45 protein-coding genes are annotated in these 55,070 nt (G+C 58.0%); 18 read left to right on the top strand and 27 right to left on the bottom strand.

The genetic code is table 11. The features are described 5' to 3' along the window. The first annotated feature begins 50 nt into the window (after nt 1-50). Entirely contained in the window at nt 51-836 is a 786-nt protein-coding gene (locus AC1DSG_RS03070) for a transporter substrate-binding domain-containing protein (RefSeq protein WP_477789531.1), read from the top strand. Between the two features lie 120 nt (nt 837-956). On the opposite strand, the gene AC1DSG_RS03075 is transcribed toward AC1DSG_RS03070, so the two are convergent. Next, nucleotides 957-1,175 (bottom strand): hypothetical protein, encoded by a 219-nt coding sequence (locus AC1DSG_RS03075; RefSeq protein ID WP_477789532.1) that lies wholly within the window; start codon nt 1,173-1,175, stop codon nt 957-959. 487 nt (nt 1,176-1,662) lie between these two features. On the opposite strand from AC1DSG_RS03075, the gene AC1DSG_RS03080 reads away from it, so the two are divergent. The 3 genes from AC1DSG_RS03080 to tal all read left to right on the top strand — a co-directional run bounded on the left by AC1DSG_RS03080 (nt 1,663) and on the right by tal (nt 5,076). After that, complete coding sequence (locus tag AC1DSG_RS03080) at nt 1,663-2,745, top strand: 2OG-Fe(II) oxygenase (RefSeq protein ID WP_477789533.1); 1,083 nt, start codon at nt 1,663-1,665, stop codon at nt 2,743-2,745. 230 nt (nt 2,746-2,975) lie between these two features. Beyond that, a complete protein-coding gene (gene dusA, locus AC1DSG_RS03085; RefSeq protein WP_477789534.1) occupies nt 2,976-3,971 on the top strand; it encodes a tRNA dihydrouridine(20/20a) synthase DusA in 996 nt (331 codons plus the stop codon). A gap of 178 nt (nt 3,972-4,149) precedes the next feature. Beyond that, nucleotides 4,150-5,076, top strand: coding sequence for a transaldolase (tal, locus tag AC1DSG_RS03090; RefSeq protein ID WP_477789535.1), 927 nt, complete (start codon nt 4,150-4,152; stop codon nt 5,074-5,076). 235 nt (nt 5,077-5,311) lie between these two features. On the opposite strand, the gene rssC is transcribed toward tal, so the two are convergent. From rssC to AC1DSG_RS03105, 3 genes are all read right to left on the bottom strand, one after another. Next, entirely contained in the window at nt 5,312-5,794 is a 483-nt protein-coding gene (rssC, locus tag AC1DSG_RS03095; RefSeq protein WP_007943680.1) for an anti-sigma factor antagonist RssC, read from the bottom strand. Beyond that, a complete protein-coding gene (gene rssB / locus AC1DSG_RS03100; RefSeq protein WP_007943679.1) occupies nt 5,794-6,975 on the bottom strand; it encodes a two-component system response regulator RssB in 1,182 nt (393 codons plus the stop codon). The genes rssC and rssB overlap by 1 nt, the downstream gene beginning before the upstream one ends. A gap of 470 nt (nt 6,976-7,445) precedes the next feature. Next, nucleotides 7,446-8,135 (bottom strand): MlaA family lipoprotein, encoded by a 690-nt coding sequence (locus AC1DSG_RS03105; protein ID WP_477789536.1) that lies wholly within the window; start codon nt 8,133-8,135, stop codon nt 7,446-7,448. A 212-nt stretch (nt 8,136-8,347) separates the two neighbouring features. Here AC1DSG_RS03105 and AC1DSG_RS03110 point away from each other — a divergent pair, with 212 nt between their 5' ends. Further along, nucleotides 8,348-8,968, top strand: a complete 621-nt coding sequence (locus AC1DSG_RS03110; RefSeq protein ID WP_477789537.1) for an HAD family phosphatase — start codon at nt 8,348-8,350, stop codon at nt 8,966-8,968. A 109-nt stretch (nt 8,969-9,077) separates the two neighbouring features. Further along, on the top strand, nt 9,078-9,341 hold the full coding sequence (locus AC1DSG_RS03115; RefSeq protein ID WP_477789538.1) for a DUF4404 family protein: 264 nt from the start codon (nt 9,078-9,080) through the stop codon (nt 9,339-9,341). Between the two features lie 74 nt (nt 9,342-9,415). Here the strand turns inward: AC1DSG_RS03115 and queF are convergent, their stop codons facing one another. Beyond that, nucleotides 9,416-10,246, bottom strand: a complete 831-nt coding sequence (gene queF, locus AC1DSG_RS03120) for an NADPH-dependent 7-cyano-7-deazaguanine reductase QueF (protein WP_477789539.1) — start codon at nt 10,244-10,246, stop codon at nt 9,416-9,418. 61 nt (nt 10,247-10,307) lie between these two features. Then, nucleotides 10,308-10,832: a copper-resistant cuproprotein CopI gene (gene copI, locus AC1DSG_RS03125; RefSeq protein ID WP_477789540.1), complete on the bottom strand. Its 525-nt coding sequence runs from the start codon at nt 10,830-10,832 to the stop codon at nt 10,308-10,310. 155 nt (nt 10,833-10,987) lie between these two features. On the opposite strand from copI, the gene AC1DSG_RS03130 reads away from it, so the two are divergent. Both AC1DSG_RS03130 and AC1DSG_RS03135 read left to right on the top strand, forming a co-directional pair. Continuing rightward, nucleotides 10,988-11,668: a heavy metal response regulator transcription factor gene (locus AC1DSG_RS03130; protein WP_477789541.1), complete on the top strand. Its 681-nt coding sequence runs from the start codon at nt 10,988-10,990 to the stop codon at nt 11,666-11,668. Then, nucleotides 11,668-13,017 carry a heavy metal sensor histidine kinase gene (locus AC1DSG_RS03135; protein ID WP_477789542.1) on the top strand — a complete coding sequence of 450 codons (1,350 nt, stop codon included), beginning with the start codon at nt 11,668-11,670 and terminating at the stop codon, nt 13,015-13,017. Before AC1DSG_RS03130 ends, AC1DSG_RS03135 begins: the two co-directional genes overlap by 1 nt. Before the next feature lie 124 nt (nt 13,018-13,141). On the opposite strand, the gene AC1DSG_RS03140 is transcribed toward AC1DSG_RS03135, so the two are convergent. The 3 genes from AC1DSG_RS03140 to AC1DSG_RS03150 all read right to left on the bottom strand — a co-directional run bounded on the left by AC1DSG_RS03140 (nt 13,142) and on the right by AC1DSG_RS03150 (nt 16,393). Next, the gene (locus tag AC1DSG_RS03140) at nt 13,142-14,386 is read right to left on the bottom strand and encodes a lipoprotein-releasing ABC transporter permease subunit (protein WP_477789543.1); all 1,245 of its coding nucleotides are present in this window, start codon (nt 14,384-14,386) and stop codon (nt 13,142-13,144) included. Between the two features lie 65 nt (nt 14,387-14,451). Next, a complete protein-coding gene (gene lolD, locus AC1DSG_RS03145) occupies nt 14,452-15,135 on the bottom strand; it encodes a lipoprotein-releasing ABC transporter ATP-binding protein LolD (RefSeq protein WP_226298905.1) in 684 nt (227 codons plus the stop codon). A 7-nt stretch (nt 15,136-15,142) separates the two neighbouring features. Further along, on the bottom strand, nt 15,143-16,393 hold the full coding sequence (locus AC1DSG_RS03150; RefSeq protein ID WP_477789544.1) for a lipoprotein-releasing ABC transporter permease subunit: 1,251 nt from the start codon (nt 16,391-16,393) through the stop codon (nt 15,143-15,145). Nucleotides 16,394-16,487: 94 nt separating this feature from the next. On the opposite strand from AC1DSG_RS03150, the gene AC1DSG_RS03155 reads away from it, so the two are divergent. Then, nucleotides 16,488-17,066 carry a PilZ domain-containing protein gene (locus AC1DSG_RS03155; protein WP_477789545.1) on the top strand — a complete coding sequence of 193 codons (579 nt, stop codon included), beginning with the start codon at nt 16,488-16,490 and terminating at the stop codon, nt 17,064-17,066. Nucleotides 17,067-17,080: 14 nt separating this feature from the next. Further along, nucleotides 17,081-17,803, top strand: coding sequence for a glycerophosphodiester phosphodiesterase (locus AC1DSG_RS03160; protein WP_477789546.1), 723 nt, complete (start codon nt 17,081-17,083; stop codon nt 17,801-17,803). Nucleotides 17,804-17,845: 42 nt separating this feature from the next. Here AC1DSG_RS03160 and sthA read toward each other — a convergent pair whose 3' ends face one another. The 3 genes from sthA to AC1DSG_RS03175 form a co-directional block, all read right to left on the bottom strand. Continuing rightward, complete coding sequence (gene sthA / locus AC1DSG_RS03165; RefSeq protein WP_007943660.1) at nt 17,846-19,240, bottom strand: Si-specific NAD(P)(+) transhydrogenase; 1,395 nt, start codon at nt 19,238-19,240, stop codon at nt 17,846-17,848. A 208-nt stretch (nt 19,241-19,448) separates the two neighbouring features. Next, nucleotides 19,449-20,423 (bottom strand): FAD:protein FMN transferase, encoded by a 975-nt coding sequence (locus AC1DSG_RS03170; RefSeq protein ID WP_477789568.1) that lies wholly within the window; start codon nt 20,421-20,423, stop codon nt 19,449-19,451. Nucleotides 20,424-20,703: 280 nt separating this feature from the next. Further along, on the bottom strand, nt 20,704-22,167 hold the full coding sequence (locus tag AC1DSG_RS03175) for a glyceraldehyde-3-phosphate dehydrogenase (protein WP_007943658.1): 1,464 nt from the start codon (nt 22,165-22,167) through the stop codon (nt 20,704-20,706). A gap of 363 nt (nt 22,168-22,530) precedes the next feature. Here AC1DSG_RS03175 and mfd point away from each other — a divergent pair, with 363 nt between their 5' ends. The 3 genes from mfd to AC1DSG_RS03190 are packed head-to-tail and all read left to right on the top strand — an operon-like array spanning nt 22,531 to nt 29,256. Further along, nucleotides 22,531-25,980, top strand: a complete 3,450-nt coding sequence (gene mfd, locus AC1DSG_RS03180; protein WP_477789547.1) for a transcription-repair coupling factor — start codon at nt 22,531-22,533, stop codon at nt 25,978-25,980. 10 nt (nt 25,981-25,990) lie between these two features. After that, on the top strand, nt 25,991-26,557 hold the full coding sequence (locus tag AC1DSG_RS03185; protein WP_477789548.1) for a CsiV family protein: 567 nt from the start codon (nt 25,991-25,993) through the stop codon (nt 26,555-26,557). A gap of 5 nt (nt 26,558-26,562) precedes the next feature. Further along, complete coding sequence (locus tag AC1DSG_RS03190) at nt 26,563-29,256, top strand: SNF2-related protein (RefSeq protein ID WP_477789549.1); 2,694 nt, start codon at nt 26,563-26,565, stop codon at nt 29,254-29,256. Between the two features lie 124 nt (nt 29,257-29,380). On the opposite strand, the gene AC1DSG_RS03195 is transcribed toward AC1DSG_RS03190, so the two are convergent. The 4 genes from AC1DSG_RS03195 to AC1DSG_RS03210 form a co-directional block, all read right to left on the bottom strand. Further along, complete coding sequence (locus AC1DSG_RS03195; protein WP_477789550.1) at nt 29,381-32,662, bottom strand: DEAD/DEAH box helicase; 3,282 nt, start codon at nt 32,660-32,662, stop codon at nt 29,381-29,383. A 60-nt stretch (nt 32,663-32,722) separates the two neighbouring features. Beyond that, nucleotides 32,723-33,460: an S-methyl-5'-thioinosine phosphorylase gene (locus AC1DSG_RS03200; protein ID WP_477789551.1), complete on the bottom strand. Its 738-nt coding sequence runs from the start codon at nt 33,458-33,460 to the stop codon at nt 32,723-32,725. 12 nt (nt 33,461-33,472) lie between these two features. After that, nucleotides 33,473-34,483, bottom strand: coding sequence for a beta-N-acetylhexosaminidase (nagZ, locus tag AC1DSG_RS03205; protein ID WP_477789552.1), 1,011 nt, complete (start codon nt 34,481-34,483; stop codon nt 33,473-33,475). Nucleotides 34,484-34,641: 158 nt separating this feature from the next. After that, entirely contained in the window at nt 34,642-35,349 is a 708-nt protein-coding gene (locus tag AC1DSG_RS03210) for a TetR/AcrR family transcriptional regulator (RefSeq protein ID WP_477789553.1), read from the bottom strand. 229 nt (nt 35,350-35,578) lie between these two features. On the opposite strand from AC1DSG_RS03210, the gene lexA reads away from it, so the two are divergent. Together lexA and sulA are read left to right on the top strand one after the other, a co-directional pair. Further along, nucleotides 35,579-36,187, top strand: coding sequence for a transcriptional repressor LexA (gene lexA / locus AC1DSG_RS03215; protein ID WP_477789554.1), 609 nt, complete (start codon nt 35,579-35,581; stop codon nt 36,185-36,187). Between the two features lie 10 nt (nt 36,188-36,197). Further along, nucleotides 36,198-36,671 carry an SOS-induced cell division inhibitor SulA gene (gene sulA, locus AC1DSG_RS03220; RefSeq protein WP_477789555.1) on the top strand — a complete coding sequence of 158 codons (474 nt, stop codon included), beginning with the start codon at nt 36,198-36,200 and terminating at the stop codon, nt 36,669-36,671. 91 nt (nt 36,672-36,762) lie between these two features. Here the strand turns inward: sulA and AC1DSG_RS03225 are convergent, their stop codons facing one another. The 7 genes from AC1DSG_RS03225 to AC1DSG_RS03255 form a co-directional block, all read right to left on the bottom strand. After that, nucleotides 36,763-36,996 carry a hypothetical protein gene (locus AC1DSG_RS03225; RefSeq protein WP_477789556.1) on the bottom strand — a complete coding sequence of 78 codons (234 nt, stop codon included), beginning with the start codon at nt 36,994-36,996 and terminating at the stop codon, nt 36,763-36,765. A 151-nt stretch (nt 36,997-37,147) separates the two neighbouring features. Beyond that, a complete protein-coding gene (locus AC1DSG_RS03230) occupies nt 37,148-37,672 on the bottom strand; it encodes a DUF6586 family protein (RefSeq protein ID WP_477789557.1) in 525 nt (174 codons plus the stop codon). Nucleotides 37,673-37,854: 182 nt separating this feature from the next. Next, complete coding sequence (gene topA / locus AC1DSG_RS03235) at nt 37,855-40,482, bottom strand: type I DNA topoisomerase (protein WP_477789558.1); 2,628 nt, start codon at nt 40,480-40,482, stop codon at nt 37,855-37,857. Nucleotides 40,483-40,596: 114 nt separating this feature from the next. Next, complete coding sequence (locus AC1DSG_RS03240; RefSeq protein ID WP_007907781.1) at nt 40,597-40,833, bottom strand: DUF1653 domain-containing protein; 237 nt, start codon at nt 40,831-40,833, stop codon at nt 40,597-40,599. A 98-nt stretch (nt 40,834-40,931) separates the two neighbouring features. Continuing rightward, nucleotides 40,932-42,107, bottom strand: a complete 1,176-nt coding sequence (gene fadA / locus AC1DSG_RS03245) for an acetyl-CoA C-acyltransferase FadA (RefSeq protein WP_007944141.1) — start codon at nt 42,105-42,107, stop codon at nt 40,932-40,934. Nucleotides 42,108-42,136: 29 nt separating this feature from the next. Continuing rightward, complete coding sequence (fadB, locus tag AC1DSG_RS03250; protein WP_477789559.1) at nt 42,137-44,284, bottom strand: fatty acid oxidation complex subunit alpha FadB; 2,148 nt, start codon at nt 44,282-44,284, stop codon at nt 42,137-42,139. 537 nt (nt 44,285-44,821) lie between these two features. After that, a complete protein-coding gene (locus AC1DSG_RS03255; protein WP_477789560.1) occupies nt 44,822-45,259 on the bottom strand; it encodes a hypothetical protein in 438 nt (145 codons plus the stop codon). Between the two features lie 104 nt (nt 45,260-45,363). Between AC1DSG_RS03255 and AC1DSG_RS03260 the strand changes: the two genes are divergently transcribed. Beyond that, nucleotides 45,364-45,801: a universal stress protein gene (locus AC1DSG_RS03260; RefSeq protein ID WP_477789561.1), complete on the top strand. Its 438-nt coding sequence runs from the start codon at nt 45,364-45,366 to the stop codon at nt 45,799-45,801. A 191-nt stretch (nt 45,802-45,992) separates the two neighbouring features. On the opposite strand, the gene AC1DSG_RS03265 is transcribed toward AC1DSG_RS03260, so the two are convergent. Then, nucleotides 45,993-47,912, bottom strand: coding sequence for an ATP-binding cassette domain-containing protein (locus tag AC1DSG_RS03265; protein WP_477789562.1), 1,920 nt, complete (start codon nt 47,910-47,912; stop codon nt 45,993-45,995). Between the two features lie 213 nt (nt 47,913-48,125). On the opposite strand from AC1DSG_RS03265, the gene AC1DSG_RS03270 reads away from it, so the two are divergent. After that, complete coding sequence (locus AC1DSG_RS03270) at nt 48,126-50,054, top strand: transglycosylase SLT domain-containing protein (protein WP_477789563.1); 1,929 nt, start codon at nt 48,126-48,128, stop codon at nt 50,052-50,054. A gap of 72 nt (nt 50,055-50,126) precedes the next feature. On the opposite strand, the gene AC1DSG_RS03275 is transcribed toward AC1DSG_RS03270, so the two are convergent. After that, nucleotides 50,127-51,161 (bottom strand): Fic family protein, encoded by a 1,035-nt coding sequence (locus AC1DSG_RS03275; protein WP_477789564.1) that lies wholly within the window; start codon nt 51,159-51,161, stop codon nt 50,127-50,129. Between the two features lie 68 nt (nt 51,162-51,229). Continuing rightward, nucleotides 51,230-52,996: an ABC transporter transmembrane domain-containing protein gene (locus tag AC1DSG_RS03280; RefSeq protein ID WP_477789565.1), complete on the bottom strand. Its 1,767-nt coding sequence runs from the start codon at nt 52,994-52,996 to the stop codon at nt 51,230-51,232. A gap of 254 nt (nt 52,997-53,250) precedes the next feature. Here AC1DSG_RS03280 and AC1DSG_RS03285 point away from each other — a divergent pair, with 254 nt between their 5' ends. Beyond that, nucleotides 53,251-53,430, top strand: a complete 180-nt coding sequence (locus tag AC1DSG_RS03285) for a PA1571 family protein (RefSeq protein ID WP_477789566.1) — start codon at nt 53,251-53,253, stop codon at nt 53,428-53,430. A 167-nt stretch (nt 53,431-53,597) separates the two neighbouring features. Here the strand turns inward: AC1DSG_RS03285 and pdxB are convergent, their stop codons facing one another. Then, the gene (pdxB, locus tag AC1DSG_RS03290; protein ID WP_477789567.1) at nt 53,598-54,740 is read right to left on the bottom strand and encodes a 4-phosphoerythronate dehydrogenase PdxB; all 1,143 of its coding nucleotides are present in this window, start codon (nt 54,738-54,740) and stop codon (nt 53,598-53,600) included. Between the last annotated feature and the right edge of the window lie 330 nt (nt 54,741-55,070).

Raw genomic sequence — 55,070 nt, forward strand, 5'->3', positions numbered from 1 at the left:
CGCCGCTACCGCTTAGCCGATGAGATTCCATCAAAAAACGTCCGAGAACAATGAAGAATATAAAAAGCACAATGATGCTCGGTGGCTTGCTCGCTCTATCGTTTGGCGCACAGGCAGAACCATCGCATCTGGACAGCGTCATCCAGCAAGGCCAACTTCGCGTGTGCACCACAGGCGACTACAAACCCTACACCTACAAAGCCGAAAACGGCGAATACTCAGGCATCGACATCGCCATGGCCCAGTCACTGGCGGACAGCCTGGGCGTCAAGGTTGAATGGGTGCAGACCACCTGGAAAACCCTGTTGCCCGACATGCTGGCGGGCAAATGCGACATCGGCATGGGCGGGATCTCGGTCACCCTGGAGCGCCAGAAAAAAGCGTTCTTCAGCACCACGCTAGACGTCGATGGCAAAATCCCGCTAGTGCGCTGCGAAGAGCAGGCGCTGTACCAAACCGTCGAGCAAATTAACCAGCCCTCAGTGCGCCTGGTTGAACCGGCCGGCGGTACTAACGAAGCGTTTGTCCACGCCCTCCTGCCCAAGGCGCAACTAAGCCTTCACGACAACGTGACCATCTTTCAAGAACTTCTGGATAAGAAGGCTGACGTGATGATTACAGATGCCTCGGAAGCGCTGTACCAGCAGAAACTCAAACCCGGTTTGTGCGCGGTCAACCCAAGTCAGTTTATGCAGTACGGGGAAAAGGCTTACCTGCTGCCGCGCGACGACATCACCTGGAAGTTGTATGTCGATCAGTGGCTGCACCTGGCCAAAGTGACGGGAAAATATCAAAAAGTCCTGAGTCAATGGATAGCAACGCCCGAGACTAAGTAGCCGCTAGATTATCCCCCGTAGCAACTGGCGAAGCCTGCGTCCGCCTGCGTAGCAGTCGCTAACCCAACGCACACGGCACATCAGGCAAAACGCAAAACGGCGGAAACACTTCCGCCGTCGTTAATCGCCGTGCAACAAACCCGAACTGTACTCGCCGAAGCTGTTGCCGAGCGCACTGCCATGGAAATTCATCTTATTCGGGTTGTTGGTGGGGCCTGGGCCAAAGCCGGCAGACGGTAGGGAGGCTTCCGAGTAATCGCTATGGGTGCTCACACCCGAACAGGCGCTTAACAGTAATGCACCACCGATTAGCACGACTTTGACGAGATTCGAGATCATTTTTCAGCTCCCTGTGGGATTGAAGTGCGGTGATATGAGCTTGAGTCGTCATCCTAGGCCGCAATCTCGGGGGACATTGTGAAACTTTGCGGGGTGACAGCGTTGGTTCAGGTAGGGCGGTTTCCAGGTGGAAAAAAGGGTGCTCCCTCAGGAACGCCCTTTTCTGTTTGGAGCCGCGACACCTGAATCTGCGCCTGCAATCGCCACCCTACTACACTCTGACAGACCACAACTTGCTCTGCGAAAAACCAGAGATACAAGTCATCAATGAGAAGTCGCCATCAGCGCTCTGGGCAGCTTCAACAAGACTGAACTAGCTTTACCTACAAGCTTCAAGTGCCTGGAGTTCCTCCTGCTTCGGCATCGCAGTGATGCGGTACCGTAAGCCCTTTCATACGCGGCACCTTTGGGGAAGAAGCAATGCTCAACATGAGTCTCCTGCCTTTATTCCTGATAGCGATCCATTGCCTGCTGGCAAGGAGATGTGATGCGCGCCACAGCGTTTTCAGTCGGTCAACCTGCCCCTTGGTTCCATTGCCGCACTCAACAAAGAGAGCGCTTTTGTTTCGACACTATTGCCGGTCGGTATGTAGTGCTTTCTTTTTTCGGCTCTGCGGCTGCTCCCGCATCAATTAAAGTTCTGGAAGGTGTTCGGGCCCATCGTCAGCGGTTCAATGACGATCAAGTCTGCTTCTTTGGTGTTTCCGTAGATCCGGATGATGAAAAGCTGAAACGGGTAGAAAGTGCGATACCTGGCGTGCGCTTCATCTGGGACTTCGATCGGTCAGTTAGTAAGCTCTACGGGACATTGCAAATAGACGGCAGCATCAGGCAAATGACCTTTGTGCTGGATCCTGCGTTACGAGTCTTGGCCATCGTCCCGATAGAGACGCGAGTTGATAACCATGTACCCTCGTTAATGCGTTTTCTGGATAGATTACCCGCATTGGCTCCGCCACATGCCGCCACTCCACATGCACCAGTCTTGGTGATTCCCCGTATATTTGAGCCCAAGCTGTGTAAAGCACTAATAAGTTACTACGACGAACGTGGCGGAGAGGAATCCGGGTTTATGCTGGAGCAGTCGGGTAAAACCGTCCACATCACCGACCATAGCCACAAGCAACGTCGTGACTGCACTATTGAAGACGAGGCTCTATCCAAAGCATGTTCGTTGCGTATAGCCAACCGTCTGCTTCCAGAGCTACATAAAGCGTTCCAGTTCAATGCCACTCGAATGGAGCGTTATCTGGTGGCCTGCTACAACAGCGAGGAAGGCGGGCATTTCCGGCCCCATAGGGATAACACCACGAAGGGTACAGCGCATCGCCGTTTTGCCGTTTCCTTGTTTCTTAATACGGGAGAGTACGAAGGCGGTTCTCTGCATTTTCCAGAGTATGGAAAAATGCTCTACAGCGCACCAACAGGAGGGGCCGTGGTGTTTTCGTGTTCACTTTTGCACGAAGCCACTCCTGTAACCCAAGGTCGCCGTTATATGTTTCTCCCGTTTCTATACGATGATGCTGCTCGCGCCATTCGAGAAGAGAATCGCCCCTTTCTTGGAAGCTGACTCGTGCTCAACACAATTCAGCAGTCATTACACACGGCCTTAAATGCTGGCTCGCTGTTAGTGCAGCAAAAAAATGGGGACTCAGATTTATTTACTTGCAGCTAACCAGCCGAATCCCCACAGCGCCTTCGCTCAACTGCTCTGAACATCCACCGAAAGGCACCTCAGCCCCACACCCCCATTCCTGATAAACTCCCCCACCTCCCAGCCTCACCGATTCCAGATCCCCAATGCCCGCACCCATCGCCACACCCGCCCCGCTCTCCCGCCGCTTCTCCGTCGCACCGATGATGGATTGGACCGATAGACATTGCCGTTTTTTCCTACGCCTATTATCGAAAAATGCCCTCCTCTACACCGAGATGGTCACCACCGGCGCGCTCCTCAACGGCGATCACGACCGCTTCCTGCGTCACAACGAAGCCGAGCACCCACTCGCCCTGCAACTCGGCGGTAGTGTTCCGCTGGACCTGGCCGCCTGCGCCCGCATGGCCCAGGAGCACGGCTACGACGAGGTAAACCTCAACGTGGGCTGCCCAAGTGATCGGGTGCAGAACAATATGATCGGCGCGTGCCTGATGGGGCATCCGCAGTTGGTGGCCGATTGTGTGAAGGCGATGCGTGATGCGGTGTCGATTCCGGTGACGGTGAAGCACCGCATCGGGATTAATGGGCGGGACAGTTACGAGCAGTTGTGTGATTTCGTCGGTACGGTTCGGGATGCCGGGTGCACGAGTTTTACCGTGCATGCGCGGATTGCGATTCTGGAAGGGTTGTCACCGAAGGAGAACCGCGACATTCCGCCCCYGCGTTATGACGTGGCGGCGCAGTTGAAGAGGGATTTTCCGGACCTGGAGATTATTCTCAACGGCGGGATCAAGACGCTGGAGGCCTGTCACGAGCATTTGCAGACGTTCGACGGTGTGATGCTGGGCCGTGAGGCATATCACAATCCTTATTTGATGGCAGAAGTGGATCAGCAGCTGTTCGGCAGCATGGCACCGGTGATCACTCGGGCCGAGGCGCTGGCGCAGTTGCGGCCTTATATCGCCGCGCACATCGACGCGGGTGGTTCGATGCACCATATCACCCGGCATGTGCTGGGGCTGGGCACCGGGTTCCCGGGGGCGCGCAAGTTTCGGCAGTTGTTGTCGGTGGATATTCATAAAGCTAAACAGCCTTTGGTGTTGCTGGATCAGGCGGCGGAGTTGTTGGAGGGGCGCTAACAGTCGCCCGGGTTGAACCTGTGCGCTGATTTGGCATCGTATTTACCGATAACGCGCCCCGCCATTCAAACAGCCGTTTTCAGGTTGTTGCCGCTGGGGCCATCGATACGTACATGCGCCCTTGAGTGGCTGTCAGCGCTCGGGTAATGTCATTAGACCCACAGGACAGAGCACGCCCATGACTTCCAAGCTGGAACAACTTAAACAAATGACCACCGTGGTTGCCGATACCGGCGACTTCGAAGCGATCGCTCGCGTTAAACCGGTGGACGCTACCACCAACCCTTCCCTGCTACTCAAAGCCGCGGCTATTCCTGCGTATGCCGACTTGCTGAATGCTTGCGTTCACGACTGCAAAGGCGATGTGGGCCTGGCCAGCGACCGTTTCGGCGTTGCGGTCGGGCAAGAGATTTTGAAGGTTGTACCGGGCCGTATTTCTACCGAAGTGGATGCGCGCCTGTCGTTCGACACTGACGCCGTCTTGAAGCGTGCGCACCGTCTGATCGAGCTGTACGACAAGGCCGGCATCGGCCGTGACCGCGTGTTGATCAAGATCGCCTCCACCTGGGAAGGCATCCGCGCAGCAGAGACGCTGGAAAAAGAAGGCATTCAGACCAACCTGACACTGTTGTTCTCGTTCGCTCAGGCGGCGGCGTGTGCCGATGCAGGTGTGTTCCTGATTTCGCCATTCGTGGGCCGTATTTACGACTGGTACAAGAAAGCCAACGGCAATGACTACACCGGGGCGGATGATCCGGGCGTGCAGTCGGTGACGCGGATTTACAACTACTACAAGGCCAATGACTACAAGACTGTGGTGATGGGCGCGAGCTTCCGTAACCTGAGCCAGATCGAACAGTTGGCGGGTTGTGATCGCCTGACCATCAGCCCGGACCTGCTGGAGAAGCTGGCGGCAGATACTGGCAAGCTGGAGCGCAAGCTGAAGCCTGGGCATGCCGGTGAAGCGCGTTTGAGCTTGAATGAAGCGCAGTTCCGTTGGCTGTCCAACGAGGATGCGATGGCGACAGAGAAACTGGCTGAGGGTATTCGTCAGTTTGCTCGGGATCAGGAGAAGCTTGAGGCGTTGTTGCAGGCCAAGCTGTGATCTAAGCATCCAGGCTATGCAAAAAGGGCGAACCTTGGTGGGTTCGCCCTTTTTTGTGCCTGGGTGGTTTGGCTTCGCGCCTAATGAATGGTGACAGGCATGACGCCATCGCGAGCARGCTCGCTCCCACAGGGGGACTTGTGAGGAATTGAGATTGTGTATACGACGGAGGACCAATGCGGGAGCGAGCCTGCTCGCGATGGGACCCGACAGGCCCACATCACTTAAAGCCTGATCAGTGACGCTCCAGCGCATTCACCAGGTCATGGAACGCTTCGCGATTGTGGTCATTGAGGCCCATGAGGATTTTGTGTGCTTCGAGGACTTTGATCCGCACCACTTCTTCGGACTGGTCCTGATCCGGCAGGTCGTCCAGGCATTCCGGGCATGGCACGGGCTGGTCAACGATGTTAAACACCTGCTCGAAGCCCATGGACTCCAGCAGACGGGTGATGTCTTCGTGGGTGGTGACGACGGTCGGCAGCAGGCCGACCTTCTGCCGCGACAGGATCGACAGTTTGGCCAGCAGGCCAAGCGTGGTGCTGTCGATGCTGCGGGTTTCGGTCAGGTCGATCACGATCGCGTTGAAGTTCAACGCGGTGAAGATCCGATCAATAGTCGCATCCAACGCCGAACACAGGGTCAGGCGAACTTCACCGACGAATTTCAGGACGAAAGTGCCATCCTGCTCGGCGAACTGGATTCTACCGGTACTCATTAAAGATTCCTGCTCAACACCAACAGGGCGATATCATCCGGCATCTCCCCAAGCGTGGCCAATCCAAAAACCTGCCGCAACCCATCCAGGGTGCCGCCCGCAGCCTTGACCCGTTGGGGCAACGCCGCTTCTTTTTCTTTGAGTGTGGGTTCTGGCAATAGGTCCAGAATGCCATCAGACATCAGCGTCAGGCTGAACGTCGGCGGCAGCTCCAGCACGTGGTCTTCGTAGGTCGCCTCATTAAAGAGGCCCACCGGCAGACCGCGCCCTTCCAGATAACGAACACTGTCTGGCGTGTACAACACAGGCAACGGCAAATGACCACCGATGCTATAGGTCAACAAACCTGTCTCCTCGTCGATGACTCCACCGACCATTGTGACGTGTTTACCCAGCTTACAACTGATCAGGCCTCGGTTGATATGACCAAGGACCTCTGAAGGCTTGAATTCCGGCAATGTGCCGCTGCGCTTGGATTCGAACAGCAAGCGCGTGGTCATGAACTTCAGCAGCACGGTAACGAAGGCTGAAGAGGCGCCATGCCCGGAAACGTCCGCCAGGTAGAAGGCTACCCGACGCTCATCGACCCGAAAGTAGTCAACAAAATCACCCGACAGGTACAGTGACGGGATGATCTGGTGCGCAAACTGGAACTCGTCGATGGTCCAGGGGCTGACCGGCAGCATGTTCATCTGCACCTGGCGACCGGCGTTCTGGTCTTCCTGGAGCAGGTTCAGGCTGGCGGCGAGTTCACGATTGGCCTTTTCCAGCTTCTCGCGGTAGCGCTGGTTTTCCAGCAGCAGACGCGCGCGATCCAGGGCTCGGCGCACAGAATGCTCGAGCACAGCCAGATCTTCGAGAGGCTTGATCAGGTAATCCGCTGCGCCAAGGCGCAACGCCTCGACCGCATCGTTCATCACGCCGGCACCCGAGACCACAATCACAGGGGTTTGCGGAGACCGTTCAGTGACCTGGCGGATAAGTTCGAGTCCGCCCATCTGCGGCATACGCAGATCGCAGATGACCAAGTCGGGCTTGTCTTGCTCGAATACCTGAAGACCCTGCTGGCCGTTGCTGGCCTGCAGGACACTGAAACCACTGTCTTCCAAATAGGCCGCGAGACTCGCGCGCACTACTTCGTCATCATCGATTATCAGCAGCGTGGCACTGGTTTTTGGCATGTGGGCAAACGGCGCCAGAATTAGGTTGGCGTAGCAGGCAGGGGCTTTAGCCCGGCTCACACTACTGGATTCGCTTTCTAGCCACTCTGCCGCACCGTTTTCGAGCGTTTGCCCTACTCACACGTACACCAGAGGTGCCCTTCTAAGGCGCAGACGGTACTCCCATCCGCGGGGCGTTTCAAGCTCACGCCGATGGTCGCTTGACGTCTTTACTTGTCAAATCACCGGGAGTTATAAGAACAGGCAAATCCGTAACCCAATGGAAGGATCGAACCCAAGAGTCAAACCGGTCGAGACTACAGCGAAAAGCGCGTTTTGAGCCGTATGCGAGTCGATGCCGAGGCGGTGTGGGGACGCCATTGGACGGCGTTGGCCAGAAACCCTGGCTTACAATCTTGAAGATGAAGTAAGCCGGATCCAAACGAAAGAAGGCGGCCCAATGGCCGCCTTCTACGTATTACCGATCGAGATTAAAAATCGTCTTCAACCTGGCCGTCTTTGACTCTGAATTCGCGGTTCTGCAAGTACGCGTTTCGAATAAAGATGTACTTGTCACCGGTGATCAGTTTCTCGCTCGACAGCAAGCTGGCGCGCGTGTCTACGATGTTCAGGCCGAAGACCGAGTTTCGCACCGATACGTCGTCGATGTACCGGTACGGGCCGGTGTAGCTATCAACGAACTTGGAAGGTGCATCACGCGCAGTGCTAGGGCCCAGCAATGGCAGCACCAAGTAAGGTCCGCTACCGACCCCCCAATAGCCGAGGGTTTGACCGAAGTCTTCGTCGTTGCGGTGCAGGCCCATCTTGGTACCCACATCGAAAAAGCCCAGCAGGCCGAACGTGGTGTTGAAGATGATGCGCGCAGTGTCGGTGCCCGCGGCGACCGGTTTAACCTGCAGAATATCGTTCACCAGGTTGGTGACATCACCGACGTTGCGGAACATGTTGTGAATGCCGTCTTCCAGAAACTGTGGCGTTATGAACTGATAGCCCTGAGCAACAGGCTTGAGTGCATAAGTGTCGATCGCATCGTTGAACTTGAAGATCGGACGGTTAACGCTTTCCCAAGGGTCGTCTTCCGGAGCAGCCTGAGCCACAAACGGAACCAGCAACACGCTGGCACATACACAAAGCTGAGCGAAATAATTGCTCCAGCGCATAAACAAACTCCTTGGTTTTTTACTGGCGCGGGCACTCGGCCCGGGCGTTAAGTTCGTCAGTATAAGACGGAAAAGCCGCTTTATGCAGCATCGCGCACATTCGCCTACAGATGAATCGTCCTGTTTGAGAGCGCTTCACATCAATGTCACTCAACTGTCACTCAACTGTCACTGACGCAGCATAGCCTTGTCACTATTTCAGGGACGTGGATATGCCAAACGCTGAAACCTTGCCCATTGCAGCACCCAGTTTGACCGCCGTCTTGTTCGGCCTCAGCGGTTGCCTGGTGGATTTCGGCGCCCGGACACGCCAACACGGGGTTTATTCTGCGGAGCACGCCGAGGCCACTCCCGGTGCGCTGGACAGCCTGCGCAGTTTGCAGCGCAAGCAAATTCCCTGCGCCTGGGTCGATGAATTACCCCCCGCCCTCAGCCATTCGCTGGCCGTTACCCTGCCTTCCTGGATCAGCTCTTCGCAACACCCTGCAACAATCAACCCATGGCCCGCTCCGAACGCTTGCTGGCAAGCCCTGATGGCGTTGAATGTCGAGCGTCTGGATGGCTGCGTGCTGGTCAGCGGCGAACCGCGGTTGCTGCAATCGGGCCTGAATGCCGGGTTGTGGACGATTGGCCTGGCGTCCTGCGGCTCGCTCTGCGGCCTCGCGCCCAGCGAATGGCACGCGTTGAGTCAAAAGGAACGCGAGTATTTACGCGGCAAGGCGACGATGCAGTTATTCGGTTTGGGCGTGCATTCGGTGATCGATCATCTGGGCGAACTCGACACCTGCCTGGCCGATATCAGCCTGCGCCGGCTCAAGGGCGAAAAGCCCTGACCGAGATCATGCAGGTTGTGCACAAGTGGATTAATCTAAAGGTCAGCCATAGACCTTTGGCGCGAGGCTGCGGTCTATGCCAGCGCCTATCGATAAAAGGAAGAACGCCATGCCTGCCCGCGAACTGCAACAACAGCTCGATACACTGCGCGAGCAATTGGAACAGAATCCTCCACTGTCCGAATCCGAACGTGAAAACCTGCATGAACTGATGCAGCAGATCGAACTCAAGCTTGAGCTCGAAACCAAGACTCAGGACGCCAGCCTCGCCGACGGCGTTAATCTGGCCGTCGAACGCTTCGAACTCGAACACCCAACCCTGGCCGGCACTCTGCGCAACATTGCACAAGCCTTGGGCAATATGGGCATCTGAACCCGCCAAACGCAAAAAAGCCCCGCTAGCGATAGCGGGGCTTTTCATTGTCTGCATTTTGAAATGCAAATTCGTTATTGACGGACCAGACGGTGGTTCGGCAGCTGCACAGTCTCGGTGCTGCGATACGGGTTGATATCCAACCCTCCACGGCGCACATAACGCGCATACACCGTCAATTTCTCCGGTTTCAACAACCGCTGCAGGTCGAGGAAAATCCGTTCCACGCACTGCTCATGAAAGTCCGAGTGCTGACGGAAGCTCACGATGTATTCCAGCAAACTCGCGTGGTCCAGCGCCGCGCCACGGTATTCCACCGCTACGCTGCCCCAGTCCGGCTGACTGGTGACCGGGCAGTTGGATTTGAGCAAATGGCTGTGCACGCTTTCTTCGACAATGAGCGACTCATCGCAACGTAGCAATTCCGGACGCGGATGCTCGTAGTTGCTGACGCTGATGTCCAAATCATCGATGCATACGCCCGGCAGCGCCACAACACCTTCAGCTTCCACGTCTTTGAGGCTGCGAATGCGCACGCCAACCGGCTTGCCGGCGGCGGCCGACAGGTCTTTCGCCAACGTCGCCTCAAGGCTGGAGGTGTCGGCAAATGGCGTCTGGTTCAGCGAGTTCAGGTACAGCTTGAACGACTTCGATTCGATGATGTTCGGCGAATCCGCCGGGATGCTGAACTCGCCAATCGCCACCACGGGCTTGCCGGACGGCAACAGCCACGACAGCTCGAAGCAGTTCCAGAAATCCACGCCCTTGTATGGCAGGGTTTCAGCCGTCAGGCCCAGCTCGGCCCATTTCGCAATACGCGGAATCGGGAACAGCAAGGACGGCGTGTAGGTGGCGATGTATTCGCTGGATTTGCCCAGCGGCGAGTGTTCGGCTGCGGGATGCATGGCGGAAACCTGACTGAAGAATCAGCGGATTCTACCAGCCTTTGCGCCCGCCATTGAGTGCTTACTGACTGACAGTCAACTTGCCGACCATACCAGCCTGATAATGGCCAGGGATGTTGCAGGCAAATTCCAGGCTGGTGGCCTTAGTGAAGGTCCAGGTCAGTTCGGCCGTCTTGCCCGGCTCGACGAGAACGCTATTCGGGTCGTCGTGCTTCATCGATCCATGATCCATGCCAGCCATCGAATCGTGGTCCATTTCCTTCAGGCCTGTAGGCGTCAGCATGCCGCTTTGTTGCATGTGCAACATTTCCTGCTGGTGTTTGGCATGCATCGCCGCATCCCCAAGGTTGAATTCGTGCAACAACTGGCCTTTATTCACCAGCACAAAGCGAACCGTCTCACCAGCCTTGATCTCGATGGCCTTGGGGGTGAAAGACATATCGCCCATCACCACTTCAACACTGCGAGTCGCCTCAGCCGCCGCAGCGGGTTGGCCGAAGTCGTAGGTATGCGCCGGGGCAGCCCACACCGGTGAACTCAACGCCAACAAACACGCTACCTGCAGCAAAGATTTGCGCAAAAACATCGTCGTACTCCAACAAGATAAGGTTCCGCCTGTGGAAAACTCTAAACTGCTGCCACTGCCCGCAACCTGACAGCCAGATTACAACTTTGTCAGGTTGATCTGTATTCACCCTGCCCACGGTATAAAGCGCTCGTTCCATTTACTTAGAGTTGCCCATGAAACTGCTGATCGTCGAAGACCAACCGAAAACCGGCCACTATCTGCGCCAAGGCCTGAGCGAGGCCGGTTTCAACGCCGAACTGGTGGCCGACGGCAGCACCGGGCAACAACTGGCGCTGAGCGGAGACTACGCGTTGTTGATTCTCGACGTGATGCTGCCCGGCCGCGATGGCTGGCAGATTCTGCAAGCGGTGCGCGGCGCTGGTCTCGAGACGCCGGTACTTTTTCTGACCGCACGAGACGCAGTGGAAGACCGCGTTCATGGGCTGGAACTGGGTGCTGACGATTATCTGGTCAAACCATTCGCCTTTTCCGAACTGCTGGCCCGGGTCCGCAGCCTGTTGCGTCGTGGCAGCGCTGCGCCACAGGAAACCAGCCTGCAACTGGCCGATTTGCGCCTGGACTTGATCCGACGCCGCGTTGAGCGCGGCGGCCAGCGCATCGACCTGACCGCCAAGGAATTCGCCCTGCTGGAAATGCTCCTGCGTCGGCAGGGCGAAGTCCTGCCCAAATCGCTGATCGCCTCTCAGGTCTGGGACATGAATTTCGACAGCGACACCAATGTGATCGAAGTCGCCATCCGGCGTTTGCGCCTGAAGATCGACGATGAATTCCCCAACAAATTGATCCACACCGTGCGCGGCATGGGTTACGTCCTTGAAGAGCGCTCAGTCTGATGCGGCATCTTTCGTTAAGCAGCCGTCTGGCGTTGCTGTTTGCGGCCTGCACGGCGGTGGTTTCGCTGTTCGCCGGGGTGTTGTTCAGTCGAGCGAGTGAAGCGCATTTCGTCGAACTCGATCAGCAACTGCTGGATGGCAAGTTGATTGGTTTGCGCCGGGCGCTAATCGACATTCAATCCAGCGACAGCCAAATCAGACTCGCGGATGAATTGAGCCGCCAGGCCGATTTGTCGCTGCGCGTTACCGGCAGCGATGGACAGCGCTGGTATGACAGTTCGGCACAGCTACCGGACAAGCTCCCGCAAACACCCGGTTTGTCGACCCTGAACGACGACGGCACCGACTACCGCGTTTTGAATGCGCCGTTGTTTGTCGACAAACCTGATTCCCCACAACTGACCTTGTTGCTGGACATCACCCATCACCAGCACTTTCTGCAACGCATGCAGCATCTGATCTGGCTGACCGTTGGGTTGTCAGCCTTGGCCACGGCCCTGCTCGGGGCTTGGGCGGCGCGCAGTGGGTTGCGCCCGTTGCGGCGCATGAGCGCGGTCGCCCGCGGGGTTTCGGCGCAATCACTGAATGCGCGGCTGCCCGAAGAGAACATGCCGCCCGAACTCGCGGAATTGGCCCACAGCTTCAACGCCATGCTCGGACGCCTTGATGACTCTTTTCAACGGCTTTCGGCGTTCTCCGCTGACATCGCCCATGAACTGCGCACGCCGCTGTCCAACCTGCTGACCCACACGCAAGTCACCCTCACCCGCCCGCGCCCCATCGAGGACTATCGTGAGGCGCTGCACAGCAACCTAGAAGAGCTGCAATGGATGGCGCAACTGGTCAATGACATGTTGTACCTGGCCAAGGCCGATCACGGGCTGCTGACGCCCAAGCGTGAACCGCTGGAACTGGCGGAGGAAACGGATCTGTTGCTCGAGTTTTTTGCGCCGCTGGCTGAAGACGCGCGGATTACGCTAAGTCGGGAAGGTCATGCCCGGATGCAGGGTGACCGCAGCATGTTGCGGCGGGCGCTGTCCAATTTGCTGGATAACGCGTTGCGATTTACGCCTGCCGAGGGTGAGGTTCGGGTGCGGATTGTTGATCAGGTTAAAGGGTTGAGTCTGACGGTTGAGAACAGCGGCGACGGCATTGACAGAGCGTTGCTGCCGAGATTGTTTGACCGGTTTTATCGAGCCGATCCGGCGCGTCAGGAAGGCAGCAGTGAGCATGCGGGGCTGGGGTTGGCGATTACGCAGTCGATCGTTCGTGCCCATGGTGGGCATATTCGTTGCGAATCGGAGATTGGGTGGACGCGGTTTGTGATCGAGTTGCCGATGGGGGATTGAGGCCAGCAGGTCTGGCCTCATCGCGAGCAGGCTCGCTCCCACAATGTCCGAGTTGAATCACACATTTTGTGATCAACTCCAAACCCTCTGGGAGCGAGCCTGCTCGCGATAGCGATGTAACGGCTTACGAATACCGCAACGCGTGAGCCGGCTCGATTTTCGCCGCACGCCACGCCGGGTACACAGTGGCAAGGAAACTCAAGATAAACCCCGCCGAGCAAATCAACAGCACATCCGCGCCCTGCAATTCCGAAGGCAGGTTACTGACAAAATACACATCGGAACTGAAGATGTGCTGCCCGCTCACCCGCTCGATCCAGCCCACCAGTTCACTGACGTTCAACGCCGCAATCACCCCAAGCACGCCGCCGATCAAGGTCCCGACAACCCCGATCACCGTCCCCTGGACCATGAAGATCGCCATGATCTGCCCTGGCGTTGCGCCGATGGTGCGCAGGATCGCAATGTCCGCGCCCTTGTCGTTCACCACCATGATCAAGGTCGCGATGATATTGAACGCCGCCACCGCGACAATCATCAGCAACAGCAGGCCAATCATGGTCTTTTCCATTTTCATCGCGCTGAACAGACTGCCCTGGGTGTGGGTCCAGTCGTCAGCCTTGTACGCGGCACCCAACCCAGTGGCGATGTCGCTCGAGACCTGCGGCGCGGCGTACAAATCCTTCACCGCCAGACGCACGCTCTGTACCTGATTCGGTTCCCAATGCTGCATCTGTGCGGCATCGGCGACGTGGATCAATGCCATCGAACCGTCCAGCTCAGCACCAACCTTGAACACGCCGACCACGTTCAGGCGCTGCATGCGCGGGGTAATCCCGCCCGGTGCGGTACTGACTTCCGGCACGATCAGGGTGAGCTTGTCGCCGACGTTCAAACGGAAACGACGCGCCGTGATCTCGCCGATCACCACGCCGAATTCACCCGGTTTCAAGGCATCGAGACGCCCCTGAACAATGTGCTGGGCGACGATCGACACCTTGCCCTCCTGGGCCGGATCGATGCCGCTGACCTGAATCGGCTGCATCGTGCCCTTATAGGAGAGCATGCCTTCCATCTCGGTAAACGGTACGGCCGCTGTTACCTGCGGGTTTTTCATCGCAGCGGCTGCAACAGGCTGCCAATCGTCGATCGGGTTCACGCCGACAATGGTGGCGTGCGGCACCATGCCGAGGATGCGCGAGCTCATTTCGCGCTGAAAACCGTTCATCACCGACAACACCACAATCATCGCCAACACGCCGAGGGCGAGGCCGATCATCGAGGTCATCGAGATGAAGGAAACAAAGCGATTGCGGCGCTTGGCGCGGGTATAGCGCGCGCCGATGAAGATCGATAACGGTCTGAACATTCGCTGGGGCACCGTATAAAAATAAAAGACCCGGCGTACCGTCTAGCACGTCGGGTTTTGCTCAATCAGATGGGTGTCAGGCAACCTTCCTGCAAATGCAGGACGCGATCCATCTGGCGGGCCAGGTTCATATCGTGGGTCACCACCAGGAACGCGGTGCGCATCGACGTGCTGAGTTCCAGCATCAAATCCTGAATGCCCTGGGCAGTATGGGAGTCGAGGTTGCCGGTCGGCTCGTCGAGCATCACCAGGCCCGGCTTGTTCACCAGGGCGCGAGCGATAGCCACCCGCTGACGCTCACCACCGGACAACTCGGCCGGTTTATGTTCCAGACGGTGGCCCAACCCTACCCGCTCCAGCAACGCCGTGGCACGCTGACGCGCCTCCGGGATCGACGTCTTGCCGATCAGCAGCGGCATGCAGACGTTTTCCAGCGCGGTGAATTCCGGCAGCAAGTGGTGGAACTGGTACACGAACCCAAGAGAACGGTTACGTAGCAAGCCGCGATTCTTCTCGCTCAATGCCGAGAGTTCTTCGCCGTCGAGCCAGACGCTACCCTTGGTCGGCGTATCAAGACCACCCAACAGGTTGAGCAAGGTACTTTTGCCCGAACCCGAGGTACCGACAATCGCCACGCGCTCGCCCGGGTGCAACTCCAGCTGCAGACCGGCCAGGACTTCTACCGACTCCGGGCCTTCCTCGTAGGATTTACCCAGGTTGCGGCAGCTCAAGATTGCTTTATCACTCATGCCCGACTCACTCATAACGTAGCGCCTCCGCAGGCTGGGTGCGCGCGGCACGCCAGGCTGGATACAGGGTGGCGAGGAAACTCAGGACCAACGCGGCGCCGCAGACCATCAAGACGTCCTGGCTCTGCACTTGCGACGGCAGGTAATCGATGAAGTACACGTCGGCGTTGAGGAATTTATGGCCGATCAGGCCTTCGAGGGCCGAGATCGCGGCGCTGACGTTCAACGCGGCGAAGATCCCGACCACGGCACCGATCAGCGTCCCGACCACCCCGATGACCGTGCCCTGGACCATGAAGATCGCCATGATCGTGCGCGGTGTGGCACCCAACGTGCGCAATATCGCGATGTCGCCCTTCTTGTCGTTCACCACCATCACCAGTGTGGAAATGATGTTGAACGCGGCAACGGCGACGATCAGCAGCAACAGCAGGCCGATCATGGCTTTTTCCATGCGGATGGCCTGATACAGGTTGCCATGGGTGCGCGTCCAGTCGCGGGCGTAGAAATGGTCTTCGCCGAGCTGCTGGGCGATGCTCCATGCAGTGCGCGGCGCCTGGAACAGGTCGTCGAACTTCAGGCGAATGCCTTGTACCTGATCCGGCTTCCAGCGGTGCAGCCTGGCCAGATCCTGCAAGTTGGTGATGCCCAGATATCCGTCCAGCTCACCGGCGCCGACATGGAAGATGCCGACCACGGTAAAGCGCTTCATGCGCGGGAACATGCCGGCCGGGGTCACGGTGACTTCCGGCGCGACAAACGTCAGCTTGTCGCCGATGGCGGCGCCGAGCTTGGCTGCGGCTTTGTCGCCGATGACGATACCGAACTCACCCGGGACCAGATCGTCGAGTTTGCCCTGCTGCATGAAGTTATCAATGATCGAGACGTTGCGCTCCAGCGCAGGATCGATGGCATTGAGCAGGACTTTGGAGACTTTGCCGTTGTTGGTCAGCAACCCCTGCATCTGAGTGAACGGCGCCACGGCCGTCACTTGCGAGTGTTTCTTGACCTTGGCAGCCAGGCTTTGCCAGTCACTGATCGGCTCACCGGCCTCGATGGTCGCGTGGGGCACCATGCCCAGCACGCGGGTGCGCATCTCATGATCGAAGCCGTTCATGACCGACAGCACGACAATCATCACCACCACGCCGAGGGCGAGTCCGATCATTGAAGTCAGGGAAATGAACGACACAAAATGATTGCGACGCTTTGCACGGGTATAACGCGTGCCAATAAAAACGAAGAGAGGTCTGAACATGTCGGGGCTTGTTCGGAGGGAAAAGGAACGTCCTTGTGGCGGGGGTCGATAACCAGCTTTACACTCAGACCACCGCCGCTACCATGGGTTCGCCATGTCGACATTAGATGAAGAAGATCGCCGCGAATACTACCGTATCGAGGACACGATCGCACTGGAAATTCGGACGCTGTCAGCTCCCGAGGCCGCAGGCCAGGAAGTGTTGCAGGATGCTTCTCCATTGTTCAATTTGCTCAGCGAGTTGCACCTGAGTGAATTCGAGTCGCAACACCTGTTACGCCAGATCAGTGAGCGCGACCGGAACCTCGCGGCGTTCCTGAAATCCCAGAACAAACGCATCGACTTACTGAGCCAGGTGATCGCAATCACTGTGCTTGGGCAGATCGGCGAGCCCCAACCGGTGGTCATTTCCGAAGGCGGCATCGAGTTCCCGCATCCAACGCCTATCGCCGTGGGCGCACACCTGTCGGTCAAGCTGGTGCTGATGCCGCAGGCCCTTGGCCTGTTGCTGCGCGCCCGCGTCATCCATTGCGAGCGCAACGCGGGCAGCTATGATGTCGGCACCGAGTTCGAACGCCCGACCGATGCTCAGCGGCAGTTGCTGGCCCGTTACATTTTGCAGAAACAGGCCCAGGAACGACGACTGGCCCGCGAAAACGAATCAGGCATTTAATTTAAGGAAGAACCGTGACCCTCATCTACGGCCATCGCGGCGCCAAGGGCGAAGCACCGGAAAACACCCTGACCAGCTTTCAGCAATGCCTCAAGCACGGCGTTCGCCGTTGCGAGCTGGATCTGCACCTGTCCATGGACAACGAGCTGATGGTCATCCATGACCCGACACTCAAGCGCACCACCGACCGGCGCGGCAAGGTCGTCGAACATACGGCGGCCGAACTGGTGACTTATGACGCGCGCAACGGCGGCCCAGGCTGGATCAAACCCTGCCCGATCCCGACGCTGGAAACGTTGTTTGAGAAGTGCGACTTCGATCACTGGCAACTGGAAGTCAAAAGCGCCTCACGCACCCGCGCTGCCACGACCGTACTGGCGATTCGTGAGATGGCTCAGCGTTTCGGCTTGCTCGACAAGGTCACGATCACCTCAAGCTCACGCGAAGTGCTCAAAGCCGCGCTGGACTTGGTGCCGGATGTGTCTCGAGGATTGGTGGCCGAATACGCCTGGCTCGACCCGCTAAAGGTCGCGCAGAGCTATGGCTGTGAGATTCTGGCGTTGAACTGGACCCTGTGTACGCCGGAACGCCTGCAGAAGGCGCAGCGTCAGGGGCTGCATGTGTCGGTGTGGACAGTCAACGAGCCCGCACTGATGCGCAGACTCGCCGACTTCGGCGTTGACAGCCTGATTACAGACTTTCCCGGTTTGGCCAGCGCCACGCTCGAGAATTGCTGAAATCGGTCTCCCCGGCCGGCTCAGGCCACCGGCCGGAGCCGCTCAAAAAAGCCGGTTGAGGCCGTCGTACGCCGCTACCCGATAGGCTTCGGCCATGGTTGGGTAGTTGAACGTCGTGTTGACGAAATACTTCAGCGTGTTCAGCTCGCCCGGCTGGTTCATGATCGCTTGACCGATGTGCACGATCTCCGACGCCTGATAACCGAAACAGTGAACGCCCAGCACTTCCAGGGTTTCGCGGTGGAACAGGATCTTCAGCATGCCTTGCGGCTCACCGGCAATCTGCGCGCGCGCCATGCCCTTGAAGAACGCCTTGCCCACTTCGTACGGCACCTTGGCCTGAGTCAGTTCCTGCTCGTTCTTGCCGATCGAGCTGATCTCCGGAATGGTGTAGATGCCGGTCGGAACGTCATTCACAAAACGCCAGCTACCGTTTTCGATGATACTGCCCGCGGCTGAACGACCCTGGTCATGCGCGGCACTCGCCAGGCTCGGCCAGCCAATCACGTCACCGGCACCGTAAATATTCGGCACACAGGTGCGATAGGCTTCGTCCACTTCGATCTGACCACGGCTGTTGACCTTCACGCCGATATTTTCAAGACCCAGCTGATCGGTGTTTCCGGTACGACCGTTGCACCAGAGCAAGGCATCAGCCTTGATCTTCTTGCCGGACTTGAGGTGCAGGACCACACCGTTGTCCACACCTTCAACGCGGTCGTAGTCTTCGTTGTGGCGGACCGTGATGTTGTTGTTGCTGAAGTGGTAGCTCAACGCCTGGGAAATTTCCGAGTCGAGGAAGCTCAGCAACTGACCGCGGTTATCCACCAACTCAACCAGAACACCCAGACCGCTGAAGATCGAGGCGTACTCGCAACCGATCACGCCAGCGCCGTAAACGATGAGTTTGCGCGGGGTGTGGCCGAGACTGAGGATGGTGTCGCTATCGTAGATACGCGGGTGGTGGAAATCGATGTCCGCCGGGCGATAAGGACGTGAGCCGGTGGCGATGATGATGTGCTTGGCGACAAGCTTTTCAACCACACCGTTGGCGCAGACCACTTCGATGGTTTGCTCGTCGGCGAAGCTGCCGGTGCCGAAGAACACATCGACACGGTTACGGGCGTAGTAGCCGGTGCGCGAAGCGACTTGCTTGGAAATGACTTTCTCGGCGCTTTTCAATACGTCCGGGAACGAAAACCAGCGCGGCTCACCAATGGCCCGGAACATCGGATTGGTGTTGAACTGCATGATCTGCCGGACCGAGTGACGCAGTGCCTTGGACGGGATGGTACCCAAGTGAGTGCAGTTGCCGCCGACCTGGCGACGGCTATCGACCATCGCCACCTTGCGCCCTGCTTTGGCGGCGTTCATTGCCGCGCCTTCTCCCGCTGGGCCGGAACCCAGCACCACCACGTCGTAGTTGTAGACAGCCATGCGTACTCCTCAGAACAGGCCGCGGTGCCATCGGCACCCAGCGGCTAAATCACGCCGATCTGTGGCGTGAAGGAACAATTTTGGGTCAGTGCAGAACCCGGACACAGTCTATAGAAGCGTCAACGCCGGGCACATTAACCCTTGGTCGCGTCGTAGGCTAGTTTTGCCTGCACTACAACGCCAGTCTTCAGCGCTTGAATCGTTGCCATTATTTGCTTTGACCGCCACTGAGGCGTTCGAAAGCCTGATTTGTTCGTGTGATGAAACCTGTATCGGCACGAATCACAAAAAATGCACCGATGTCATGCGCTTGGGCATAGTCCCAACCCCGCTCAGGGCCGAGAATAAGTAACAGCGTCGATAGTCCATCGGCCATCAGCGCTGAAGGATGAATCACCGTGACTGACGCCAGGGTATGTAGGACCGGCACACCGGTGCGGGCATCGAAGGTGTGGGAATAACGCCTCCCATCCTGCTGAAAATAGTTGCGATAGTCACCGGAGGTGGACACGCCATAGCCGTCGACAGCGATAATTTTTTGCGCAACCTGCTGATCATCCCGTGGCTCTTCGAGGGCAACACGCCAAGGTGAACCGTCGAGCTTTTTGCCGGCAGCCTTGAGCTCACCCGTGGCCTCAGCCAGGTAATTGTGGATGCCCATGGCGTCGAGTTTTGCCGCAATGGTGTCGACGGCATAACCGGCGGCGATGCTATTGAAGTCGACTTCGACGGCGGCATCCTTGCACAATTGATCGCGGTCGATGCGCAGGTGCTGGTAACCGACTCGCTGCCGTACTTCGGCTAGCGCCTGACCGGTTGGGACTTTTTCCTCACGCGCCTGCGGGCCGAACCCCCACAGGTTGAGCAGAGGTTCTACCGTCAGGTCGTAGGAACCTTCACTTTGTTCCGACAGTTGTTCACCGACGCGGATCAATCTGAGGAGGGGTTCGGGCACTTTCTGACAGTGATTGGCGGGAAGATCATTGAAGCGCTCGATGTCCGAGTCGCTGCGGTAGGTCGACATTTGTTGATCGACGTCGGCGAGGATTTTTTCGACCTCGGCCTGGACGTCTTTCGAGGTGGGAAGACCTGCGCGGCGCACGTACTTGATCGAATAAGTGCTGCCCATGGTGGGGCCACTGAAGCTTTCCAGGGAGTCGCTGTTGCCACAGCCTGACAACATGATAATCAGACTCAAAAGACCGCACTGTCGCCATTTCAACAATTTAGGCCCTCCTGACACACCGTTGAAGCCAGCCATTATGCGACACAACTGTGGGAGCACGCCGACAAGATCGTTCCCTCGCTCCGCGTGGGAATGCAGCCCAGGACGCTCCGCGTCCTTGCCGAAGAGCGGACGCGGAGCGTCCATTGAGGCATTCCCACGCAGAGCATGGGAACGATCACCGCACAAAAAAAAACGCCCCGACCTGAGTCGGGGCGTTTTCATGTGTCGCTAACGCTTAGCGCGGGAAAGCTGGCGGGTTTACACCGGCCATGTCTTCCATCACGCGTACCACCTGGCAGCTGTAACCGAATTCGTTGTCGTACCAAACGTACAGAACAACGCGGTTGTCTTGGCTGATAGTTGCTTCAGCGTCCACAACGCCTGCGTGGCGCGAGCCAACGAAGTCGGTGGAAACCACTTCCTGCGAGTTGACGTAGTCGATTTGCTTATGCAGATCGGAGTGCAGCGCCATGTAGCGCAGGTACTCGTTCATCTCTTCGCGGGTGGCGGCTTTCTCAAGGTTCAGGTTGAGAATGGCCATCGACACGTTTGGCGTCGGAACGCGGATCGCGTTACCGGTCAACTTGCCGGCCAGCTCAGGCAGAGCCTTGGCAGCAGCAGTGGCAGCACCGGTCTCGGTGATAACCATGTTCAGCGCGGCGCTACGGCCACGGCGATCGCCTTTGTGGAAGTTGTCGATCAGGTTCTGGTCGTTGGTGTACGAGTGAACGGTTTCAACGTGACCATTAATGATGCCGAACTTGTCGTTCACAGCTTTCAGCACCGGCACGATGGCGTTGGTGGTGCAGGAAGCAGCAGAAACGATCTTGTCGTCAGCGGTGATTTCACCGTGGTTGATGCCGTGAACGATGTTCTTCAGCTTGCCTTTACCCGGCGCGGTCAGAACAACGCGGTCGATACCCGGGCAAGCCAGGTGTTGGCCCAGGCCATCGGCGTCACGCCATACACCGGTGTTGTCCACCAGCAGCGCGTCTTTGATGCCGTACTGGGTGTAATCCACCTCAGTCGGGTTTTTCGCGTAGATAACCTGGATCAGGTTGCCGTTGGCGGTGATGGTGCTGTTGGCTTCATCAATAGTGATGGTGCCATCGAACGGACCATGAACCGAGTCACGACGCAGCAGGCTTGCACGCTTGACCAGATCGTTTTCGGCGCCCTTGCGGACAACGATGGCGCGCAGACGCAGGCCGTCACCACCACCGGTTTTCTCGATCAGGATGCGCGCCAGCAGACGACCGATACGACCGAAGCCGTACAGGACAACGTCGGTGCCTTTGCGAGCGGCAACGTTCTGCTGACCAACCACATCAGCCAGTTCTTCACGGACGAACTGCTCGGCAGTACGACCTTTGCCTTCGGCCTTGAACTTGACCGCAAGCTTGCCCAGGTCTACCGAAGCGGCGCCGAGCTTGAGCTCGCTCATCGCTTTGAGCAGCGGGAATGTTTCGTGGACGGACAATTCAGTGTCATCGGACTGACGATGACGGGCAAAGCGGTGAGCTTTGAGAATCGCAATGACTGAACGGTTGATCAGGCTGCGGCCATAGATCGAGCTCACCACGTTGTTATTGCGGTAGAGCTGACCGATAAGCGGAATCATCGCTTCTGCGAGTGCTTCACGGTCGATCCATTCACCAAGACACTGGTCGGGCTTCTGAGTCACGGGAACCTTCCACATGTAGGGGCAGAAAAAAGGGGCTACATTATGCCGCCGACTCCCTCCCGTAGCAATGCGCGCTTGTCGTGCGATCCGTAACATTTTCCTGTTCAAAAAAATTACGCCCCGCTAAAGCCCAATAAAACCGGGGCTTGCAGCGCAGTCAATTTTTTGGAGACAACGCACCGTTGTCCGTAACCCTCCGTAACACTGATTGGTTTTGCCACTACATATTCAGCAATTTCCAGCAAAAAACCGGCGGATTTTGTCTTTACCACTACATTTCGCCAAACCTGCGTAATAGACACAGTCTGCAACTGACAGGCGGCACCCGGGACCGCTACAATTACCGACTTTGTCGCAACGCTTGGAGCTCAACCTTCCGTGCCCGTTCTGCGTCTACCGCTTCTCCCTGCCGCGGCAGGTAAACAGCACTGGGGCAACCTGCCCGGTGCCGCCCTCAGCCTGGCCATCGCCGAGGCTGCCAGCGCTGCCAAGCGCTTTACCCTGCTGCTGACCGCCGACAGCCAAAGTGCCGAACGGCTTGAGCAGGAGCTGAGTTTCTTCGCCCCGGATTTGCCCGTGTTGCACTTCCCGGACTGGGAAACCCTACCCTACGATCTGTTTTCGCCGCACCAGGACATTATTTCCCAGCGCATCGCCGCCCTTTACAGGCTGCCGGAGCTGAGTCACGGCGTTCTGGTGGTGCCGATCACCACGGCCCTGCATCGCCTGGCGCCGACCAAGTTCCTGCTGGGCAGCAGCCTGGTGCTGGACGTTGGCCAGAAGCTCGACGTCGAACAGATGCGCACCCGGCTCGAAGCCAGCGGCTATCGCTACGTCGACACGGTGTACGAGCACGGCGAATTCACCGTCCGTGGCTCGCTGATCGATCTATTCCCGATGGGCAGCAAACTGCCCTTCCGCATCGACCTGTTCGATGACGAAATCGAGACGCTGCGTACATTCGATCCGGAAAACCAGCGCTCCATCGACAAGGTCGACACCGTCCGCCTATTGCCTGCGCGTGAATTTCCGCTGCAAAAAGATGCGGTCACCCGTTTCAAGGCACGCTTTCGCGAGCGCTTTGATGTCGACTTCCGCCGCTGCCCGATCTTTCAGGATTTAAGCAGCGGGATTACCCCGGCCGGTATCGAGTACTACCTGCCGCTGTTCTTCGACGATACCTCCACGCTGTTCGATTACCTGCCGCAGGACACGCAAGTGTTTTCCCTGCCGGGCATCGAGCAGGCAGCGGAGAATTTCTGGAATGACGTGCGCAATCGTTATGAAGAGCGCCGCGTCGACCCGTCTCGTCCTCTGTTGCCGCCGTCAGAATTGTTCTTGCCCGTGGAAGATTGCTTTGCCCGCCTGAAGAGTTGGCCACGTGTGGTAGCCAGCCAACAGGACGTGGAAACCGGTGTCGGCCGCGAACGTTTCCCGGCGCGGGAATTGCCGAACCTAGCCATCGAAGCCAAGGCCACTCAGCCACTGGCGGCGCTGGCCGGCTTCCTCGACGAGTTCCCTGGGCGAGTGCTGTTCACCGCCGAGTCGGCGGGACGTCGCGAAGTGCTGCTGGAATTGCTCGAACGTCTGAAGCTGCGACCGAAAACCGTCGACAGCTGGCCAGACTTCGTGGCGAGCAAGGAGCGTTTGGCAATTACCATCGCTCCGCTCGACGAAGGCCTGGTACTCGACAATCCAGCCTTGGCGCTGGTGGCCGAAAGTCCGTTGTTCGGTCAACGCGTGATGCAGCGCCGTCGCCGTGAAAAACGCGCCGACGCCAACAACGATGCGGTCATCAAGAACCTCACCGAATTGCGCGAAGGCGCGCCGGTGGTGCACATCGATCACGGCGTCGGCCGCTACCTCGGGTTGGCGACACTGGAAATCGACGATCAAGCCGCCGAATTTCTCACGCTGCAATATGCAGAAGGCGCCAAGTTGTACGTGCCGGTGGCCAACCTGCACCTGATTGCGCGTTACACCGGCAGCGACGATGCCTTGGCCCCGCTACACCGTCTCGGTTCCGAAACCTGGCAAAAAGCCAAACGCAAAGCCGCCGAACAGGTGCGCGATGTCGCCGCAGAATTGCTCGACATTTATGCCCGTCGTGCCGCCCGAGAAGGCTATGCCTTCGAAGATCCAAAAGCTGACTACGCAACGTTCAGCGCCGGCTTCCCATTCGAAGAAACCCCGGACCAGCAAACCACCATCGATGCGGTACGCGCCGACATGCTCGCGCCGAAGCCGATGGACCGGCTGGTCTGCGGCGACGTCGGTTTCGGCAAGACCGAAGTAGCAATGCGCGCGGCCTTCATCGCTGTGCATGGCGGTCGTCAGGTGGCGATTCTGGTGCCGACCACCCTGCTCGCCCAGCAACACTACAACAGCTTCCGCGACCGCTTTGCCGACTGGCCGGTGACCGTGGAAGTGATGAGCCGCTTCAAGTCGACCAAGGAAGTGAACGCCGCCGTCGCCGACCTCGCCGAAGGCAAGATCGACATCGTGATCGGCACGCACAAGCTGCTGCAAGACGACGTGAAGATCAAAAACCTCGGGCTGGTGATCATCGACGAAGAACACCGGTTTGGTGTGCGTCAGAAAGAACAGCTCAAGGCGCTGCGCAGTGAAGTCGACATTCTCACCCTGACAGCCACGCCAATTCCGCGCACGCTGAACATGGCAGTGTCGGGCATGCGTGACCTGTCGATTATCGCCACCCCTCCGGCCCGTCGCCTGTCCGTGCGGACCTTTGTCATGGAGCAGAACAAGAGCACGGTCAAAGAGGCCCTGCTGCGTGAATTGCTGCGTGGCGGTCAGGTTTACTACCTGCACAACGACGTGAAAACCATCGAAAAATGCGCCGCCGACCTCGCCGAACTGGTGCCGGAAGCACGGATCGGCATTGGCCACGGGCAAATGCGCGAACGCGAACTCGAACAGGTGATGAGCGACTTCTACCACAAGCGCTTCAACGTGCTGATCGCCTCGACCATCATCGAGACCGGCATCGACGTGCCGAGCGCCAACACCATCATCATCGAGCGTGCCGACAAGTTCGGCCTGGCGCAGTTGCACCAGTTGCGTGGCCGTGTCGGTCGCAGTCACCACCAGGCTTACGCTTACCTGCTGACGCCGCCGCGCCAGCAAATCACCCCGGATGCGGAAAAGCGCCTGGAAGCGATCGCCAACACCCAGGACCTCGGCGCAGGCTTCGTGCTGGCCACCAACGACCTGGAAATTCGTGGCGCTGGCGAGCTGTTGGGCGATGGTCAAAGTGGGCAGATTCAGGCGGTTGGATTTACGCTGTACATGGAAATGCTCGAGCGCGCGGTGAAGTCGATCCGCAAGGGTGAGCAGCCGAACCTTGATCAGCCGCTGGGCGGTGGTCCGGAAGTCAACCTGCGCGTACCGGCGTTGATTCCCGAAGACTATTTGCCAGACGTTCATGCTCGATTGATTCTCTACAAACGCATCGCTTCGGCCACCGATGAGGACGGCCTTAAAGACCTGCAAGTAGAAATGATCGACCGTTTCGGCCTGTTGCCGGAGCCGACGAAGAACCTGGTGCGCATCACGGCGCTGAAATTGCAGGCCGAATTACTGGGCATCAAGAAAGTCGACGGCGGCCCGCAGGGTGGCCGAATCGAGTTTGCGGCACAGACGCCGGTCGACCCGCTGCCGCTGATCAAACTGATTCAGGGCCAGCCCAAACGCTACAAATTCGAAGGTGCCACGATGTTTAAATTCATGGTGCCGATGGAGCGTCCGGAAGAACGCTTTAATACTGTAGAGGCGCTGCTTGAGCTCCTTATCCCGAAAACTGCTTGAAGGACGCCGCATGCGCCTGTTTCGCTCATTGCCCCTGCTGTTAACGCTGATCGCACCCACGGCGTTTGCCGACGATGTGTATCAGATTGAAATGATTCTGGTCCGGCAAAACGCCGTGCCCGCCATCGTCAGCCGCGCCGCACCGGAAGACTGGGCCGCCGGCGCCCAGCCCATCAGCAAGGACAGCCTGCGTACACCGAGCCTGAATGGCGAAGTGGAAAAGCTGACCGCCAGCAACGAATACACTGTGTTGCTGCATAAGGCCTGGCAACAGAACCTCGGTGAAGAAACCAGCAAAGTGGCGATCAGCGATGGCACCGAGCAATTTGGCCAGTTCCCGATCGAGGGCACGTTAAGCATGAAATTGGGGCGCTTCACCGATGTCGACGCCGACTTCTGGGTCAACCAGATCGACGCCAACGGCATGGTCACCGCCAGCGAACGCCTCAAGCAAGAAAGCCACACCAAGAACGGCCAGCTGAACTTCCTCGACAACGGCCACCTCGGCCTGTTGATCAAGATTACCTCGCTCACCGCCCCTGCTCCTCGGCCAGTCCCCGAAGAAATTCCGGACTGATTGCTATGCCCCCGACCCTGAGCAAACCCCTGGCACCTTCCTGGGTCAGTCGATTCAAGGAGCAAAGCCTGGAGCGTGGCCGCCGCTACGCGCTGGAGAATCGCGTCAGGATCGTCGAGGTCGGTGACGCTACGATCTCCGCTGCGTGCGAAGGCTCGGGCGGTAATGTTTACCGTCAGACCATTCGCCTGCGTGAGTCGGCCAAAGCTACCTTGCTGATGGTCGACGCGACCTGCACCTGCCCGGTTCACAGCAACTGCAAACACTGCGCAGCGGTGTTGCTCAAAGTACAGGAAACGCTGGCCTACCCCGCCGCCGCGCAAGATGCCGACTTGCTGGAAAAACTTCAGGCCGTACTGGAGAACCGCGGCCCGAAAGCACCGCCGCAAGTGCTTGTGGATAACGTTCAACCGGTGCCGCGCCTGTGGCTGGCGAGTATCGAGTTCAGCGCCTTCGAGCCGCGTAATGGCAAGATGCAGCGCTATATTCAGCATCGTGCGGCACTGTCTTTCAGCTATCTGGACGAATACGTTTGCGGACAAAAGAACGCCGACATCCTGATCCGCCAGGAAACCCAGACGCTACGGATAAAACGCCACCCGGATGTCGAACAGACCTACAGGGAACAGTTACGCATCCTCGGCTTCAAGATTGCCACCCGACAAAGCAAAGCCTTGCCGGAAAGTGCCGGCGAACTCTACGAGATGGTCAATGACAGCGCTTGGCTGACCTTCACCCTCAATGAACTGCCGAAGTTGCGCACCCAAGGCTGGGAGTTGCAGATCGACGAAGACTTCGGTTTCGACCTGACCGCCGTGGACGACTGGTACGCCACCGTCGAGCAGGTGCCGGAGCGCGACTGGTTCGATCTGGAACTGGGGATCATCGTCAACGGCGAGCGCCTGAGTTTGCTGCCGATCCTGTTGAACCTGATGCGCTCGCACACTGAAATTCTCAATCCGGAACGCCTTGCCCGACGCCGCGACGACGAGCTGATTCTGGTGAACATCCCCAATCGTCCGAATTCCGAGTACGGCCCGCTGCAAGTCGCCCTGCCCTTCGGTCGCTTGAAGCCGGTACTGGCGACACTCGGCGAGTTTTATCTGCAAGAGCCCGGCGAAACCACGCTGCGTCTGAGCAAGGCCGACGCCACGCGTTTGAATCCGCTGGAAGACATGCCGCTGCTCTGGGAAGGCGGCGAGCAAATCCGCACCTTCGCCCAGCGCCTGCGCGACATCAAGGATTACACCGCAACCGCACCTGAAGGATTGAACGCGACCCTGCGCCCCTATCAGCTCGAAGGCTTGAGCTGGATGCAATCGTTGCGGCAACTGGAAGTCGGCGGAATTCTCGCGGACGACATGGGCCTGGGCAAAACCCTACAAACCCTGGCGCATGTTCTCACTGAGAAAACGGCTGGACGCCTCGATCGGCCGTGCATGGTGGTGATGCCCACCAGCCTGATTCCGAACTGGCTCGACGAAGCGGCGCACTTCACGCCGCAACTCAAAGTGCTGGCGCTTTACGGCGCCAGTCGCAAAAAACACTTCGATAATCTGGCCGACTACGACCTGATCCTGACCACCTAYGCGCTGCTGCCCAAGGATGTCGAACGCCTCGCCGCGCAGCCTTTGCATGTGCTGGTGCTGGATGAAGCGCAGTACATCAAAAACCCCAACAGCAAGGCGGCACAGGCAGCGCGCGAGCTGAATGCCCGTCAGCGTTTATGCCTCAGTGGTACGCCGCTGGAAAACCACTTGGGTGAGTTGTGGTCGCTGTTTCACTTCCTGCTGCCCGGCTGGCTTGGCGATGTGAAAAGCTTTAACCGCGATTACCGCGTGCCGATTGAAAAGCGCGCCAGTGAAATCAGACTTCAGCACCTCAACGGTCGGATCAAGCCATTTCTGCTGCGTAGAACCAAGGAACAGGTCGCGACGGAATTACCGCCGAAGACTGAAATCATTCACTGGGTCGAACTCAACGAAGCTCAGCGCGACGTGTACGAAACCATGCGCCTGGCAATGGACAAGAAAGTCCGCGACGAGATCACCCGCAAAGGCGTGGCGCGCAGCCAGATCATCATTCTTGAGGCGCTGCTGAAGCTGCGTCAGGTTTGTTGCGATTTGCGCCTGGTCAACGATGCCGTCCTGCCAACTCGCGGCAGCACTTCGGGCAAGCTCGACAGCTTGATGGAAATGCTTGAAGAGTTGTTCGAGGAGGGTCGACGGATTCTGTTGTTCTCGCAGTTCACGTCAATGTTGGCGCTCATCGAGGTCGAGCTAACGAAACGTGGCGTTGAGTATGCGCTGCTGACCGGGCAGACCCGTGACCGACGTGCACCAGTGAAAGAGTTTCAGAGCGGCAAGCGTCAGATTTTTCTGATCAGCTTGAAGGCCGGCGGTGTTGGTTTGAACCTGACCGAAGCGGATACAGTGATTCACTACGATCCATGGTGGAACCCGGCAACGGAGAATCAGGCGACTGACCGGGCCYATCGTATCGGTCAGGAGAAACCGGTGTTCGTCTACAAGATGATTGCCCGGGGCACAGTGGAAGAGAAGATCCAGCATCTGCAGAAAGAAAAATCCGACCTGGCCGCCGGCGTTCTGGATGGACGCAAGACGGGAGACTGGAAGTTGCAGAGCGATGATATTGAGGCGCTGTTTGCGCCGTTGCCGGACAAGCTGGAAAAGCGCTGAGATCCAGGATGCCTGACAGATTGCTATCGCGGGCAAGCCACGCTCCCACAGATTCAGTGATTTCCTGTGGGAGCGTGGCTTGCCCGCGATAGCGTCAACCCGGAATCACTGAACAGTCCGAATATCAATACTTCGGACCAGGCAGTGGCGCAAACAGCGCCTCAATTTCAGTCTGCTCAAGCTTCCATCCTCCGGTCGTTCCACCTTCAAGCACAGCACCCGCCAAAGCGGCCTTCTCCTGCTGCAAAGCCTGAATTTTCTCTTCCACCGTGCCCCGAGCAATCAGCTTGTAAACAAACACCGGTTTGTTTTGCCCAATCCTGTAGGCACGATCGGTCGCCTGATTCTCCACCGCCGGGTTCCACCATGGATCGAAATGGATCACCGTGTCCGCGGCTGTCAGGTTCAAACCTGTGCCGCCGGCCTTCAGGCTAATCAGAAACAGCGGCACTTTACCGCTCTGGAAGTCTTTGACCGGCGTGCGCCGATCCGTCGTATCACCGGTCAACAACGAGTAATCGAGACTACGCTGCTGCAACTCCTCCTCAATCAAGGCGAGCATCGAAGTAAACTGCGAAAACAGTAAAATCTTGCGGCCTTCACTTAGCAACTCTTCCAGCATCTCCATCAAGCTGACCAGTTTCCCACTGCCCGAACGAAGGGCCTTCGCCGTGAGCGGCGTTTTGATCAGGCGCARATCGCARCAMACCTGACGCAGCTTGAGTAACGCGTCAAGGATGATGATTTGACTGCGTCCAACGCCATTGCGGGCTATTTCGTCACGCACCTTCTTGTCCATCGCGACGCGAACGGTTTCATACACATCCCGCTGCCCATCGCTGAGATCAACCCAATGCACAATCTCGGTTTTTGGAGGTAATTCGGTTGCTACCTGGTCTTTCTTGCGACGTAGCAGAAAGGGTTTTATCCGGGCCGTCAGATGTTGCATCCGCTCACTGTTTGCGTGCTTCTCGATCGGCGTGCGGTAGTCACGATTGAAGGTTTTGCTGTCGCCCAGCCAACCCGGCAGTAAAAAGTGAAACTGGGACCACAGTTCGCCGAGGTGGTTTTCCATCGGTGTTCCGGACAGACACAAGCGCTGGCGGGCCTGTAGGTCGCGGGCTGCCTGAGCAGCTTTGCTGACAGGGTTCTTGATGTTCTGCGCCTCATCGAGAATCAGCACACTCCAGACTTGTGGCTGCAAAACCTCCAGATCCCGAGGCAGCAGCGCGTAGGTGGTCAACACCAAATCGTATTCCGCAAGACTGGAAAAATCTTTTTGCCGGGCTGAGCCATGCAGCGCCAGAACCTTCAATTGCGGGGTAAAGCGCGCCGCTTCGTCGAGCCAGTTCGGAATCAGGCTGGTTGGCATTACGGCCAGCGCCGGAAGTTCAAGTCGCCCAGCCTGCTTTTCCGTCAGCAAATGCGCCAGGGTTTGCAGGGTTTTCCCCAGCCCCATGTCGTCGCCCAGGATGCCGCCAACCTCTAACTCGCGAAGGGTTTGCATCCAGTTCAGGCCTTCGAGCTGATACGGTCGCAGTGTCACCTTGAGACCCACAGGCGCCGAGACTTGAACATGGGTCGACTCGCGCAATCGTTGCGCAAAACTGCGCAGTCGCTCGCCGCCTTGCCAGACCAGCGGAACACCTTCCAGCAAACTCAGGCGAGCGGCATCCGGAGCATTCAAGCGCAATGAATCGCCCTGATGCGATCCCAGATACAACTCGCCAAGGGTAGCCATCAACGGTTTGATCCGGCTGTAGGGCAGCGCGACTTTCACATGAGCCCTGGAACCGCCGAGCTCGATCAGCAGCTGATCGTCATCGTTACGCTGGGCCAGGGTTGCGGGGTCCATCAGCTGTGGCTGGCTGCACAGCAAATGCAGCAAGATCGGCAACAGGCTGTGGCGCTCACCGTTGACGACGATACCCAGTTGCAGATCAAACCACTGGTGCCCCGACTCTTCCTCGACCTCTGCGTACCATTGTTCTACCGCCTGTACATTGAAGTGAAAGCCCTTGCTGATATCGACCTGCCAATTTGCCGTGCGCAGCGACTCAATCCCCTCCTGCACAAAAGCGAGCCAGGCCGAATCATCCGGCAGAGTGAACATCTCGCCTGGACGATCAATGCTACTTTTACGCGTAGCCTTTTTAAAACCGTGTTTTTGCAGGGCCAGACGCAAGGCTTTTTCAGCGGCGGGCTGGCGCTGGATACGCTGGGTTTCAGTACCCGAAAGGATCAACACCTCCGGGTTCCGGTCCGACGCTGGATGTCCGTTGTAGGTGAACGCCAATGCCGCACGGTGCTCGATCTCATACTGCCAGTGCGTGTAACGCTTGCCGCTGGCGAGTGTCAGGTGAGCCTGAGGCAAAACATCGCTGAAAAACCGTTCGGTCAGCCTGTGCGGCGCAGCAACTTGAGTCGCCGCACTCATCCGATGGCTGAACTGCATCGCCTGACGTGCTGGAATATCAGGCGCCAATGATAAGTGACACGCCAGTTTTTCATCCAGCTCGCTGGACAGCACCCCGACCTGATGACGCTCGCGATCCAGATAATACAAAGGTTCCAGAGCCAGAATTGTTTCTACTGGCGCTTCGCCGCTGCCCCATTGAGGACGAAAACTGCCGTTGGATTGTTCAGCCCAGGCAAACTGACCTGTTCTCTTCATGCCTGACGTCAAAGGTTGTAGCTGCTCTAAATCGAGGAACAGCCGCGACGTTCTCAACAGCATCTCAAGAAGCTCGGCGCCACTGCTGCCTTGCAAGGGATAGCCGCCGTAATAGGCGTGATGGGAGTGGACGGCCACCAACAATCTAGCGATCCGAAGATCCAGTTCGGACAGATAGCCGGGTTGACGCATCAGCATATCCGACAATGAATACATCGACTTGATGTCTTGCAAGCGACCGTCTTTTAGTTGACGAGCCTTGTAGATCTCCAGCGTCCACTTCCCGAGAGCGGGCGTAGCCCTGAGTTTGTACACCAGGCGCGTACTCGTTCCTTGCGACGACTCATCGGTAGGCTTGCTCGAAGAAGGAATATCGTCGAGCCAGCGCTCCAATTCACGACTCAGGTGGACTTGGACGACGCTGTCGGACGTTTTAACGGAATGATCTTGCAGATGATAAATGACCGCAGCGCAATGCTTGCAATTGAAAATAACGGGGCAGGAGCACGTGCATTCGAGCCGCCTTCGCCCATTCGGATCTTCAACGAGAGCAATGACCTGCTCGTACTCGTGAGTCCCGGAGCCAATACACGTCGCGATGACCATCAGGTCTTCGATTTGATGGATCGTTACCCGATCCTCATCCGCGTATTCGCGAGCCTTGTTCTGAGCGCGATGACTGAACACCTCCGCCCAAGGTAGCGCATGAAGTTGCTCAACTAGTGTCGTCATGAAATCAACGCCGCTTAAAACCCATGTGAGACAACCAACATTGCATCTGGCCGCCGAAACTCAACCCGCCAACACCCGCGCCAACGTCGACTTCACTTTCCCCATCCCGTCATGCAACGCCTGCTCGATCTCAGCCATGGTAATCACCGTCGTCGACTTGCCCGCCGCCGGGTTCACCACCAGCGCCAGACACGCATAATCCAGTTCCAGTTCACGCGCCAGCGCCGCTTCCGGCATGCCGGTCATGCCGACGATGTCGCAGCCGTCACGCTCAAGGCGCGCGATTTCAGCGACGGTTTCCAGCCGAGGGCCCTGGGTGCAGGCGTACACGCCATGACTGCTATAACCCACGCCTTCAGCGGCCAGTGCCGCGATCAGCTGCTGACGCAGCGGCTCGCTGTAGGGATAGCTGAAGTCGATATGGGTGACGCGTTCCAGGTCATCGGCGAAATAGGTGTGTTCGCGACCGCTGGTGTAATCGATCAGTTGATGTGGCACGCAGAAATGCCCGGTGCCCATCGCCGTATGAATCCCGCCAACGGCATTGACGGCCAGAATCGCTTCCGCGCCGGCCTGCTTCAATGCCCAGAGGTTGGCGCGATAGTTCACCTGATGCGGCGGAAAACGGTGCGGATGACCGTGACGCGCGAGGAACAGCACTTCCTTGCCGGCGTATTCACCGATCTGCACTTCAGCCGAGGGTGCGCCGTAAGGCGTGTCCACAACCAGTGACTGACGAATGCTCAGTCCTTCGAGTTGAGTCAGGCCGGTGCCACCGATAATCGCGTAAACCGTCATGACTCAAAATCCTTATTCGATCAGTTGAGCGTCTTTGAGCGCGCCGACAGCTGCCAGCCAGCGTGGGTTTTGACGGTATTCGATATTGGCGTATGACTGGCCGCGCATCCGCGCGATTCGCTCGGACGGCTTGACCTTCAGGCGCTGGGCTGCGCTCAGCGCCAGTTCCGCAGCGGCGCGGTCGTTGCACACCAGGCCCATGTCGCAGCCGGCGGTCAGCGCGGCTTCGATACGGCTGGCGGCATCGCCGACCACATGAGCGCCGGCCATCGACAGGTCATCGCTGAAGATCACGCCATCGAATTGCAGCTCGCCGCGCAGGATGTCCTGCAACCAGCGGCGGGAGAAGCCGGCAGGTTGGGTGTCGACTTGCGGGTAAATAACGTGGGCCGGCATGACGGCGGCCAGTTGTTTGCTCAGCTTGGCGAACGGCACCAAGTCGTTGGCGCGGATTTCGTCGAGGCTGCGCTCGTCATTCGGGATGGCGACGTGGGAATCCGCCTCAGCCCAGCCATGACCGGGGAAATGTTTGCCGGTGGCGGCCATGCCGGCACTGTTCATGCCATGGATGAATGCACCGGCCAGCAGCGCTGCGCGCTCCGGATCACCTTCGAACGAACGGGTCCCGACAACAGCGCTGCGCTGGTAATCCAGATCCAGCACCGGGGCAAAACTGAGATCGAGACCGACGGCCAGCACTTCGGTGGCCATGATCCAGCCGCACTGCTCAGCCAGGTATTCGGCGTTCGGATTGTCGGCGATGGCGCGCATGGCAGGCAGTCGCACGAAGCCTTGGCGCAAACGCTGAACGCGACCGCCTTCCTGGTCCACCGCCAGCAACAAATCGGGACGAATAGCACGAATCGCGGCGCTCAACTCGCGCACCTGGCGCGGGTTTTCGATGTTGCGGGCAAAAATGATCAAGCCGCCCACTTCGGGCTGGCGCAACAATTGGCGATCTTCGGCCGTCAGCCAGGTACCGGCGACGTCCACCATCAACGAGCCTTGCAGGCCAGCAGTCATAGAGATTCCTTTAGAACGAGAAACCCGGCCCGCACGCACTCGCCGCCTTGGGCAATACCCGGCAGGTCGACGTTAGAAATGGGGGACGGGTTCAGAACGAGAGTCGGCATGGGCGGCTAGCTTAGCGGATGTCTGCTGCCGCGCCCACCCGTTCGCGGTTAAACCTTGGCGGCAGCCGAGGCGGTCTTGCTACGTGGACGCAGTTGCGCGCTGGCCATGTTCGTGTCGGTCACGCCGGTTTCAGCACGCATGCCCGCGGCCAGAAACGGCACCATCAAGCGCATCACCTGCTCAATGGAGGTGTTGACGCCGAAATCGGTCTCGGCAATCGCGCGCAGAGCCTTGATTCCCGACATGCTGAACGCCGCTGCACCCAGCATGAAGTGCACACGCCAGAACAACTCGATCGGCGGAATTCGCGGCGCGGCTTCGTTGACCAGCATCATGTAGCGGCGGAACACTTTGCCGTACATGTCTTCCAGATAACGACGCAAGTGGCCCTGGCTCTGACTGAATGCCAGGCCCAACAGACGCATAAAGATGGAAAGGTCATTGCCACTACGCGGCTGCACGACAAGGGCTTGCTCGACGAGGATTTCCAACAGCTCTTCAAGGGTCGGCTTGTTTTCAGGCTTGGCCTGACGGCGCTCCAACTCTTTATCGAGGCTAATGCAGAACGGCCCGAGAAAGCGCGAAAAGACGGCTTGAATCAATGCCTTCTTGGAGCCGAAATGATAGTTCACCGCCGCCAGATTCACACCGGCCTTGCTGGTGATCAGACGCAAGGAGGTTTCTGCGAAACCTTTTTCCGCGAACAACTGCTCGGCAGCATCGAGAATGCGTTCAACGGTTTCCGACTGGGCCATGGCTACTCCGCCTGACAAACACTTGTTTGAAACATACGTTTCAGCCTGTGTATTGTCAAGCTTGGCCGTTCGTTTTGGGAATGGTCGGTCAGCTATTTAACCACACAACGGCAAAGCTTCAAGCGGCGGACAGATCGACCGTCCGGCGGCCTGCAAAAAAAGGGGCATTGCCAAGATGCTTTCACTGTATATAATCCCAGTCACTGTATAAAAAGACAGAGCGATCAAAATGCTAAAGCTGACGCCACGCCAAGCAGAGATTCTGGCCTTCATCAAACGCTGCCTCGAAGACAACGGCTACCCGCCGACCCGCGCGGAAATCGCTCAGGAACTGGGTTTCAAGTCGCCCAACGCGGCGGAAGAACACCTGAAGGCACTGGCCCGCAAAGGTGCCATCGAGATGACCCCGGGCGCTTCCCGCGGCATTCGCATTCCAGGCTTCGAAGCCAAGGCCGACGAGTCCACCCTGCCGATCATTGGTCGAGTAGCTGCTGGCGCCCCGATCCTGGCCCAACAGCACATCGAAGAGTCCTGCAACATCAACCCTGCTTTCTTCCATCCGCGCGCCGACTATTTACTGCGTGTTCATGGCATGAGCATGAAGGACGTCGGTATTTTCGACGGAGACCTTCTGGCCGTGCACACCACGCGTGAAGTCCGTAACGGCCAGATCGTGGTCGCGCGAATCGGCGACGAAGTGACGGTCAAGCGCTTCAAGCGTGATGGCAGTAAAGTCTGGTTGATTGCCGAAAACCCTGAATTTGCCCCTATCGAAGTGAACCTGAAAGATCAGGAACTGGTGATTGAAGGCTTGAGCGTCGGCGTGATTCGCCGCTAAAGGAGGCTTTATGCAGTTCCCACACACACCACAGCAAGCCCAACTGCCGCTGTTCGAGGCGTTCATGGCGCAACCCCTGGCGCCGATTCTGAAAGACGTGGTCGAGTCGCCGTGGAGCGCCGAGCCCGAAGTCTTCAGTGAGCTGTCGCTACGTGGTGCAGCCGGGAACTGCCTGAACCTTCTCGCCCCCATCCTCAGGGAGCTGAGTCAGGACCAGGACGCACGCTGGCTTACGCTGATTGCTCCACCCGCGAGCTTGACCCAGGCGTGGTTACGGGACGCTGGCCTTAACCGCGAACGCATTCTGCTGCTGCAACCTCGCGGCACCCAGAGCGCCCAACAGTTGACCTGCGAAGCCTTGCGCCTGGGCCGCAGCCACACGGTGGTCAGCTGGCTGAACCCATTGAACACGACTTCACGGCAACAGCTGATCAGCGCCGCCCGAACCGGGGACGCACAGAGCTTGAATATTCGATTGGGCTAACTGAATAACAATGCGCGCATTGAACTGCGCAGGGCTTCTCCAAGGATAGAGAAGCCAACTTGTAGCGATTCTCGTAATCCGACGGACGGGATCAGTGAAGGACGCGAGAACCCTCATCTTTCTCAAATTCGCCTTCAACCAGGCGTCCTGCCATCTGAACGCCGACGCTCAACATCGCCTTGGCGACTTCCACGTACTGACCTTGCAGGAACGCTTTGGCATCCTCGGAGAAATCCAAAGTAACCAGAGAACCCTCGTCCTCGGCCCTGCGCAGCTCGATACGGCCGTCTGGTAACTCGACAATTTCTAGAAAGGACGTTGGCATAAAGGTGTGTTCTCCACGAAAGGCGGGGATTATATAGGCATCGGTCAGGCTTCGCTCGGCAACTTGACCAGATGTCACGCAAAGAAATATCTTTTTGCACTCATCCCTGAGCGGACACCCCGTCGGGGCATCCGTCCTGCCATTTAATCTTTCAGCACTCGTTTAATCCTTCGCGAAACCGGATCGCCAGCCCCTTGAGGTTTTGACGCCAGCTTTCCAGCTCTTCCCGGCTCAACTCTGCAGGCGCCTCTTCTTCATCCAGGTTAACGGCCAGGATCAGCGGCTGAGTTACATCGCCTTTAGGTTTGTGCGGGGCGCGGGGAGGTTGAAACAGCGCCGCATGGGCCGCCAACAGCCTGGCCAGCCAGGTTTCAGGGTTTTGCGCGAGTTCGACCATCTCAGCCATTTCAGGAATGGCAATGGCTTCGAGGATTTCGCGAGTCAGCAACAACTCAGCCCGAGGCGCATTGGCCTGAGGCAAGCGATAGAACCCGGCGATTTCATGGCACAGCCCCAGCAGGGCACCGTACAGGTGAAACAACGCCGATTCGCGACCCGCCTGGATCAGCGCCAGAGAGTTCATTGCCCGCCCCTCTTCGGCTCTGGCGAGCGCTTCCAGCGACAGGCCGGCGAAATAAATCTTCTGATTGGTACGGGTATAGAGTTCGTGGGCCATGACGGCAGCCTCCACAACGAAATAATTGCTTCACGCAGGTCAGACAGTGTCGTGGATCACCTCGGCCTCCCGCAAGCACAAAACAAAAAGGCCGCATGAAAACCCGAGAGTTGTCATGCGGCCTTTTGTCTGTGGCGAGGGAGCTTGCTCCCGCTGGCCGACGGAGTCGGCCCACTATCCTTTTAAGCCTTTGCAGCTGGACGCTTGTCTTCAACCTTCCACTTGCCGCCGTCGTAGTACGCCTTCCAGCCAGTCGGCTTTCCGTCGACTTCAGTCTGCACATACTGCTCTTTGGTCTTGCGGCTATAACGAATCACCGCAGGGAGACCGTCGGGATCTTTCTTCGGCGCTTCGCAAAGGAAGTGGTACTTCGGATCGATCTCATCCTTGTGCGGCACAATCTCCATGACCAGCGGAGCGCGAGTCTCGCGGTTTTTCGGGAATTGGCTGGCCGCCAGGAACAGACCGGAAGCACCGTCGCGCAGGATGTAAGTGTCGTTGACCTTTTCGCATTTCAGCTCAGGCATCTTCACCGGGTCCATTTTTGGCGGCGCTGCGTCACCGCTCTTCAACAGCTTGCGGGTGTTCTTGCACGTCGCGTTGGTGCACCCAAAGAACTTGCCGAAACGGCCCGTCTTGAGCTGCATCTCGCTGCCACACTTGTCGCACTCCAGGCTCGGACCTTCATAGCCTTTGATGCGATAGGTGCCCTCTTCGATTTCGTAGCCGTCGCAATCCGGGTTGTTACCGCAGATGTGCAGCTTGCGCTTCTCGTCGAGCAGGTAAGCGTCCATCGCGGTGCTGCAGATCGGGCAGCGGTGTTTGCCACGCAGCACCAACGACTCGGATTCACCTTCGTCGTCTGCGGCGATTTCATCACCCGGAACCAGATTGACGGTAGCCTTGCAGCGCTCTTTCGGCGGCAGGCTGTAGCCCGAGCAGCCGAGGAACACGCCCGTCGAGGCAGTACGAATCTGCATCGGACGGCCACAGGTCAGGCACGGAATGTCGGTCATGACCGGCTGGTTGGCGCGCATGCCGTTTTCAGCACTTTCGGCTACTTCGAGCTTCTTCTTGAAGTCACCGTAGAACTCGTCCAGCACGTTTTTCCAGTCGCGCTCGCCCTGGGCCACGTCATCTAGGTTCTCTTCCATGCCGGCGGTGAAGCCGTAGTCCATGAGATTGGAGAAACTCTCGGACAGACGCTCGGTGACGATGTCGCCCATCTTTTCCGAATAGAAACGACGGTTGTGCAGCGCGACATAGCCGCGGTCCTGAATGGTCGAAATGATCGCTGCGTAGGTCGAAGGACGACCGATACCGCGTTTTTCCATTTCTTTAACCAGGCTCGCTTCCGAATAGCGCGCAGGCGGCTTGGTGAAGTGCTGGGTCGGATCAAGCTTGATCAGCTTCATCGCGTCGCCCTGGGCCATGTCCGGCAGCACGTCGTCATCGCCCGGCTTGGCAATTTGCGGCATGACGCGGGTGTAACCGTCGAACTTGAGGATGCGGCCCTTGGCACGCAGCTCAAAATCACCAGCACCGACGGTGACCGTGGTCGACAGGTATTGCGCCGGCAGCATCTGACAAGCTAGGAACTGGCGCCAGATCAACTCGTAGAGCCGCTCAGCATCACGCTCCATGCCCGACAGCTTGCTTGGCTCGGTGTTGGCATCGGAAGGACGAATCGCTTCGTGAGCCTCTTGTGCACCTTCCTTGCTGCTGTAGACGTTCGGGGTCTCCGGCAGGTACTTCTTGCCGAATTCGCCTTCAATATAAGTGCGCGCCATCGTCACGGCATCGGCCGAGAGGTTGGTGGAGTCAGTACGCATGTAAGTGATGTAGCCGGCTTCGTACAGACGCTGGGCCATCATCATGGTTTTCTTCACGCCGAAGCCCAGGCGGTTGCTCGCGGCCTGTTGCAACGTGGACGTGATGAACGGGGCCGACGGCTTGCTGCTGGTCGGCTTGTCTTCACGCTTGACGATGCTGTAGCTGGAAGCCTTGAGCTTCTCCAGCGCGGCCATGGCCTGGGTTTCGTTGAGCGGCTTGAAGGCTTCGCCTTTCTCGCGGGCCACGTCGAAGCGCACGGTGGCGCCCTTGGCGGTGCCGAGGTCGGCGTGGACTTCCCAGTATTCTTCCGGGTTGAACGCGCGGATTTCACGCTCGCGCTCAACAACCAGCTTTACCGCCACCGACTGCACACGACCGGCGGACAGACCGCGGGCGATCTTGGCCCACAGCAGCGGCGAAACCATGTAACCCACCACGCGGTCGAGGAAACGACGCGCCTGCTGGGCGTTTACACGGTCGATGTCCAGCTCGCCCGGCTTGGAGAAGGCTTCCTGAATCGCCTTCTTGGTGATTTCGTTGAACACCACGCGCTTGTAGCGGCTGTCGTCACCACCGATGGCTTCGCGCAGGTGCCAGGCAATGGCTTCCCCCTCGCGATCCAAGTCGGTTGCGAGATAGATGGTGTCAGCATCTTTGGCGAGCCGGCGCAGCTCTTCGATGACTTTTTCCTTGCCCGGGAGGATCTCGTACTTGGCTTTCCAGCCATGATCGGGATCGACACCCATGCGCGAGACCAACTGCTTGCGCGCTTTCTCTTTCGGCGTGAGCACCGGACCTTCACCCGCGGCGGCCTTGCCGCGCTTGGCGGCTGGCTCTTTGCTGGCGCTAGCCGAACCGCTGGTGGGCAGGTCTCGGATATGGCCGATACTCGACTTCACCACGTATTGGTTACCCAGATACTTGTTGATGGTCTTGGCCTTAGCCGGGGATTCCACAATGACCAGCGATTTGCCCATGGATCAGAAAATTCCTGAATTCTAGAAGTGAAAGGCGGTTGGCGCCTGACGCGGCACCGCTATATATAGTGGCTACAAGGTGAGGTCAAGCGCAGGGTTCTGCACGCACTCCCCTTATGGCTGTGGAAAAACGCTCGGTTCGGCTTGCACCAAAGCAAAGCGTGGCACCTGTTCGCCGTCAACCTCGACCGACTCCAGGAACATGCTCAAGGGACGCACCCAAAAGCCGTAATCGCCATACAGGGCTTGGTAGAAGACCACTTCCTCTTCGGTTTCCGAATGCCGCGCAACAGCGAATACGCGGTACTGCGGACCTTTGTAATGTTCGTAGAGCCCAGGTTGTATCGGCATGCTTTGGCCCTCACTCAAATCTTTTCAAAATAAAAACAAAATAAATTCAGAAAAACAAAAACCGGGGCACTTGGCCCCGGCTTCCGTCAACGGAACGCTTAAACGCGTTCGAAGACGGTGGAGATGCCTTGGCCGAGACCAATGCACATGGTAGCCACCCCGAAGGTGCCGCCATTTTGCTTCATCACGTTCAACAGCGTGCCGGAGATACGTGCACCGGAGCAACCGAACGGGTGACCCAGGGCGATCGCGCCGCCGTGCAGGTTAACCTTCTCGTTCATCTTGTCGAGCACTTTCAGATCTTTCAGCACTGGCAAGGCCTGTGCGGCGAAAGCTTCGTTGAGCTCAAAGAAGTCGATATCGTTAATACCAAGGCCCGCGCGCTTCAGTGCTTTTTGTGTAGCCGGTACTGGACCATAGCCCATGATTGCCGGATCCACACCTGCCACTGCCATCGAACGAATCACGGCCATAGGCTGGATGCCCAGGTCCTGTGCACGCTGCGCCGACATCACGATCATGCACGAAGCACCGTCGGTGATCTGCGACGAGGTACCGGCTGTCACGGTGCCGCCCTTCGGGTTAAACGCTGGCTTAAGAGCCGCCAGGCTTTCCAGGGTGGTTTCCGGACGAATGGTCTCGTCGTAGTCGAACAGTTTCAGGAAACCGTTCTCATCGTAGCCCTGCATCGGGATGATTTCGTCTTTGAACTTGCCCTCCAGCGTCGCTTTATGAGCGAGCTGGTGGGARCGCACGCCGAAAGCGTCCTGTTGTTCGCGAGTAATGCCGTGCATTTTGCCCAGCATTTCAGCGGTCAGGCCCATCATGCCCGAGGCTTTCGCCGCGTACAGGGACATGTGCGGGTTCGGATCGACACCGTGCATCATGCTCACGTGGCCCATGTGCTCGACGCCGCCGACGACGAACACGTCACCGTTGCCGGTCATGATCGCTTGCGCGGCAGTGTGCAGTGCGCTCATCGACGAGCCACACAGACGGCTGACGGTCTGACCGGCTGCCGTGTGCGGGATCTGAGTCATCAGGGACGCCATGCGGGCGATGTTCCAGCCCTGCTCCAGGGTCTGGTTTACACAGCCCCAGATCACGTCTTCGACTTCGTTCGGGTCGACCTTGACGTTGCGTTCCAGCAATTTGCTGATCAGATGCGCCGACATGTCTTCGGCGCGGGTGTTGCGGTGCATGCCGCCCTTGGAGCGGCCCATCGGAGTACGACCGAAGTCGACAATCACGACGTCTCTAGGATTCAAGCTCATAAGTTCACTCTCACTCTAGTTGGGGGCGCTTAACCGAAGAAGCTCTGGCCGTTTTTGGCCATTTCGCGCAGCTTCGCGGTCGGGTGGTACAGCGCGCCCAAATCAGCGTACTGGTCAGCCAGGGCAACGAACTCGGCAACACCGATCGAATCGATGTAGCGCAGCGCACCGCCACGGAATGGAGGGAAACCAATACCGTAGACCAGACCCATGTCGGCTTCGGCAGCGGTTTCAACAATGCCGTCTTCCAGGCAACGCACGGTTTCCAGGCACAGCGGGATCATCATCCAGTTGATGATGTCTTCGTCGGTGACTTCGCGCTGCTCGTAAACGATCGGCTTGAGCACTTCCAGTACCGAAGGATCGGCGACTTTCTTCTGCTTGCCGCGCTTGTCGGTCTCGTAGGCGTAGAAGCCCTTGCCATTCTTCTGGCCCAGGCGCTTGGCTTCGTAGAGCACGTCGACAGCCGAACGGCGGTCGTCTTTCATGCGGTCCGGGAAGCCTTCAGCCATGACATCACGACCGTGGTGACCGGTGTCGATGCCGACCACGTCCATCAGGTACGCCGGGCCCATTGGCCAACCGAATTTTTCCATGATCTTGTCGATACGGACGAAGTCCACACCGGCGCTGACCAGCTTGGCAAAACCGCCGAAGTACGGGAACAGTACGCGGTTGACCAGGAAGCCTGGGCAGTCGTTGACGACGATCGGGTTTTTGCCCATTTTCTTGGCGTAGGCAACGGTGGTGGCAACGGCCACTTCACTGGACTTCTCGCCACGAATCACTTCAACCAGCGGCATCATGTGCACCGGGTTGAAGAAGTGCATGCCGACGAAGTTTTCCGGACGCTTGAGGGCTTTGGCCAGCAAGGTAATGGAAATGGTCGAAGTGTTGGACGCGAGGATGGTGTCCTCTTTGACCTTGTCTTCCACTTCGGCCAGAACGGCTTGCTTGACCTTCGGGTTTTCGACGACTGCTTCAACCACCAGATCCACGTGACCGAAATCACCGTAGGACAGGGTCGGACGAATGCCGTTGAGCACTTCAGCCATTTTCGCAGCGGTCATGCGACCTTTATCAACACGACCGACCAGCAGCTTGGCGGCTTCAGCCAGGCCTTGCTCGATGCCGTGCTCGTTGATGTCCTTCATCAGGATCGGCGTACCTTTGGAAGCCGACTGATAAGCGATACCTCCACCCATGATGCCGGCGCCCAATACGGCAGCCTGCTTCACGTCTTTAGCGATTTCATCGTAAGCCTTGGCCTTTCTCTTCAGTTCCTGATCGTTCAGGAACAGACCGATCAAGCTCTGCGCGGCAGAGGTCTTGGCCAGTTTGACGAAACCAGCTGCTTCGACTTCCAGCGCTTTGTCGCGACCGAAGTTCGCGGCTTTCTGGATAGTCTTGATCGCTTCAACCGGCGCCGGGTAGTTCGGGCCAGCTTGACCGGCCACGAAACCTTTGGCGGTTTCGAAGGCCATCATTTGTTCGATGGCGTTCAACTTCAGCTTTTCCAGCTTCGGTTGACGCTTGGCCTTGTAGTCAAACTCGCCGGAGATGGCGCGCTTGATCAGTTCCAGGGCCGCTTCTTGCAGTTTCTCAGGAGCAACCACTGCATCGACTGCGCCGACTTTCAGGGCGTCTTCAGGGCGGTTTTCCTTGCCGGCGGCAATCCACTCGATGGCGTTGTCGGCACCGATGATACGCGGCAGACGCACGGTACCGCCAAAGCCTGGGTAGATGCCCAGCTTGACTTCCGGCAGACCAATCTTGGCATTGGTGGACATGACGCGGTAATCCGCCGCCAGGCACATTTCCAGACCGCCACCCAGGGCGATGCCGTTGATCGCTGCGACAGTCGGGACGTTAAGGTCTTCGAAATCGCTGAAAATCTTGTTGGCTTCCAGATTGCCAGCAACGAGCTCGGCATCAGGCAGCTTGAAGTTTTCGACAAATTCGGTGATGTCGGCGCCGACGATGAATACGTCCTTGCCGCTGCTGACGATCACGCCCTTGATCGAAGCATCTGCCTTGATGGTGTCTACAGCCTGACGCAGTTCGTTCAGGGTTAGACGGTTGAACTTGTTGACGGACTCACCCTTGAGGTCGAATTTCAATTCGACGGTGCCACTTTCAAGAGCCTTAACCGTGATGGCTTTACCTTCGTAAATCATCAACTGATCTCCACGATATGGAAGCTGAACAGTACACGTCGGACGCAGGCGAATGGCTCGGCAGGACGTTAAACGTCAATGCTACGCCAATCCACCCGGCACACCCGCCAACGCGATAGTCGGGATTCTGTAGGAGCGGTCTGTAATACAAACGCTCAATTCATACGCCCGTTTGATTTGGGTACGCCACCTTCACGGAATTTCCGACAATTGTCAATCGCCCAAAACACGGGTTGAAACGCGACTTTGCGGTCACTTCCGTACTGCGAAGATCTACAACACACAAATGGATCCGAGATCATTCATAGAATCAATAGTTAGAAAATTCGCCCTAATTCGCTGCAGCCCGCGTTTAACAAGCTACGCTGGCACGAACCCGAGGAAAAAATGTGAACGTTTTGGGCGAACGCCGAACGTAAGAACAGCCCTACAGCGAATTACCGGCCTGCCTGGCCAACCCCAGCCCGATGATGATGTCGGGCTTTTTATTGTCTGTCTGCGCCATTTCGTGCCATTGCAGCGCGAAATATCCTCGGCTTACGCCAGTGCTTTCAGCACTGAGTCAATGTCTTGCAGCACCGTAGCCTCGCCCTTCTCGCCCCAATACAGGGTGATCATCTGCTTGTCCGCCTCGACCTTGTAGACGTTGGCTGGCAACTTTTCGAAATGATTGAGCAGCGCTCGATCCTCGCAAACTTCCTGCCACTGATTCACCCATACACCTGGCGACTTTTGCCAGTAACTCCAGCACGCAGGCTGATTGCCACGGCGCGGCCGATGGTACTGAGCGCAAGGACTCGGCGGCTCCTGACTCAGCCAATGCGGCCACTCTTGAGGCGCCAATTGCATGGCCAGGCCAATACGTCGCGCCTCCATGCGCAGAGCCATGCGCCCGCTCTGACCACGAGACGGCCGCAACCATGCCAGCGGACTCAACACCACCAACAGGATTGACACCACTATCCAGACCGTCATATCTGTACTCCCGATTCTTGATGGGCGCCTTGGGTCACTTTGAAACCATTGCGCTTGAAACCAGCCATACTTACCAATATTGCAATCCTCAGGAGGAGCACCTCATGCCCTACAACCATATTCTGGTCGCTGTAGATCTAACCGAAGAGTGCGACCCTGTAATCCACCGCGCTCGCGAGTTGTCGGTGAGCAATGGGGCGAAGCTGTCCCTGGTGCACATTGTCGAGCCAATGGCCATGGCCTTTGGCGGCGACGTCCCCATGGACCTGTCACAACTGCAACAACAGCAGTTCGATCAGGCCAAGGAGCGCCTTGAGCGGTTGATCGTGAAATATCCGGAACTCTCCAAGGAATACAGCCACCTGACCTACGGGCAGCCGCGCCAGGAGATTCACCACCTGGCCAAGGAACAGACCTGCGACCTGATCGTGGTGGGCAGCCATGGTCGACACGGCCTGGCATTGCTGCTGGGCTCGACCGCCAATGACGTACTTCACGGCGCGCCTTGCGATGTGCTCGCGGTGCATCTCATAAAACGCTGACAACACATAACCTGTAGGAGCCGAGCTTGCTCGCGATGGCGGYCTGTCAGTCCCATTGATACTGACTGACAGGCCGCCATCGCGAGCAAGCTCGGCTCCTACAGGAGATCTACGGCAGCCAGTAGATCGCATTCCATACGAAAAGCCCGGCGTTCATCACTGAACGCCGGGCTTTTTTACAGCAGGATCAATCAGGCATCCAGCTCGGCCCAGCGCTCGACCATCACGTCGTGTTCAGCCTGCAACTGCTCTAACTGAGCAATCACGGCAGCCGTCTCGGCAGCCGGACGCTGATAGAATCCGGCGTCAGCCATTTGCGCTTCAACCGCAGCAATCTGCTGCTCCATGGCTTCGATCTGGCCCGGCAACATTTCCAGCTCACGCTGCAACTTGTAGCTGAGCTTTTTCTTTGCCACTGGCGCTTCAACTGCCGTAGCCACTGGAGCCGCTTCTGCGGTCACCACTGCGGATGTCAGGTCCGCTTTGCCAGACTTGCTCTCGGTCACGCCCAGCAGGCGCGGCGAGCCGCCCTGACGCAGCCAATCCTGATAACCACCGACGTATTCACGGACCTTGCCTTCACCTTCGAAGACCAGGGTACTGGTGACCACGTTGTCGAGGAATGCCCGGTCGTGACTGACCATCAGCACGGTGCCGTTGAAGGTCAGCAAGACCTCTTCCAGCAGCTCGAGGGTTTCAACGTCGAGGTCGTTGGTCGGTTCGTCGAGGACCAGCAGGTTCGCTGGCTTGCTGAACAGTTTGGCCAGCAACAGACGGGCACGCTCACCACCGGACAGCGCCTTGACCGGCGTGCGGGCACGCTGCGGGCTGAACAGGAAGTCGCCGAGGTAGCTCAGCACGTGACGGCTCTGACCATCGATATCGATGAAGTCGCGACCTTCGGCAACGTTGTCGATCACGGTCTTTTCCAGGTCCAGCTGATGGCGCAACTGGTCGAAGTAAGCCACGTCGATGCGTGTCCCCTCTTCCACTGTGCCGCTGGTTGGCTGCAGACCGCTGAGCATCAGCTTCAGCAGCGTGGTCTTGCCGGTACCGTTGGCGCCGAGCAGACCGATACGGTCGCCGCGCGTCAGGACCATGGAGAAATCCTTGATCAGGAACGGGCCACCCGGGTGAGCGAAGCTCACGTTCTCGAGAACCATTACCTGTTTGCCGGACTTGTCAGCGGTGTCCAGCTGAATGTTGGCCTTGCCGGTGCGCTCACGACGTTCGCTACGCTCGACGCGCAACGCTTTCAACGCGCGGACGCGGCCTTCGTTACGGGTGCGACGCGCCTTGATGCCCTGGCGGATCCAGACTTCTTCCTGGGCCAGCTTTTTGTCGAACAGCGCATTGGCGGTTTCTTCAGCCGCCAGCGACGCTTCTTTGTGCACGAGGAAACTGGCGTAGTCGCCGTTCCAGTCGATCAAGCCGCCGCGATCCAGCTCCAGGATGCGGGTCGCAAGGTTCTGCAGGAATGAACGGTCGTGCGTGATGAACAGCACGGCGCCCTGGAAATCCTTCAGCGCTTCTTCGAGCCAGGCGATTGCACCGATGTCCAGGTGGTTGGTCGGTTCGTCGAGCAGCAGCAGGTCCGGTTCGGAAACCAGCGCCTGAGCCAGCAGGACGCGACGACGCCAGCCGCCGGACAATTCGGCGAGGGTCTTGTCAGCAGGCAACTGCAAACGGCTCAAGGTGCTGTCGACCAGTTGCTGCAAACGCCAGCCATCGCGGGCTTCGAGGTCGTGCTGGACGTGCATCAGCTTGTCCAGGTCAGCGTCGGTGACGATGTTCTGGCTCAGGTGGTGATATTGCGCGAGCAACTCGCCCACACCGTCCAGGCCTTCGGCAACCACGTCGAACACGGTCCGCTCGTCGGCTACCGGCAATTCTTGCGGCAATTCGCCAATTTTGAGGCCGGGTGCGCGCCAAACGGAGCCTTCATCGGGCTTCTGGTCGCCCTTGACGAGCTTCATCATGCTGGACTTGCCAGTGCCATTGCGGCCGATGATGCACACCCGCTCACCACGGGCGATCTGCCAGGACACCTTGTCCAACAACGGCATAGCGCCGAAAGCAAGGGACACATCGCTGAATTTGAGCAGGGTCATGAGCTTCTCCAAAAACCGGGCGCGCATTCTACCTGACTTGAGGCTTCAGAAGGCCGGCAATTTCACTCTCGAAGCACTCCGCATAACAAATGTTGCGAACTTATGCCGGCGGGCCTGCAAAGCTTTCGCCCGTTGCTGGCAAACGGCTAAGCTACAGATTATTCAGTGCGGGCATAGCCCGCACTTGTCATGATTTCTCTGCCCGGATGTCTCATGCGCAGTCGCCTTTTCAGTCTTTTATCTTGTCTGCTTCTTACTGCCACTGCCGTGCAATCAGCCCAGGCGGTGGACCTGTCCACCCAGCGCCAGTATTACGATGAAGCCAAGCGTGCCTTGGCCAAGGGCGATTCCGGTCCTTATTTTCGTTACAGCCAGGCCCTCAGTGATTACCCGCTGGAACCGTATCTGGCCTATGACGAGTTGACTGCTCGCCTGAAAACCGCCAGCAATGCCGAAATCGAGAAGTTCCTCGCCGAACACGGTGACCTGCCGCAAGCCAACTGGATGAAATTGCGTTGGCTGCGCTGGCTGGCAGAGCGTGGCGACTGGGCGACCTTCGTCAAGTATTACGACCCCAAGCTCAACTTCACGGAGCTGGACTGCCTGAATGCGCAGTACCAGATCACCCACAATCAGAAGGCCGAGGGTTATGCCAACGCCAACAAACTGTGGCTGACCGGCAAATCCCAACCGGAAGCTTGCGACGCGCTGTTCGGACTGTGGGGCGCCGAAGGTCAACTGACCGAGCAAAAACGCTGGGAACGCACCAAACTCGCCGCCCAGGCGCGCAATTACCCACTGGCCAACAGCCTCGTTAACGGCCTCACCACCCTCGCCCCGCGCGGTCGGCTGCTGATTGATGTGGCGCAAAAACCCGAACTGCTCAACCAGCCTTCGCGCTTCACCCCGGCTGACGAACCGATGTCCGACGTAGTCAGCCTCGGCCTGCGCCGCCTGGCCAAAGAAGACCCGGACAAGGCCATGGCCCTGCTCGACGGTTATGCCAGCAGCATGCACTTCTCCCGCGATGAAAAAGTGGCGATCGCCCGGGAAATCGGACTGACCCTCGCTCGACGCTTCGATAGTCGTGCGCTGGACGTGATGACCAAATACGACCCGGAACTGCGCGACAACACGGTGTCTGAATGGCGTCTGCGGCTGTTGTTGCGCCTGGGCCGTTGGGACGATGCCAATCAGTTGACCCGGCGCGTGCCGCAGGACCTGGCGACCACCAATCGCTGGCGCTACTGGCAGGCCCGCAGCCTTGAACTGGCCCAGCCACAGAGCACGGAAGTGCAAACACTTTATAAAAACCTCGCTCGCGAGCGTGACTTCTATGGTTTCCTCGCGGCAGATCGTTCGCAGTCTCCGTATTCGCTGAACAATAAACCGCTGGTGTTGAGCCAGGCGCTGATCAACAAAGTGCGCAACACGCCGGGCGTTCGTCGTGCCTTGGAATTCCACGYGCGCGGGCAGATCGTCGATGGTCGCCGCGAGTGGTATCACGTCAGCCGACACTTCAGCCGTGACGAAATGGTCGCCCAGGCAAAACTGGCCTATGACCTGAAATGGTATTTTCCGGCGATCCGCACCATCAGCCAGGCACAGTACTGGGACGATCTGGACATCCGCTTCCCGATGGCCTACCGCGAACCGTTGGTCCGGGAAGCCAAAATCCGCGGCCTGCATCCAAGCTGGGTGTTCGCCATCACTCGCCAGGAAAGCGCCTTTATGGCTGACGCCCGCTCCGGCGTCGGCGCCAGCGGCCTGATGCAACTGATGCCCGCCACCGCCAAGGAAACCGCACGCAAGTTCAGCATCCCGCTGGCCTCACCGCAGCAAGTGCTGGACCCGGACAAAAACATCCAGCTGGGTGCCGCGTACCTGAGCCAGGTCCACGCCCAGTTCAACGGCAACCGCGTCCTCGCCTCCGCTGCCTACAACGCGGGCCCGGGCCGCGTGCGCCAGTGGCTGCGCGGCGCAGACCACCTGAGCTTCGACGTCTGGGTGGAAAGCATCCCGTTCGACGAAACTCGTCAGTATGTGCAGAACGTGCTGTCGTATTCGGTGATTTACGGCCAGAAGCTCAACTCGCCACAACCGCTGGTGGATTGGCATGAGCGGTATTTTGACGATCAATGATCCGGGATTGAACCACTAACAAAAACGCCCGCATTGAGAAATGCGGGCGTTTTTTTTGGGGAGCACAACCCGCTAAGTCGATCTGAGCCGCGCAACAGTTTGATCACCAAACTCGGTCAGGCGATATCTCTGAATCGGACTACGAGGTGAATCAGGGTCAGTCATTTCAATCAAACCGACAGACAATGCAGGCTTGAGATAGTTAGCCCTAAAAGTCGCCTTGTGAGYCAACCCGACAATTGTCATCAATTCGCTAACCTTAAGTGGAGCACTGCCTCGCAGAGCAATGAGCAGCTTCGCTACTTGGTCGGTTACTTGGTCGGTTACTTGGTCGCTTGCCGGTTCGCTTCGGGCCGCTTCCTTCAGCGCAAGGCTTAATGCTTGCAGCATGAACTCGACAAAAGGCGTCGACTGAGCCAACTGATCAGATGCTGACAATGCGGCGTAATAGGCGTCCTGCTGTTCTCGAACCACCGCTTCGACCGGAAGATAAGCCAACACGGGCCGCCATTGACTGAGTATCAAGGTTTGCCAGATTCGCCCCATACGCCCATTGCCATCGGCGAAGGGATGGATGAACTCGAATTCGTAGTGGAAAACGCAGCTAATGATCAGCGGGTGCCAATCGGAAAAACCCACCCATGCGAGCAAGTCATCAATCAAATGCGCAACGCGACTCTGTGGAGGTGCCATGTGAACCAATTTGTCCCCACGGTAGATGCCTACCCCGGCTCGACGAAACTGTCCGCAGTCGTCAATCAAGCCCTCCATCAGCAACGCATGAGCACGAAGCAAATCGCTTCGGTTGCTCGGCTGCCAATCCGGCATGGATTCGTAAGCCGCAAAAGCATTACGCACTTCCTGAATTTCTCGCGGCAACCCCAGCACTCGCTGCCCCGCCAGAACAGCAGTCACTTGCTCGATACTGAGGGTATTGTTCTCAATGGCCAAGGACGCCTGAATTGTACGAATCCGGTTGCCGCGACGTAACTGAGGGGTCTGCAGCCGTTCATCCACAGCCGTAAGCCGACCGATTTGCTCACTGATCTCGGCGACCAGGGCCAATATTCTCGTGGTCAGGGTCAACGGTGGCTGATATCGACTCATTTCCTCATCCATGCTCGCAACTGAGGCCGACATAATGCCCGAACACGGCCGCGTTCAGCAGCTCTCATTCACGCAGCTTCATGCCCATCACTAAACTGCAACGCCGCCAACCTTGCATACAGTGCATTACTCGCAATCAACGCCTGATGCGTCCCCACTGCCACCAATTTCCCCTGATCCATCACCGCGATCCGGTCCGCGTTTTTCACAGTGGCCAATCGGTGGGCGATGACCAGTGTGGTGCGGTTTTTCATCAGGCTTGGCAGGGCCTGCTGGATCAAGTGTTCGCTCTGGGCATCGAGGGCGCTAGTAGCTTCGTCGAGCAACAGAATTGGCGCGTCCACCAACAACGCCCGGGCGATGGCCAGGCGCTGGCGCTGACCACCAGACAGACCGAGGCCACCGTCGCCCAGATGTGTCTGGTAACCGTTGGGCATTTGTTCGATGAAGTCGTGGGCGTAGGCGATTTTTGCCGCCTCCTGAACTTGGGCCAAGGTGGCACTCGGGTTGCCGTAGCGGATGTTCTCTTCGATGCTGCCGAAGAACAGCGCCGGGTTTTGCGAGACCAATGCGAAGCAGCGGCGCAGATCGAGCGGATCAAGGTGAGTCAGCGGCACGCCATCGAGCAGAATCTGTCCGGCGGCGGGGTCGTAAAAGCGCAGGAGCAAGTCATACACCGTGGATTTGCCGGCTCCGGACGGGCCGACCAAGGCGAGGGTTTCACCCGCATTAATGGTCAGATTCAAGCCATCGACGGCGTAACTTTCCGGCCGTGAGGGGTAGGAAAAACGTACGTCTTGCAGAACCAGATCGCCCCTCACCCGCTCTGGCAAGGTCACCAGACCGATGGTCGGCGGCTGGATGATGTTTTCCGAGCGCAGCAATTCGGCAATCCGCTCGGCCGCGCCCGCTGCTCGCTGCAACTCCCYGATCACTTCGCTCAAGGTGCCGAAGGCGCTGCCGACGATAAGGCTGTAGAAGACAAACGCCGCCAGTTCACCCGCCGAGATCCGCCCGGCAATCACATCCATGCCACCGACCCACAGCATGACGCCCACCGCACCCAGCACCAGCACGATGACCAGCGTGATCAGCCAGGCGCGCTGGAAGATGCGTTTACGCGCGGTGTTGAACGCGTCTTCCACCGTCACGGCAAAACGCTGCTCGTCCTGAACCTGATGGTTGTAGGCCTGCACGGTTTTGATCTGGCTGAGGGTTTCGGAGACGTAGCTGCCGATATCAGCGATCCGGTCCTGACTCAGGCGCGACAGGTTACGCACCCGGCGGCCGAAAATCAGGATCGGAGCGATGACCAAGGGCAAGGCGACGACCACGATGCTGGTGAGTTTGGGGTTGGTGATAAACAGCAGCACAATCCCGCCGATGACCATCAACAAATTGCGCAAAAACAGCGACAACGAAGAGCCGATTACCGATTGCAGCAACGTTGTATCGGCGGTCAGCCGCGACTGGATCTCGGAGCTGCGATTGTTTTCGTAGAAGCCCGGATGTAGATAAACCAGGTGGTTGAACACTTGTCGGCGGATGTCTGCGACCACGCGCTCGCCGATCCACGACACCAGATAAAAACGCGCGAAGGTGCCGATCGCCAGCCCCACCACCAGCAACATGAACAAGCCGATGGACTGATTGAGCAAGTGCGGCGACTGGGTCATGAACCCTTGGTCTACCAGCAGGCGAATGCCCTGCCCCATCGACAAGGTAATGCCGGCGGTGACAATCAACGCGAGCAAGGCGCCAAAGGCTGGCCAGCGATAGGGTGCAAGAAAGCGCAGGGTCAGGCGGATCGCGCGGCGGTGACGGGCAGAAAGCATCGCAGTTATCCAGGTACGTCAATGAAGGGGCCAGCCTACACTGTCAGACGCAGAACCCTGTAAATCACAATGAGTCAGGTTAATTATGACCGCGATGACTAGTCTCTAGACGCTATTGGTCTAAAGTCCGGGTGGCAAGGTTTTTAAATTTCTGGTGGACTGACGTAACCGTTTGGGAAGATCGCAGGGAGTTGTCATAGCCCGGTCACCTGACGGTTGTAAAGTAGGCACACAACCTGATGAGGAGACAGGCCATGTCCTTGCAAAACAGCAGCGAAGACAAGATTCAAGTGATCCGCACACAGCCAAACCAGTCTCTGGGTTGCTCGATTATCGATGCCAATGGGCGTGAAGTACCGATCACTGAAGAAATGATCCAGTGCGCTTGCCGCGAGCTGGAACAGCGATTGGTCCAGCCTGCCGAACAAGAGTGATATAGCCACCGTCTTCTTGACCCGGCCCTGGTGGGCCGGGTTTTTTATGGGTGCCTATCTGGAAATTGCGGTGCGGCCATCGCGAACAGGCTCACTCCCACATTGGATCTGTGTCAGCCACAAACCCTGTGGGAGCGAGCCTGCTCGCGATAGGGCCGACTTGGTTTCTATACAGCCGAAGCCCCCAACGCCACCACAATCCTCTGCAACTCAGCCGACTCCCCCTCAATCCGCACCTGCAACCCATCAATCTCCCGTCGCTGCGGATAATGCTTGCGCAGCGCATCAAACGCCGCACGCTGCTCGCTCACGCTACCTACCAGGCTGCGCCGAAAATCCGCATCGTCACGGCGCGGGTCGTACACGCCGCGGCACAGCATGGCCAATGCCCACGCCGGATCAGTCTGCGCATGCAGGGTCACGTGCGACAACCACGGAGCCGGCAATAAATCACTGAGGCTGATGTCGGCCGGGCGCCCGAGAAAATCGCAATACGCCTGATAAATTTGCGCCGTCCCGCGCTGTCTCCCTTCAAGGCTGTATCCGGCAATGTGYGGCGTCGCCAGCACACACAACTCAGCCAGCGCCACGTCGACCTCAGGTTCGCCCTCCCACACGTCGAGCACCGCTTGCAGGTCTTCGCGCTCAAGTAGTACTTGACGCAGGGCGGCGTTATCCACCACCGGGCCACGACTGGCATTGATCAGCCACGTTCCGGGCTTGAGCTGGTTCAAGCGTTTTTTATCGAGCAGATGCCAGGTCGACTGCGCGCCGTGCTTCTTTAAAGGAGTGTGCAGACTGATTACGTCGCATTGCTCAATGATCTGTTCAAGACTGACAAAATCACCGCCTTCAGCTGCTTGTCGGGGTGGGTCACACACCAGCACTTTCCAGCCCAGGCCTTGCAGGACCTTGACGAGACGACCACCGACCTGGCCTGCACCGACCACGCCGTATGTGCGTTGAGTCAGGTCAGCGCCTTCGATTTCAGCCAGGGTCAACAGACTGCCGAGCACGTAGTCGACCACACCCCGTGCATTGCAGCCAGGCGCGCTGGACCAAGTGATTGCATTTTTTTGAAAGTAATCCAGGTCCAGGTGATCAGTGCCGATGGTGCATGTGCCGACAAAACGCACGTTGCTACCTTCGAGCAAGGCACGATTGACGTTGGTCACTGAGCGGACCAGCAGCACATCGGCGTGTTCGACGGTAGCGCGGTCGATGGAACGTCCCGGTACCCGGAGGATTTCACCGAAACCTGAGAAGAAGGCATCGAGCAGCGGGATATTTTCGTCGGCAACAATCAGCATGGAAGGCTCCTTTGGGGGATCGGCAGTGTAGGCGGAGTTGACCTTTGTGAGCCAGCAGGCATTGCGCATCCTTGTAGCAACTGGCGCAGCCTGCGTCCGGCTGMGCAGCAGTCGTAAAACCTGAGTTTGCGGTCTTACTGAAGCACCGCATCGCCTGACTTTACGACTGCTGCGCAGCCGGACGCAGGCTGCGCCAGTTGCTACAAGGATGYGCAATGCCTGCTGGCTCACAAAGGTCAACTCCGCCTACACTGCCGATCCCCCAAAGGAGCCTTCCATGCTGATTGTTGCCGACGAAAATATCCCGCTGCTCGATGCCTTCTTCTCAGG

Source organism: Pseudomonas sp. P5_A12, assembly GCF_056400685.1.

What these genes read in the sequence shown, in the direction of transcription:
- AC1DSG_RS03070 (WP_477789531.1), top strand. Translation starts at nt 51, where the DNA reads ATGAAGAATATAAAAAGCACAATGATGCTCGGTGGCTTGCTCGCTCTA.
- AC1DSG_RS03075 (WP_477789532.1), bottom strand. Translation starts at nt 1,175, where the DNA reads ATGATCTCGAATCTCGTCAAAGTCGTGCTAATCGGTGGTGCATTACTG.
- AC1DSG_RS03080 (WP_477789533.1), top strand. Translation starts at nt 1,663, where the DNA reads ATGCGCGCCACAGCGTTTTCAGTCGGTCAACCTGCCCCTTGGTTCCAT.
- tal (WP_477789535.1), top strand. Translation starts at nt 4,150, where the DNA reads ATGACTTCCAAGCTGGAACAACTTAAACAAATGACCACCGTGGTTGCC.
- rssC (WP_007943680.1), bottom strand. Translation starts at nt 5,794, where the DNA reads ATGAGTACCGGTAGAATCCAGTTCGCCGAGCAGGATGGCACTTTCGTC.
- rssB (WP_007943679.1), bottom strand. Translation starts at nt 6,975, where the DNA reads ATGCCAAAAACCAGTGCCACGCTGCTGATAATCGATGATGACGAAGTA.
- AC1DSG_RS03105 (WP_477789536.1), bottom strand. Translation starts at nt 8,135, where the DNA reads ATGCGCTGGAGCAATTATTTCGCTCAGCTTTGTGTATGTGCCAGCGTG.
- AC1DSG_RS03110 (WP_477789537.1), top strand. Translation starts at nt 8,348, where the DNA reads ATGCCAAACGCTGAAACCTTGCCCATTGCAGCACCCAGTTTGACCGCC.
- AC1DSG_RS03115 (WP_477789538.1), top strand. Translation starts at nt 9,078, where the DNA reads ATGCCTGCCCGCGAACTGCAACAACAGCTCGATACACTGCGCGAGCAA.
- queF (WP_477789539.1), bottom strand. Translation starts at nt 10,246, where the DNA reads ATGCATCCCGCAGCCGAACACTCGCCGCTGGGCAAATCCAGCGAATAC.
- copI (WP_477789540.1), bottom strand. Translation starts at nt 10,832, where the DNA reads ATGTTTTTGCGCAAATCTTTGCTGCAGGTAGCGTGTTTGTTGGCGTTG.
- AC1DSG_RS03130 (WP_477789541.1), top strand. Translation starts at nt 10,988, where the DNA reads ATGAAACTGCTGATCGTCGAAGACCAACCGAAAACCGGCCACTATCTG.
- AC1DSG_RS03135 (WP_477789542.1), top strand. Translation starts at nt 11,668, where the DNA reads ATGCGGCATCTTTCGTTAAGCAGCCGTCTGGCGTTGCTGTTTGCGGCC.
- AC1DSG_RS03140 (WP_477789543.1), bottom strand. Translation starts at nt 14,386, where the DNA reads ATGTTCAGACCGTTATCGATCTTCATCGGCGCGCGCTATACCCGCGCC.
- lolD (WP_226298905.1), bottom strand. Translation starts at nt 15,135, where the DNA reads ATGAGTGATAAAGCAATCTTGAGCTGCCGCAACCTGGGTAAATCCTAC.
- AC1DSG_RS03150 (WP_477789544.1), bottom strand. Translation starts at nt 16,393, where the DNA reads ATGTTCAGACCTCTCTTCGTTTTTATTGGCACGCGTTATACCCGTGCA.
- AC1DSG_RS03155 (WP_477789545.1), top strand. Translation starts at nt 16,488, where the DNA reads ATGTCGACATTAGATGAAGAAGATCGCCGCGAATACTACCGTATCGAG.
- sthA (WP_007943660.1), bottom strand. Translation starts at nt 19,240, where the DNA reads ATGGCTGTCTACAACTACGACGTGGTGGTGCTGGGTTCCGGCCCAGCG.
- AC1DSG_RS03170 (WP_477789568.1), bottom strand. Translation starts at nt 20,423, where the DNA reads ATGTTGTCAGGCTGTGGCAACAGCGACTCCCTGGAAAGCTTCAGTGGC.
- AC1DSG_RS03175 (WP_007943658.1), bottom strand. Translation starts at nt 22,167, where the DNA reads ATGTGGAAGGTTCCCGTGACTCAGAAGCCCGACCAGTGTCTTGGTGAA.
- AC1DSG_RS03185 (WP_477789548.1), top strand. Translation starts at nt 25,991, where the DNA reads ATGCGCCTGTTTCGCTCATTGCCCCTGCTGTTAACGCTGATCGCACCC.
- AC1DSG_RS03200 (WP_477789551.1), bottom strand. Translation starts at nt 33,460, where the DNA reads ATGACGGTTTACGCGATTATCGGTGGCACCGGCCTGACTCAACTCGAA.
- nagZ (WP_477789552.1), bottom strand. Translation starts at nt 34,483, where the DNA reads ATGACTGCTGGCCTGCAAGGCTCGTTGATGGTGGACGTCGCCGGTACC.
- AC1DSG_RS03210 (WP_477789553.1), bottom strand. Translation starts at nt 35,349, where the DNA reads ATGGCCCAGTCGGAAACCGTTGAACGCATTCTCGATGCTGCCGAGCAG.
- lexA (WP_477789554.1), top strand. Translation starts at nt 35,579, where the DNA reads ATGCTAAAGCTGACGCCACGCCAAGCAGAGATTCTGGCCTTCATCAAA.
- sulA (WP_477789555.1), top strand. Translation starts at nt 36,198, where the DNA reads ATGCAGTTCCCACACACACCACAGCAAGCCCAACTGCCGCTGTTCGAG.
- AC1DSG_RS03225 (WP_477789556.1), bottom strand. Translation starts at nt 36,996, where the DNA reads ATGCCAACGTCCTTTCTAGAAATTGTCGAGTTACCAGACGGCCGTATC.
- AC1DSG_RS03230 (WP_477789557.1), bottom strand. Translation starts at nt 37,672, where the DNA reads ATGGCCCACGAACTCTATACCCGTACCAATCAGAAGATTTATTTCGCC.
- topA (WP_477789558.1), bottom strand. Translation starts at nt 40,482, where the DNA reads ATGGGCAAATCGCTGGTCATTGTGGAATCCCCGGCTAAGGCCAAGACC.
- AC1DSG_RS03240 (WP_007907781.1), bottom strand. Translation starts at nt 40,833, where the DNA reads ATGCCGATACAACCTGGGCTCTACGAACATTACAAAGGTCCGCAGTAC.
- fadB (WP_477789559.1), bottom strand. Translation starts at nt 44,284, where the DNA reads ATGATTTACGAAGGTAAAGCCATCACGGTTAAGGCTCTTGAAAGTGGC.
- AC1DSG_RS03255 (WP_477789560.1), bottom strand. Translation starts at nt 45,259, where the DNA reads ATGACGGTCTGGATAGTGGTGTCAATCCTGTTGGTGGTGTTGAGTCCG.
- AC1DSG_RS03260 (WP_477789561.1), top strand. Translation starts at nt 45,364, where the DNA reads ATGCCCTACAACCATATTCTGGTCGCTGTAGATCTAACCGAAGAGTGC.
- AC1DSG_RS03265 (WP_477789562.1), bottom strand. Translation starts at nt 47,912, where the DNA reads ATGACCCTGCTCAAATTCAGCGATGTGTCCCTTGCTTTCGGCGCTATG.
- AC1DSG_RS03285 (WP_477789566.1), top strand. Translation starts at nt 53,251, where the DNA reads ATGTCCTTGCAAAACAGCAGCGAAGACAAGATTCAAGTGATCCGCACA.